Here is a 57,671-nt window from a genome sequence, read left to right on the forward strand (position 1 = left end):
TTTCTTCATCATTTTTAAAATGGCGGTGAAGATACTGATTGTTTTTGACGAGGGACTAAGTATAAAATTCAATGCCAAAAGGAATTCACACAGTCCACTCACGAGAACATAAAGAGTTAGCCCAATAGGTCTGGGGCATAATTTTTGGGCATGGATGTCTATTGATGTTTCTTATGTGAAAATATGCAGAGTGTTAACCGTATTGAATTTTGATTAATTCAATTTAAAAACATTTATTTGTCTTATTATAAATTTCATCTGGTATTCATAGTTAAATGTTTATATGAAAAAGAATAATTTAACCCTCTTTTTTTGTCTGTTGATGCTGGGATCAGTAGGGGCACAGAATATTTCGAATAGTTTTGAAATGCGCTATATCACTAAAGATACTGCGGCCAATGATGAGACGGATTTCAAAGGGACGAAAGAATGGATGAATACCGATGAAAGAATTAAAGCACTTCATGCCTATGCTGATTTCGCAAGTGATTATTTCGGTAATAGAGAATTGGATAAAAAAATTGTACTTCCTCATGAAGTAGATTCTCTAATTTCTAATTTTAAAAAACAACCCTTGCCTAAAGTAAGGCGGGAATATGTGCTAGATAAATGGAAATCTTATGGCTATCGAAAGGGTCAAGAGGAGGAAGAAGGACAGAACTTGGCGTCTTGGCAGAAAATCAAAGGTGTAACCGTCGAAGATGGCAAATTAATCCTCAATAATGCCAGTGTTGAACGATCATTAGAGGAATTGAATTGGCGATTTAAATTGGAAGGTCGATTTCTGATGGTAGATAAAGAATCCTTTACCTTATCTATGGGTAATGACTTGCAAAATTCAATAGAAATCCAGTTCACTAAAGACGAAATCCAAGTTGTATCCAATGGAGAAAACCTAACGGAAAAAGTGGAATTAGACGATTATGTTGATCTTACCTTGGAAGTGGATATGTCTGAAAAACGATTTAACGTATTGGTCAATGGTCATATGATCTGGAATTTCATTCCGATTTCTGATTTAAATACAAAGGTTTTGGATCGTATAAGATTGGAGTCTAATGGACTCCATAAAATAGATGAGTTAGCAGTGTTTAACTATATCCCCAATCCTGAAGATGAAAGAATGCCTTACCTCTTATCCATTGCCATGGATGAAGATTTTGAACAGAAAAAGAATGTAATGGGGTGGCAATCTGCTGAGTACGATGATAGCCATTGGCAGGAAGTTTCACTTCCTGCCGTTCACGGTGGTCTGAGAGAAGCTGGCGAAGATCTTTACCTGAGAAAAGTCCTTTCTTTAGATTCATTTGATCGAGCGATATTGGAAATCGCATCCCTGGATCCGGGAGGTGAAATTTGGATTAATGGCGAAATCGCTGCTGTAATTGATACCCGCCACCCGATTCGCAAAGATGTGAGTGGTTATTGTAAACCCAATACCGAGAATATCATAGCCATCCGAGTAAAACCTTATCGATCAAACCACCCAATGTTACACGCTCCGTCGGATCGAAATATCGGTTGGTTTTTGGATCAAACTAAATTAATTACTGGCAGTCAGTGTATGATCACAGATTTGGAAGTGCATACCACTGAGTTGGACGATGCCGCATTGCAATCGCATAAAGTGGGTATTCACTATCCTCAGGATCGATATTTTAAGGGAGAATTAGAGATTAATTATTACAATTGGCATCCAGAAGAGGGTGAAAAGATAGCCAGCATTTCCCGAGCTATTGAAGTGCGACCGCGTATAGATAATTATATTGAAGTTGAAATGTCCATTGAAAATCCCGAATTGTGGACAACAGAAAAACCGAATCTCTACAAGGTTGAAGCTATTTTGAAAAATGAAAATGGTGAAATAGTAGATGACAAAGTCATTACAACTGGTATTCGAACGGTAGACCAAGGCAATGGCTATTTATATGTTAATGGACAGCCGGAAATGCTTAATGGTGTGCAGATTATGGGTTTTAGAACCCCGGTTGAAAATTTAGCAAAATACAATCGCTGTCCTCCCTTGGACATTGTTGCCGAGGAAATGTTGATGACTAAAAAAATGGGAGCTAATTTGCTTCGCGTCCATGTGCATGCAGAACAAGATACGGTGGATGGAGTCAACGATCGTCGATATGCAGAGTTGGCCGATCAGATGGGAATTTATCTTATTTGGTCCACAGCTGGATTTATTCGAGAGGGGGAGGCTTGGAATGTTGATTTTGAGGGTTATCCAAAATATATGGCGGAGGTGTACAATCATCCGAGCATAGTTATGTGGGAAGCATCCAATCATCCCAATCGGTTTAAGGAACACGACGTGTCAGATAGCAGAGATTATATCGATAAGATTTATGAGGTAATATACCAAAAGGATGAGAGTCGCTTGATATCTCCGACTTCGTTTTGGCAACACAGTCACTTTGCCAATTACGATGGGACAAAGGATAAAGACGGCAATACTTTAGAGCCTCCTGTTTATATGATGGCAGATCGAATGACCAGAGGGAGTCAAGATGCCTATACCGGATATGGAGCCAGTTGGTCTGGGATTCGTAAGGCTCCCAATCCTTGGGCGGCCTCTTGTTTATCGGCCAATGATAAGGCCTATTTTAATTTTGAGCATGAAGAGTCTGCGGCGCAACCCAATTGGGATTTGTCCAAAGGAAAGCCGTGGTACAAGGTGCAATCCTATGAATGGGGTTATGAAAAGGGAAGTATTGGCCGAAAATTGGATCACAGTGAGTGGCGAGCAAGTCAGGCTTGGCAGGCTTTTTCGGCTTGGGAGTCGATGAAGAAACAAATGCTGTTGGGCTACGATGGTTTTTCATGGTGTTCGCTGCGAGGTGGTGCCAATATGGGAACTTATCAGAAGCCTTTAATCGACAATTTAGGTCATCCTAAATTGGCTTACTATGTCAATAAGATGGTTTTTCAGAGAACATGGGCTGGTAGCGACAATGTGGATGTAGTGTATGGACCCGATGATTTGATTACACCGGTCATTCATCATTTGGGGGAGTCCCAGAACGTGAATTTAACCATTCGTTTATTGGATGAATGGGGGGCTGAAAAAGATAGAAGCTTGTTTGAGAATATTATGTTGGAAGCGGGGCGATCGATTACCAAATTGGAATCTTTTGCCTTTCCTTTTAAAGGCGAAGGTTTGTATTTTATAGAATATCAAATCGAGGTAGAATAGTTGTTCTATCAAATGAATTCACTATTGACGGTTATTTATGAAGTATTCTGAGATAGTACCAAAATGCCTTAACATACTACTAGTTGACCACAGTACCGAGGTGACTGAACATAGTTGCCCTTTAGGGCAACCAAAGGTCGTAAATCGACCTTTGGTGAAGATGACCGAACAAAATGCGCAGCATCATTGATCCTAAATGGATCAATGGTGAGGGAACCGAAACCTCCGTGTTTCGGGTGGGTAGGCCATTGCGCCGAGGCGTGATTGGAACGTATATCGACAGCAAACAACATTTTTCTATCAAAATCAAAGATTGTTGTGAATTGAATGATACCATGTATGGAGATGGTCATGGATTTGTCAAACTTTTTGCCTAATTTATCCTATTATATCACTACAGGGAATGAAAAGATATGATCACTTCGTGTCAGAAAATTGACAATGCAAAAAGTCCGCCAAATGAATTTAAGGTCATATCCCATCCTTGGTATTCATAAAAATTCAAGACAATCATTATTGTGCTCCGACGTGATTGCCCTGTTAATCCAATGGTATATTCCTCAGTGCTCGGTATGATTGCAACATAATTCGATAGGTTTCAGGCCACTGGCTTTGGGCAAATCAATCTAATATAACAATCGAAAAGTCCTGAAAGCGGCGCACTGAGCTTGGTCGAAGTGGACGTAGTCTAATAGCATAGGGTGAAACCCTATGAAAAGGATGCCTTCCTAGTAAAAAGTCCTGAAGGGACGAAGGAATTCATTTCTATCGACAGCAAACATCAATTTTCTATCAAAATCAAAGATTGATGTGAATTGAATGATACCATGTATAGTGATGGTCATGGATTTGTCACACTTTTTGCCTAATTTATCCTATTATATCACTACAGGGAATGAAAAGATATGATCACTTCGTGTCAGAAAATTGACAATGCAAAAAGTCCGCCAAATGAATTTAAGGTCATATCCCATCCTTGGTATTCATAAAAATTCAAGACAATCATTATTGTGCTCCGACGTGATTGCCCTGTTAATCCAATGGTATATTCCTCAGTGCTCGGTATGATTGCAACATAATTCGATAGGTTTCAGGCCACTGGCTTTGGGCAAATCAATCTAATATAACAATCGAAAAGTCCTGAAAGCGGCGCACTGAGCTTGGTCGAAGTGGACGTAGTCTAATAGCATAGGGTGAAACCCTATGAAAAGGATGCCTTCCTAGAAAAAAGTCCTGAAGGGACGAAGGAATTCATTTCTATCGACAGCAAACATTTTTTTCTATTAAAATCAAAGTTTGATGTGAATTGAATGATACCATGAATGGTTATGCTCATGGATTTGTCACACTTTTTGCCGAAATAATCATATTATATCTAGTATCATTGAATTAAAACAATGATTATCTGTCCAAGAAAGCCTATAGAGCAAAAAGTCCGCCAAATCAACATTGTTTGATGCCAATACCGTGGGTTTCACCCACGGCTATTAGACTACGTCCTTTCAGGACTTATTTATAAAGATGTCTGGGTATGACTGAGTATTCTATGATAGAACCTAATTAATTAAGCTGTTCATTTTACAAAAGGTTCATCTCGATTGATTATTGCATAAAGACGTAGTTGCTTGGTCGCTTACGGAGCCACTGCGCTCCGGCGTGACTGCCCCATAAATCGTCAGGTTATCAGCCACTGTGCAGAGGATATTTAACCGGAGCCACTGGCTCCGGCTTGGTATTAATGAAAATTCAAGATATTCATTATTGTTCTATGGCGAGAATCCACCGTAAATCTACAGCAAATTTCATGGAATCTCGTCGCAGCGCAGTGGCTAATCTACCCGAGGTACAGTGACCTCGGCTCCCTCATCCAATCCATATTTAATGGATTGGGTACTTTGTACTATATTCGGTCGTTCTCGCCAGAGCCCGATTTACGGGCTTTCCCTGCCCACCCACGACACAGTGGTCATGGCTCCTTCAACAGTTGAACATTTAGTTCATCTGGTTGCTCTTTGAGCAACTTTATTCTGTCGTGCACTTTGCTCGCTCACCCACGGCTATTAGACTACGTCCTTTCAGGACTTATTTATAAAGATATCTGGGTATGACTGAGTATTCTATGATAGAACCTAATTAATTAAGCTGTTCATTTTACAAAAGGTTTATCTCGATTGATTACTGCATAAAGACGTAGTTTCTTGGTCGCTTACGGTATTTCACCTCCCTGTCATGACTGAGCTAATTAATTATAAACGTATTTGGTATTACTATTAATTATACGCATTGCGGTGTGTAGTACTTGTTTTATCGTTTGTAATATGCAATAATACTTGCCTTTGCCAATGTTTGATTCCAAAGATTAAATCCAACAATAGCTGGGTTAATATTTTCATCAAGACCTAATTTATCTGTTTTTAAAGCATACACAGTAATTATATATTGGTGAAATCCGTGTCCTTTAGGTGGACAAGGTCCTCCAAATCCCTTAATCCCATAATCTGTTAGGCTTTGAATGGCTCCTTTAGGGGCTAAGTTTAACTCAACATTTCCTGCATTAGTTACCAATTCATCGATGTTAGCAGGAATATCAAAAACTACCCAATGCCAAAACCCACTTCCAGTTGGCGCATCTGGGTCATACATTGTTATTGCAAAACTTTTTGTTCCTTGAGGTGGATTTTTCCATGAAAGTTGGGGCGATTTGTTATCTCCAGTACATCCAAATCCATTAAATTCCTGTGTTTTGGTTGTTTCCCCTCCCAAATCATTACTAGATAAGGTAAATGTTTTTTGACTGAAACACGCTGTTGTGAAAATCAATGACAGCAAAAAAATAAAATTTGTTTTTTTCATTTTATTATGTTTTAATATTTAATGCAAAATTAGATGCAAAATGAAAAAAAAGTCATGGGGATATGTTCAAAAAGTGTTGCTAGAAGCTCAATCTATTTGTTGCTGTTTTGGTGTTATATTGTATTTTGTTTTATATGCTTGAATAAAGCTCGATAAATTTTCGTAGCCTACCTCCAAATAGATTTCGGATGATTTTTTACGTTTTTGATTGAGTAAATAATGGGCGTATTCTAATCTTTTGTTTTGAAACCACTTAATAGGGGATTCAGAATAATGTTTTTCAAATTTTCTTTTAAATGTTGACACACTCATATTGCATAAAAAAGCTAATTCCTTTAATGTGAGTTTTTTCAATTGATTGCTTTCAATAGTTCTAGTAAAATTTTGAGTTAGATGGTCATTATTTGATGCTAAAAATTGTAAGATTTGTGTTCCGTGTAGCTCTATGAGATATAGCATTATCTCTTCAAATTTTACAGCAAGTAATTTTTTCTGTGCCTTTTTTGATAGTTTGGAAATATCTATTAAGCTAACAACAAATCGTTTAATAAATTTATCATACTCAAATGAATGAACCGATTTATATTCGTTGACTTCAGTGTTGTTGAGTTCAAATTTTTGAATGAATTTGGCTAGATCCTCGTCTGTGAAAAATAAAAGAATACTTCTGTAATTTTTAATTTCAGATAATTTTTCTGTCATCAAACAATGGCCGGATCTCATTATTAAGAACTTGCTATTGTCAATTGAAAGGTCTGAATTGTCAAAAATTACTTCTTTGCTTCCTTCAATCAAAAAACTAAATGTATTTTGATAGAGAATGATTTGTTGTCTGGACATCTCCTTTGAACTACAATAGTCATAAACTTGAATGGTTTTTGACTCTTCAATATAAAGTGATTCTGGTAGTTTAATAGTATCCATTCTAGTTCTCGGGGCTTCGTTAACTATTGTTCGTATTGTAAGATAGTTATATTAAATAAAAAACGGTTTGGCAGATAAGATCAGATTAATTACAAAATACAAATCACAAAAGGAATATACACAAATCACTCATGAGAAAATACAAAGTGAGGTATCTGGACTTTTAAAAGGGATTAGGTATTAATTCTTATGAAGATAGTCCTTAAGTTATGAAGAACCCGGTTTTAAATAATGGATGAATTGAGGATGAAAAGTGATTTAACCAAATGCTTTTAAGCTTAATTTCTAGCTATTAGAACAAAGCCACTGCTATTGATTGGTTGTGTTATCTTATTTTAAAATAATACCAATTTTGTAATAAAATAGAGGTCTATGGAGATTTTTCGTATTATTGAATTTCAATTGTATAAAAGTGTTGTAGAAATCTATTGTTTCGTTCGAGATTATGGCTAAAACCAAATGTATTTTAGATAAAATATAAAGACATTTTACAAATCAGTGGATTTCTGTGTAAAAGAATTTAAATGAGGGTATTGTATTTTAAGTTGAGGGAATTTTTCTTTCTAGGAGGTTTGTCTATGTTGATGATGGGCTGTGGTCTGCATCAGTCGATTACTGATAAAGATGACCATCGGAAGGCTATTTTTAGTTTTGTATTTGATGATTTAAATGCCACAGATACGACGGTGAAAAATATTTTTGACGAATACAATTTCAAACCTTCATTTGCCTTGGTCTCAAAAAAGCTAAATGCCGAGACCGCCAAGCTTTACAAATCCTATTACGAAGAAGGGATAAGCATTCTTTCCCATTCCATCACTCATCCCAAAATGAGAGATTCTACTCTAGATGTAGCGATGATAAATCGCGAATTTCAATATTCGAAAGAAACCATAGAAAAGTATGGAATCGAGGTGACAGGATTTGTAACTCCAAATTCCTATCTTCATCCCCAATATTTGAAATTGGCTGAGGAATACTACGAATACAGCTTTACAAATAACAACGATAATAAATTTGACAAATCTGTACCAAAGCATTCCCTCGCTAGATACGGCATTGAGGCAAATATCTCTTCTGTAGATCACAATATCGAAACCATTGTCAGTCGAATAGATTCTGCAATTGCGGAAAAGGAACTACTCGTTTTTTACGGGCATCAGATGCCTTCAACTTATAAAGATGATGAAGGTAATTCAAGAGTAAACACCGAGGATTTAAGGAATATTTTGGATTATTTAAAGGCTAAATCCGATAATAATGAATGTAAGGTCTTGAGTGCTGATGCCGCTGTGGCAGAATACTATAATTAGTGAGTAGGCCGTGAATATTGAGCCTTGAGGAAATCATTTATTCGTTCCGATTGGTAACACCTTTTATTCAATTACCTTTCAATGAAGGAATCGAGGCCGTTGCGACTCGACAAAATCCAACTTTTTAATTATACGCATTTGGTATAAAATGCATTTTGAGGGAGTTATAATGAGAATTTTATAAAAACCCCGAAATATATGCTTTTTGCACTGCGGAGTGACTGAATCTTCTAATTTAGCTTGAAATCGTGGTGGTTCGGCGAGTTTTCAATGATTATAGTCAGCCGTATATTACCGCAGTCCGGTGTGATAGAACCGTTAAACTTCAAATATTCGCACCATTATATCCATCATTATAAAATTGATATCGTATTATACCATATAAAATTGCATTTTTAGGTTTCAAAGAGCTGGAATAGGATGATTTATTTAGAAAATGTAATATTTGTTCAGCAATTGTAATTCGTATAAATATAAGATCCCATTGAAAAAGAGAAGTGAAGAAAAAGTCAATTTAAAATATGTTTACGGAATCGCTTTAATCGCTTCCGTTGGTGGTTTTTTATATGGATTCGATGTCGTTATAATCTCTGGAGCCATTTTGTTTATCGATACGGCATTTGAATTGACAACGACCATGAAGGGATTTGTGGTGAGCAGTGCCATATTGGGTGCGGTTTCGGGACCGATAATTGGACTTCGTTTTGCCGATAAATTGGGGCGACGAAAAACGATGATGTGGGCTGCGGTGTTGTTTATGTTCTCTGCGCTGGGCTCTGCTTTTGCCCTAGGGTTTTGGGATCTTTGCTTTTGGCGATTTTTGGGTGGGGTGGCCACTGGATTGGCCATGATGACTTCCCCTATTTATATCGCGGAATTAGCCCCTCATGAATATCGGGGTGCCTTGGTGAATATCAATCAATTGTCCAATGTAATCGGTATAAATATAGCCGTAATTGTCAGTTATGGTTTCTCTTTTGACGGAGACTGGCGTTGGATGTTTGGTGCAGAAGCCTTTCCTATTTTACTCCTCCTCATCGGTTTGTTTTTTATCCCAGAAAGTCCTCGATGGTTGGCTCTAAATGGCAAAGGTCAAGAAGCCTTGAAAGTCCTCACTTCTGTATTGGGTCCAGATCGAGCTGGTAATGAATACAAGGATATTATCGAAAGTAAAGATCAATATAACAGTACCTTTACAGAACTTTTTCAGGGAGGGACTAGAAGGATTTTGATTATCGCCATTATTCTGATGATTTTTTCTCAGATCAATGGAGTCAATATGATGTTGTTATATGCGCCGAGTATATTGTCAGATTTGGGCATAAGCATCGGTTCAGGCGCTATTTTGGGGTCTTTACCGATATATGTATTTATATTAATCTGTACCATTGTTGCCTTTCCTCTAATTCAAAAATACAATCGAAAGTCTTTAATTATGACTGCGACATCCTTTATGGCTCTAGGACATTTATTGATGTTTGGGGTCATTAATTCCGAGGTGGATCCATTGTATACATTAATCCCTATGTTGATCGGGACAGGAGCATTTACCTTGGGATTTGCTCCTCTGGGTTGGATTATTACATCGGAATTGTTTCACAACAAGGTGAGGGCAAAGGCCCTAGGTATTATTTGTGCCATTCTGTATTTGGCCTCCTTCTTAATTGCTCAATTTTTCCCAGCCATGAATGAATGGTTTGAATTGAGGTTTGGTTCAACGGCTGGATTGTATTTGGTTTTTATGACGGTATGTATTACATGTGCTTTGTTTACATGGAAATTTATTCCTGAGACCAAGCATTTACGACTGGAAGAAGTCGATCAAAGTTATTAATTAACTTAAACGGTCCGATTGGTATGGAGCATACGGGGCATTATGGTTATTTATTAACAGCTACCTTAGCTGTAAAATACCCCGATTTTTCTCTGATCAATCCACTGGAAATCAAACGATCTCAAGGTATTTCAAGAGGTAAATCTGATCCTATTGATGCTCGGTCATCCTGAAGGGATGATATCTCATAGCCGTGGGTGACCGAATGCAGCTCAAAGAGCCAAATGCCTACTAAAGGCATTTGATGAGGGAACCGAGGGATTATTCCCTCGGGTGGGTGAGGTGTATAAAGCATCAAACAATGTTGATTTGGCGGTCTTTTTGCACCAGTGACTTCCTTGAACAGATGATTCAAATGTTTTATTTCAACGAAATTATACGGTATGATTATTTTGGCAAAAAGTGTGACAAATCCATGATCAACGAAATGCTAATCTAAGTAAATATTTAATTAAGGTAAAAAGGTGTTGACCATTCGTTTATGTTCAATGAAAAGTCCTGAAAGCGGCGCACTGAGCTGAGTCGAAGTGGACGATATATGTCAAGGCGGGACGACATAATATTATTAAGAAAAAATCTGCCGATTTACGCTGTAATAAACCGAGATGAACCTTTTGTAAAATTAATGGCTTAATTGTTTGGTTTTATCTTAGAATACTCGGTTATCTCAAAATCTTAATCGACTATTAAACGCATTTGGTATTATATGTCGCCACTCTGTGGCTATTTTGATCGCAATGTTTATTGTAATGGATACATTGAGGTATATACCATTATTTAAGTACAAAGAAAAGCCCTGAAAGGGCGAAATATGTCAGGGCAGGACGAAGTCCTGTTTATGGAAATGTAATTTGTATTAAACAAGTCCTGAAAGGACGACATACTATGATAAGGCAAAAAGCTAACGATTACCTTGCCGTCACGCCTCACCGTAGAGACAAGACCGAGTAGTCAGATACACTACCAAATGCCCTTAATGGGAACGACCAAAATGCAAAGCATCGTAAATCGGTCATCTTGACTAATCTTAGCTGTGGTCAACTAATCTGTTGAGCGACTTTCAATACCTTATTAAGGTGGGATACGGACATAAAAAAAGGCGATCCAAATTGCTTTGAATCGCCATACTTTAAATATATTATTTCTAATTAATTTTTAAGTTCAAATTTCACTGGTAGGATAAATTGTACCCTTACTGGATTTCCTCGTTGTTGACCAGGTGTCCATTTCTGAGCTAAATTATCCATCATTTTTACTACTCTTACAGACTCATCTCCCAAACCTGCACCTGGATCTCTTATGATCTTAGGGTCGGTTATCGAGCCATCTTTCTCTACAACGAAACTTACAACAGCATTACCTTCGATACCATTTTCACGAGCTATGGCTGGGTATTTGATGTTTTCGTACAAGAATTCAAGCATTTTTTTGTCTGCACAAGCTTTTTTCTCTTGTTGACTACCAGAGACATTTTCACATCCTGGGAATCTTGGCATTTGTTCTACCACCTTAAAGATTTCCTCTTCTTTCGCAGCCGGTGGTGGTGGCGGCGGTGGTGGTGGTGGTGGTGGCGGCGCAACTACCTCTGGCGCTTCCACAATAGTTTCTTCTTCAACGGATTGATCTAAGAATTCAATTTCTTCTTCTTCTTCGATCAATTCTTCTGGTACCTCCTCAATTACAGGTGGTGGCGGTGGTGGTGGTGGCGGCGGCGGTTCGGCAGTACGAGGCGGTTCAATCTCGATGTCGTCAGGTATTTCCAAAGCATTGTCTGGAATATAGATGACAGCATCCTTTTCAGTGTAATTGAAACTTAACCAAGTGATTGCTAAGGCAACAGCGCCTCCAAGGAGAAACAATGGCATCCACATACTAAAGACGTCCACTTCCGGATATTTTGCACGGCCGGCTAGTGGGCTTTCCCAAGTATGATCCTGGTATTTTTCTGTAAGGTTAGATTGTGATCGCTTTTGCATCATAAACTTAAGTAAGTATATAACGGCAATTACGAGAAACAAAAAACCAAAAAGAGAAATAACCAATGTTTTTCCATCTACAGCAAAATCTTCAAACATGGTTTAAATTTTGAAATATTTAAAAAAAATTAGTCCTAATATACATCCGATAATATTAGCAATAATATCGGCAATATCAAAATCTCTATTTACAATTTTTGTTTTTTGTATCAATTCCATCATGATACCCCAAGACAAGCAAAATAAAAAACTATATCTAATTTGGTGTTTAATACGTCGATGTCTAAAGTATAAGGCTGAAATATTACTTAAAACAAAATACATTCCAAAATGGGCTATCTTATCCAAATTTGGAATAACCGATATGCTCTTTTGCATAGGGGTTTGAATGGGAGCTAATGAAAGTGCGCAAATGACAGTCAACATTAAGTAAAAACAAATGGCAACTTTCTTCGACCCCAAGGTTCATTATTTTATTAGATGAAGGTAAATTGTTTTTTGGTGCATCACTCAATAATATTATCCGATTAATTCACCATATGCTTCAGCATCCAGCAATTCATCCCACTGACTGGGATCAGATATTTTTATTTTAATGATCCATCCCTTTTCATAAGGGTCTTCATTGATGATGGCTGGATCATCTCCTTCTGATTCGTCCAATGTAGGATTGAATTCTATAACTTCTCCAGACATTGGCATAAATAGATCAGATGTAGTTTTTACAGCTTCTACCGCTCCAAATATCTCATCTTTTTCAATATGGTCTCCCACGGTTTCTACTTCGACATATACAATGTCTCCAAGTTCAGACTGGGCGAAATCCGAAATGCCGACACGTATTACATCATCGCTTTCTTTGATTACCCATTCGTGCTCTGCAGTATATTTGAGATTGCTAGGTATATTACTCATTTTTCGAATTTTATTCTTTAATGTGGTTTTTAATCCAATCCAAAGTGACAGATTTTGGTCTCTCCAATGGCAATCCCAATGCACGCGACCAGCACAAATTACTCAATACCCCCAATGCTCTGGATACTCCAAATAATACGGTGTAAAAAGTATATTCCGTGATTCCGTAATGAACCAATATAGCCCCTGAGTGCGCATCTACATTTGGCCATGGGTTCTTTACCTTACCCAATCCGTCTAATATTTCGGGTACTATGTCAAACAACTGCCAGATAACTTTGACTATTTTGTCATCGCTTAGGTGTTTTTCAGCGAAATGTTTTTGTGCAATAAATCGAGGATCTGGTTTTCTCAATACAGCGTGACCATATCCTGGAATCACTCTACCGCTGGCCAATGTTTTCTTGATATATTCTGCTATAGCTTCGTCAGAGGGTTCTTGAGTTCCTAATTCTTCAAGCATTTCAAAAACAAATTTGATCACTTCTTGATTGGCTAATCCATGTAGAGGGCCAGCCAGGGCATTCATCCCTCCAGCTAGTGAAAAGTAGGCATCACTTAAGGTAGATCCAACCAAATGCGTAGCGTGGGCAGATGCATTTCCTCCTTCGTGATCGGCGTGTATAGTCATATACAATCGCATTAAATCGTGGAATTCCGGATCGTCATTGCCCAACATATGAGCAAAATTGGCAGCCCAATCCAAACTCGTATCCGGCTCTATTTGATCGTTGTTGTGATATATTCTTCTATATATATAAGATGCTACCCGTGGCAAACGAGCTATTAAATTCATGACATCCTCAAACATGGGATCCCAATACGATTTTTTGTCTATACCTTCACTGTATTGTTGTGCAAATATACTTTCTGTTTGCATGGAAGTGATGGCTACACTAAACATGGCCATGGGATGAGCCGTTAAAGGCATAGCATCTATGGCATCGAAAGTGTGTTGAGGAACTTGTGCCCGACTTTCCCATTCATCTGCCAACTCCTTAACTTGTGCTTCATTGGGAAGTTCTCCAGTTAACATCAACCAAAATAAACCTTCAGGTAATGGTTCAGAGAAATTCAATTTTGGAAGTTTTTCTCTGAGTTCAGGGATACTAAATCCTCTAAATTTTATACCTTCTATAGGATCTAAATGCGATGTTTCACTAAACATACTTTTAATACCTCTCATTCCGCCGATCACCTGTTTCAGCACTACTTCATCGACCTTAACATCGCCTTTTTCCTTTAGCATTGATTTCAACTCGATGGCTACTTCTGATGATTTTTGTTGAAATAATGATTTGAGTTCCTTCATTAGGATAATATATTTTTGAATCTTTGATTAAATTATATAAAAAAGTGTGAGTCATCTGATTCACTGGGAGCGAATATACAATATAAATTATCTAATTACAATATAGCTAATGTATGTTTTTAATAAATGAAATTCTTGTGAGCGATGAAATATTGACCAAATCCTTTTGCTGTGATTTGGCCGCTTGCAAAGGAGCTTGCTGTGTAGAAGGTGACTTTGGTGCACCGTTAGAACCAAGCGAGAGAGTGAAGTTAAGAGAAGTTTTGGCCGACGTCCTTCCCGATCTGGATGAAGTGTCTCAAAGTGTAATTGCCGAAGAAGGAGTCGATCGATTTTTTGTGGGCATGAGTGATTTTGGAACCGTTTTAAGACCGGATGGAGCCTGTGCATTTGTCATTTTTGATGAAGATGGAAAAGCCCTTTGTGGAATAGAAAAACAATATAGAGCGGGAAAAATTGATTTTAAAAAACCACTGAGTTGCGAATTATATCCCATTCGTGTAACCAAAGATGAAGATATTAATTTTATGGCCCTTAATTATGACGATTGGAAAATTTGTCAGCCGGCTATTAAAAATGGTTCCGAATTAGGCCTGCCATTGGTGCATTTTTTAAAGGATGCATTGATTCGTGGCTATGGTCTTGAATTTTATGATGCCCTTGAGGCGGCTCGACTTTATCATAAAGATTCACCGGAATAACATTATTATATAATAAGTAGGTAGAAAATGCGGAAATTATTTACCTTTGCAAATCTTTTTAGTAAGCAAACAATCATTGAATTATGGCCTTAATAGGGACAATCAGAAAAAATAGTTGGTTATTATTTGTATCGATAGCCTTGGCATTGGGAGCATTCTTGATCATGGATATGGTCGGAAATAGCAGTCAATCTCAGATGGGTAATCTAACCATTGGTGAAGTTAATGGGGAAAAAGTAGATTATCGAAATTTTATGGCCCACGAAGAGGCCGTGTATTCAGGTGGAGGATCTGACGTGTATTCCAGACGTAACTATCTATGGAACTATTACTTAAACAAAACTCTTTTTGAAAACGAAGCTGAAGAAATGGGAGTTAGTGTTGGAAAAGAAGAATTGTTGGAACTACAATTTGGTAGTAACATCAGTCCGGTAATCCAACAGCGCTTCTCTAATCCAAATACAGGTGGAGTAGATTATCAGCAGTTAAATAGTTTGCGTCAGCAAATTCAATCCGGTACAATGCCAGAAGAAACTAAGCGTTTTTGGTCTTGGCAAGAAAAGGAGATTATGGCTGATCGGACTCAGAAAAAAATTGAGAATATCGTTGCCAAATCTTTTTACACTCCTTCTTGGATGGTAGAAGACATGGTCGATCAACAAAATAATAAAGTGGAATTTGCCTACGTAAAAATCCCCTTTGATCAGGCAAAAGATATGGATATTCAAGTAACCGATACAGATATCCAGGAATATTTAAAGAAAAATCAAAATCAATACCTTGTAAAGGAAGAACAGCGCAAGTTGGAATATATGACTCTGAGTGTAATGCCTACGAGTAGGGATAGTGCAGAGATCAGAAATCAAATTGTGAAATTGATGGATGAGTTTGCTAAAGTAGATAACGACACTACCTTCATTCAAAACAATGAAGGAATATTTACCTCAGCATATGAATTGAAAGAAGATGTGCCAGCGGTTATTGCTGATGCAGTATTTGAAGATGAGATCGGAAGTATCGTTGGTCCATACGAATTAGAAGGTTCTATTAGAGCAACGAAGATAGTCGATCGAAAAGTTATTCCAGATTCTGTACTTTCTAGACACATCTTGTTTACTGGACAGACCCAACAAGATTTAATTGCTGGATTCCAAAAAGCAGATAGTCTTAAAAATTTGATCGAAACAGGTGTCGCTAGCTTTGATTCTTTAGCGATCAAATTTAGTCAAGGTCCATCGGCACCCAACGGCGGTGACTTGGGCTATGCTGGTCAAGGACAGATGGTACAACAATTCAATGACTTAATCTTCTTTAATGCTGAAATAGGGGAGCTCAATACCGTAGTGACTCAATTTGGAGTGCACTTGGTTGAAGTCTTGGACAGAAAATATATCAATAAAAAACAAGGAGTACAATTGGCTACTGTTTATGAAAGTATAATTCCTAGTCAACAAACCCAAGATTCGCTATATGATGTAGCACAAGAATTTGTCTCTAGTAATCGAACCTTGACGGAATTGCGTCAATCTATTGCAGACAAACCTCAGTTTAGATTGCAAATTGCACCAGCGGTTAAGAAAAATGATTTTCTTTTCGGAACCTTTGGGGGTGGTAATGTAAGTAGAGATATCGTTCGATGGGCTTTTGAAAATTCTACTTCGGTAGATGAGGTTTCTTCCATAGTTTATATATATCAAAATCCGCAATTGTTCTACAATGACAGATATGTGATCGTAGGATTGGATGAAGTCATGGAGGCGGGATTGCCCAAGCCTGAAGATGTGAGAATGCAAGTAGAACAAATCATTTTGGATGAGAAAAAAGGACAGTCTATAGCAGCCAGTGTAGCTGGTACTAGCAATCTAGATGAATTGGCACAATCGTATAACTTAAGTGTAGATACGGCTAGAAATGCTAGTTTTTCTGCTGACTTTATCGATGGAATCGGTCAAGAACCAAAATTGGTTGCCATGGTCACCAACGGAGAAATTGATCAAATCAACAAGCCCGTAGTAGGAACAACTGGTGTATTTGTAACCAAAGTTTTGGGTAAAAGTCGAACCAACTTGGCGGATTATTCATCAGTGAGAGCAAATTCAGTATCGCAAATGGCACAGCAAGTTAGTGTGGCCTTACCAGGGGCATTAAAAGAAAAAGCTGAGATAAAAGATAATCGATCCGATTTTTATTAATTTAAAAATTGAAATACAAAAATTGTAAATTGGGCTGTTCTATTCATAGACAGCCCTTTTTATTTATGGTAGGAGATAATATATATATGTGTGTGAGAATTTTACTGACTGCGGTATCGGTACTGGCGATGTTTTGTTTAAAGGGACAGAACTTCGATGGGTATGTCAACCTTGGTAATCAGTATTCAGCAGCTCTTACCGCCTTAAGTGGAAGTAATGGTAGCCAATACGATAGCGATGCCAATGTATGGACCCTTAACCCCGCTTTATTGACTACGAAGCAAAACCCTACTTGGAATTTTAATTCTTTTTTTCATCCCGGAGAAATATCTGAGTTTTCTATCGGTTATTCGCGCGCACTCGATAGTGTTTGGCCGATCGCCTTCAATTTGCAGAGAACTTCTTTTGGTACATCATCTCGATATGATGCTGAAGGTCAATATATGGGGGAGTTTTCTGCAGCAGATCACCGGATTTCTGCAGCTACTTCGCGACAACTCTCAGATAAGATATACATTGGATTATTGATGAACTATACTTGGCGTAGAATCGATATCTACCATTCGCATGTCTTTATGTTGGGGATCGGAGGTCAATATTTAATCAACGATTACAATAGTATAGGACTTACTATACACCAATTGGGACTGGAATCCAAGCCTTATATATCTCAAAATAATGCTACTACCATCGACCTTTCATTGTACGGAAGTAGAAAATTGCAATACCTTCCTCTTCAAGTATTTTTAAAACTGCAAAAATTAAATCAATGGAATCAGTTGGATTATTCTAATCCATTTGTTGAAAATACTATTGAATTCACAGATCAAGAGGAAAAAATAGATTCTAGAATGACAGCATTTGTCAAGGAATTCTTTGCTCATGTAGTCATCGGTGGAGAATTTGCGTTTGGCCGAAATGATAATATATATTTGCGTTTTTCCTACGACCACTTGAGAAACAAACAATTGGGGATTGATAACATTAGATCTTTGGAAGGAATATCCCTAGGCTTTGGTTTGCAGTTGAAGAAGATTAAATTCGATTATGCATGGGAAAAAATATACTTCAATGCTGCCGCTCATCAAATATCTATTCAATTTTCTCCATTTAGCAATAATAATCAGACTTCTGCAGTACTGCCCAAGGGTTTTTAATACCTTTTTTCTTCAATACTATTCAATTTACAAGGGACTAATTTTTATTGGTCTTAAGACCAACTCTCGTATTATTAGTATTTATTCTTGATTTTAATAAATGCAATTGTATTATAATGTAAATATTTGGTTGTGTTTATTTTACACAGTGTTAAAGTTGTCTTAAAATTATATTTTAATGGTATATTTAGATTTTGAACCTAATAATACTGTTATGAAAAATCTATTGTTATTTGCCTTCCTTTTGATAAGTAGTGGAATCATGGGCCAAGGTCTAGTCCAAAAAGAGTCGGCTGCATTTATCAAATATACTTCTGATAAAATTATGCAATTGCTAGATGAAGTTTCCGATGATGAACTCGCCTGGAGGCCAGAAGAAGATGTTCGTTCCTTTGGAGAAGTTTTTGCTCATGTAATATCAGCCAATTACTTCTTTGCATCTAAATTGGGAGCTGAAATCCCAGAGTCGGTAGATATGAAATCTATAGAGATGGACTATGATACCAAGTCTGAGTTGAAAAAGGGGTTAGAAAGCTCTTATGCTTTAGTATTACATACTATAGGAGATATTTCAGATGATGGTCTTACTGAGATGGTAGAATTTCCAATGCCGGGTGATTATACCCAACTCTCTACCATACTTATCATAATGTCTCATTCCAATGAGCATCTCGGACAATTAATAGCTTATGCACGGATCAATGGTATAGTGCCACCTTGGAGTATGGAAGAATAGAGTGTGGATCTATGGTTAGCCCTCTTGACACAATTGTATATACATTTCGAATAAGTCAGTTCAATATTTCTTTAACGATATAAGTATAAAATAAAAGACCTCGGTAAGCTTAACTTATCGAGGTCTTTTTTTGTATCAATAAACTATTTTAGGTAGTTGTGGTGTTGTTATCGTCAACATCTTCGATCGATACGATTTGATCTGGAAGTTGTTTTTTTAATTTCTCCTCTTCTGGATAAGGGCGATTGCCAATAAGTAATTCCAAATCACTTTTAACAACAACTTCTTTTTCGAGTAGGGCATGAGCCAGAATTTCCAACTCATTTCTGTGTTTTGATAATAAATCTTTTGCTCTTTCAAATTGAATTTGAACCATTTTTCTGACTTCGGAATCTATAAGAGCTGAAGTCTCTTCACTGTATGGTTTACTGATTTGATCTTTTTGAAGTCCATAAAAAGACACATTACCTACATTTTCATTCATTCCGTAGACGGAAATCATACTATAAGCCATTTTGGTGATTTGATCCAAATCATTTTGAGCTCCTGTACTTACCTTGCCAAATACAATGGTTTCTGCTGCACGACCACCAAAGGTCATACACATTCTATCCAATAATTGTTCTGTACTGGTGATGTATTCTTCTTTAGGTAGATATTGGGCATATCCCAATGTACCAATTCCTCTGGGAACTATGGTTACTTTTACCAATGGTGAAGCGTGTTCCAAAAACCATCCACAAATGGCGTGGCCAGCTTCGTGATAGGCAATAACCTTTTTCTCTCCTGGAGAAATCAATTTGTTTTTCTTCTCCAATCCACCGATTACTTTATCCAAGGCATAATTGAAGTCATCCATGTCCACTTTCTTTTTGCCTCTCCTCGCTGCGATTAATGCAGATTCATTACATACGTTGGCAATCTCAGCACCAGCAAAACCCGGTGTCATTTCGGCAAGTACTTCGGCATTTACTGCAGAAGAAGCTTTAATGTGTTTTAGGTGAACTCTAAATATTTGTTCTCTACCATTGAGGTCTGGGCGATCAATACCTATTTGCCGATCAAATCTTCCTGGTCGCAACAATGCACTATCCAATACATCTGGGCGGTTAGTAGCAGCCATTAGGATAACTCCCTTCTCACTTGAGAAACCATCCATTTCCACCAACAACTGATTTAAGGTATTTTCTCTCTCGTCATTCCCTCCCTGGATGCTATTTCTTCCTCTGGCTCTACCGATGGCATCTATTTCGTCAATAAATATAATACAAGGAGCTTTCTCACGAGCCTGTCTAAACAAATCTCTTACTCTGGAAGCACCTACTCCCACAAACATTTCGACAAAGTCTGATCCACTAATGGTAAAGAATGGTACTTCAGCTTCACCGGCTACTGCTTTTGCCAATAGAGTCTTCCCTGTTCCTGGAGGGCCTACCAGCAATACTCCTTTGGGGATTTTACCCCCTAGTGCGGTATATTTTTTAGGATTCTTTAAAAAATCCACGACTTCTATTACTTCTTCTTTGGCTTCATCCAACCCAGCAACATCTTGGAAGGTAACATTGACCTTGGTATCCTTGTCAAATAAAGTAGCTTTTGATTTGCCAATATTAAATATTTGAGCTCCTGGTCCACCAGCTCCACCACTCATCCTACGCATGATAAATATCCAAATGGCTACAATAAGGATAATGGGTAAGATGTATGTCAATGCCGAAGTCCAACTGTATTCATTGCGATACAATGGGAATATTTGTTGGTCTGGCTGTAAGCTTTCGTTGATTTTTTCCAAACGAGTCTCCAAAGCATCAACCGTTCCAATGTTGAAGTTGAAGTGAGGTTGGTTGATATTGAATGCATCAGTGGATATATTCTTAAATTCCTCTGAGTCCAACCGGGATTTTTTAATGTATACTTTCGCCGTGGTTTTATTGACTACTTCCAATTTGTCAATTGCACCACTTTGTGCCAATTCATTAAATCTTTTATAACTTATTTCCTCGCTTGCTCCTACGCCTGCACTGTATACTTGAATAACAAGTAAGACCAATATTACGATGCCATAAATCCAATAGATATTGAATTTACTACCTTTTTTATTGGGTCCTTTATTGTTCTTTGTATTTCTAGTTTCATTCATATTTATTCATTTTCATATTCGGTGATTTGAGCATCTTCCCAAAGTGCCTCAAGATCATAAAATTTTCTCGTTTCTTGGTGAAACACATGCACGATCGTGGTAAAATAGTCCAAAGCAATCCATGTTGATAAAGACTTGCCATTGGTGTGAATGGGTAACCATCCTTGTTCTATTTTAATTTCCTTTTCGACCCGTTCCGCAATTGATCGTACATGATTGGCAGAATCGGCTTCACAGATGATAAAATAATCTGCCGGAGGAGTTTCCAAGGTTGTTAAGTCAAACTTTAAAATATTCTTACCTTTGCTATCCTGAATTTTTTGGATGATAAAGTCATTTAATAGTTCGCTTTCGAATTTTTGGTTTTCTTTTAACTTGGCTTGCAAATGATACACTATTTTATTTATAAAAAACAAATTTACTGATAACTTGGCTGATTTTGATCTTTTTAAACACTTTACTTCGATACAAAGTACCAATCAGTACTGTACCGAACTTATTGCAAAAAGTAATCCATTACCATTTACTGTCATTTCTACAGATTTTCAGTCCAATGGGGTCGGTCAAATTGGCAGTAAGTGGATCTCAAATATAGGAGAAAATGTTCTTATGTCTATCATCCTATATCCTGATTTTATAAACGCAAATGAATCCTTTAAGTTGCATTTTTTGACCTCTTTGTCATGTGTGGAGGTTTTGAGGCAGTATATTGACGATGATAGAATCCAAATAAAGTGGCCGAATGATATCTTGGTCGATCGCAAAAAGATCGTCGGAATGCTGATAAAAAACACATTTTCAGGACATAGTATTAAGAATGCCATTGTGGGAATAGGACTCAATGTCAATCAGACCGATTTTGATCAGTATCTCTTTTCTGCTACATCTATAGCCTCCATTATAGGTAGACCACTAGAAGTAGATACTATCAGATTGGAAATACTGGAAAATATTAAGAAATTTTTTGAACTATTAAAGTCCAATCACAGTTTGAAGGAATTGTATTTACATTCCCTTTATGGATACGATGAATTATTTAATTTTTTCGACCTCATTGATCAAACTTATAAAGTAGGCAAGATTACCGATGTGTTGAGAGATGGAAGGTTGATTGTCGATGTGGCAGGTAGTGAAGTAAAATATGAATTTAAGCAAATTAAATTTTTAATAAATGGCTGAGAATACAGTTTCAATAATTGCGATTGGTGATGAACTTTTATTGGGTCAAATCGTAGATACCAACTCTGCTTGGTTGGGACAAGAACTGGCCTTACACGGCTTTGAAGTTAATGCCAAATATACAGTTGCCGATGAAATAAATGATATTTGTGAAGCCCTAACTACCGCGGGGCGTCGCTCCAAATACGTAATTGTATCTGGTGGTCTTGGTCCGACCTCAGACGACATGACTATAGCAGCCGCTGAGCGGTTTTTTGAGGATACCTTGGTGGAACATGAGCCTACAAAGACAGCAATATCGAGTTATTTTGAAAGTAGGGGGCGCGTAATGTCATCACACCATGCTAAACAATTTTACTTGCCGAGTAATGCCACAGTATTTGCAAATGAAGTCGGTACAGCACCGGGCATAAAAATGTATCGCAATGGTACTTACTATTTTTTTGTGCCAGGAGTGCCCGTTGAGATGAAATATCTCTATGAAAAATACATTCTTCCTTCCCTCAACAACGGTGGAGTGGACAATATGATAAGATATCATTTGTTTACAGCCGGGATGGGAGAAACATCACTGGTAGAGTTGATTGCAGAGGATTTATCTCGTTTACCTCCGAATATCAAAATGGCTTACTTACCCTATCACGGAGGGGTGAGAATAAGGATAACAGGGCGGGATATGGATACCCCTGAGAAAAGAGATTATCTCAGCCGATTTAAATCGACAGTAATTGCAAAATTAGGTCTTCATTTTGTCGCTGAAAACCATAATAGTTGGTCGACTGCAATGGCAGCTATTTTGAAGGAAAGAGGTTTCAAATTGGCTACTGCCGAAAGTTGTACCGGTGGTTATATCGGTCATAAAATGACGAGTTTGTCCGGTTCCTCAGAATATTTTTTGGGAGGAATAATAGCTTATGACAATGAAGTCAAATCGGCATTGTTGAATGTAAAACAAGAAACTTTAGATACACACGGAGCTGTGAGTGAAAACTGTGCTCGTGAAATGTTAAAGGGATTGTGTAGTGCTATGCCCTGCGATGTAGGGGTAGTGACTACGGGGATCGCAGGTCCAACCGGAGGATCCAAAGACAAACCAGTAGGTACAATATTTATCGGTGTCGGTAATGAAAATCGACAAATAATAGAAAAATTTTCATTTAGAAGTAGCCGATTAGGGAATATCGAGTCTACTTATAGCATGGCCATGTATATGGTATATAAATTTTTATCTAATCAATAATTCCCTTACTTTTACATTTTAGAAAAAAGAAATACGGAAGATGGCTATATATGAACTTGTGATGCCCAAGATGGGAGAATCTATATTTGAAGCAACCATCCTCAATTGGTTGGTTGAAGAAGGTCAAGAAGTAGTACAAGATGATATAGTCTTGGAAGTGGCCACTGATAAAGTAGATTCAGAAATTCCTTCCCCTGTATCTGGGAGAGTGGTAGAACTGCGAGCAAATGTGGACGAAGTAATCAAGGTAGGAGAAATTATAGCCATTATTGAAGTGGAAAACAATTCAGGTGAAACCGTACACAAATTGTTTGATGAGGCTGAATCTGTTTCTCCTAAAGTAGAGGAAACGTCAATGGTAGAAAATGCGGTAATTCATCCGGTAAGCGATGAGGATCATTCTGCTACATTGGCTATAAAGGAGTCGGATAATCGATTTTATTCGCCATTGGTGAGGATGATTGCTGAAAAAGAAAATATATCAGCTGGAGAATTGGCAGGTATTCACGGAAGTGGGTTAGCTGGTCGAATCACCAAAGAAGATGTTATGACTTTCTTAGACCATAGAAAGGAAGGAAAGGATAGTAGCACCGAGTCGATCAGTGAGACGAGTAAAGATAGTCTGATTAATGGATTTAAGGAAAATGCAAGTAAAGTTTCCCACAACTCTGATTTAGAGGAAGTTATTGAAATGACTCGGGTAAGATCTGCTATTGCCGACCACATGATGCATTCCAAAGTAGTGGCTGCTCATGTGACCTCGGTTATTGAGACCGATATGACGAAGATCGTCAATTGGAGAAATCGAAATAAAGACAAATTCTTTAAGCAATTTGGAGTGAAATTGACCTTTACCCCGATTTTTGTGAAGATTATTGCGGAATTACTGCATGAGTTTCCCTATCTAAATGCCACTATTGATGGTAAGAAAGTAATCTTAAAGAAATATATCAATGTGGGTATAGCTACAGCCTTATCCGACAATACTTTAATAGTACCTGTAGTTAAGAATGCCGATCGCTATAATTTAGTGGGCTTGGCCGGTCAATGTAGTGATTTGGTCAACAGAGCACGTAAGAATAGTTTGAGTGCAGATGAAATAAGACAGGGAACATTTACCCTAAGCAATATAGGGACCTTTGGTAATCTTTTTGGCACACCACTGATCAATCAGCCCGAAGTGGCCATATTAGCTACCGGAGCCATTGTTAAAAAACCAGCCGTAATAGAAACAGAAGAAGGTGATTTTATAGGTATTAGACACAAGATGTTTATGTCATTGTCATTTGATCATCGACTCATTGATGGATATCTCGGAGGAAGCTTCTTGAAGGCTATCTCGGATAAGTTAGAAGACTTTGACGATGATGATTTTTAACTTGAAGAAAAAGATTGGCAATAGTACTTTCCTAATTCTTACGATTTTGGGCATTATGCTATTGACAGGATCTTCAGGTTATAGCCAGAGTAAAAAATCCTTAAAAAGAATGGCCACTCAAATGGAGGAATCCGGCCAAGGAGAAAAAGCCACCCTCTACTACGCAAAATTATTGGAGTCCCATCCAGGGCAAATTCAAGAACGATATCGCTATGCCAAGCTGTTGTTGGACTTGGATCGACCGAGTGAAGCATTGCAGGTACTGGAGTTTGTTCAGGCTACAGAAAAGAAATATGACCCTATATATTATTATTTATTGGGGCAGGCATATCAAGGTATGGGACTATTCTCTCAGGCCAGAATGTCATATAAATCATATTTGCAAAAAGAAAAGGACAAAAAAATTAACTCAGAGGTGTATCTGAAATTGAAGCAAACTTGGATAGGTGTCCAGAACAACCATGATCCCATAGATTTATATATAGAAAATCTAGGTGGGACAATTAATACTAAATCGAATGAAATAGGTCCCATTTATTCTCCTAATTTTAGCGATCGATTATACTTTTCGTCTAATGGTAGTAATATGGCAGCCATAAATCGACAAAGTATATATCAGATGTACGGTGTTGGAGTCCAAGTTGGAAAATATGATGACTTAAAAGTATTGGATGAGGACTTGGTCCAAAACCGCGATCAAATATTATATTCATTTAGTCAAAATGGAATGTCTGTTTATTATTCCGAATATGATGGTTCTTCAGACGATCATATGAAGGTGCATACGGTGACGGATGAGTCGGGAATCAATATCAATAATTCATTGGATCATCCTGTGTTTTCAACCGCAAAAGGTGATCGAGATCTATATTTTGTCAATGATTCTACAATATTGTTCTCCAGTAATTTAAGGGAAGGTTTGGGTGGTTATGACATCTATATCGCCTATTGGGTATTGGGCAAGTGGAAGGTGGAAAACCTTGGACCTGATATTAATTCTTCATTCGACGAAATAACTCCTTTTATTACTAAAGATGGTCGCAATATTTACTTTAGTGCGAATGGGGATCGAAGTATGGGAGATTATGATGTTCTGCAGTCAACCTATGACGATGATAGGGGAGAGTGGGGGGAAGTAATCAATCTCGGCAAGCCTATTAATTCGGGTAAGGATGACGTAGGATTCCGATGGTCGCCAGAAGGCAATAAAGCTATCCTTGCATCCAATCGCCCCAATGGTTATGGTCAATTTGACCTCTATGAAATATTTTTTGAAAACATACACTTGCCACAAATCCATAGAGCTACTCCACCTCTGTTTTATCAGGTTCCTGCCTATCATTCATTTAAGGAAGTCATACCTGTAGATAAATATGGTAATCCTTCGAAACTCGACATATCAGATCTCTACTATACCAATCAAGGCAATATTCTAAGTGCAGAAAATACCAAGATTCTGGATGAAGTGATTCGGTATCATCAATTTTATCCTCACCTCAATTTTGTAGTTAAAGTATATTCGTCCGCCAATCAATTGACCGGTTTTAGTTTGTATAATGGATATCTAAGAGGTCAAATGGTCTCTCAGTATTTAACGGATCACAATGTGAGTCCGAGTAAACTGAAGATATGGTCTTTCGCTGGTCAATATCAAGTTGCATCTACTTCCTCAATCAAAGTAGACAATGTGTATGCAAAAAACAATAGGATAGAAATTGAAATAGTCAATAACAATGCTCTGCCATTTAAAGGTGAAAATGAGGATACTAAATCGGCATGGGAAAAAATCAAAAATGGTGGGAATTCCGAGGAAATTCTACCAGGACTTTATTATAGAGTGAAATTGATGGATGAAAATCAAGTGTTGAAAGGTTCTTTGTTGGCTGATTTTCAAGATGTTGTGTTAGAAAGGAAACTTAATGACAATTTAATATCTTATTATAGTGGTATATATCCTACATTTGCACTTGCCAAAGAACAGATAATTAATATTAAAGAACAGGGGTTCAAACAGGCTGCCATAGTCGCTTTTGATCGATATTATGAAATATTGAGAAGTGATATCAATGTTTCGCTATTAGCAAAATATCCAGATTTAAAGAACTACCTTATAGACTTGAAATAATATGAATAGATTTAAATTCTTTAAAGAGGGAATTAGGAATATAAAAACCGTAGGTACAGTTACACGTAGTTCGAGGTACCTATGTGATAAAATGGTTAATCACAGTAAGATTCACAATGCTAAATGTATTGTTGAATTGGGAGCAGGAGATGGGGTTTTGACCAAACATATATTAGAAAGAATGCCGGATAACTGTCGGTTGTTATCTTTTGAGATCAATGAAAAATTCTTAGATACCCTGAACAAAATTAACGATGATCGATTGATCATTATCGCTGATTCAGCGGAGAAATTGGAAGATTATACGAGGCAGTTCAAGATGGAAGAAGTGGATATAGTATTTTCGGCATTGCCTTTTACCGTTATACCCAAACATATCGCTACTAATATTGTAAGGTTGGCTCAAAAGGTTTTAAGAGCAGATGGGGAATATTTGCAAATTCATTATTCCTTGGTCGCCAAGAAAATGTATAGCGACATTTTCGGTAATGTAAGTGTGTACTTTCAACCGATTAATATTCCACCAGCCTTTGTATTGAAGTCTTTAAAGATTTAACGATATATATATTTTAAAGTATTATGTGCGGTTATTCCAGTACCGCTCTTGCTTGGTAGTGGTAAAGGTATCGGGTTCAAAGAAGTAATCACTTTCTTCGTCTTCGTCCCATTCGTCGCTGTCCTCTTCTCGATTTTTAAACAAATAGGCCACTAATATTCCGACGATGCCACCGAGTAAATGGCTCTCCCAAGACACCCCTGGTTGGTTGGGAAGCACACCGTAAAACATACCACTGTAGAGAAATAATATAATCAGAGACAGGACTATTGATTTGCGATCTCTGTTAAAGATCCCTGCCCAAAAGATAAAGGAAACCATTCCGTATACCACTCCGCTGGCCCCAATATGAAATGCTGGTTTGCCAAATATCCATACCAATAAACCGGTCAAGGTCCAGATGATGGCTAGGGTGGGAAGGGCGATCTTTCTGTAAAAATAAAATATAATAAGTCCCGATACGAAAAAGGGAACACTGTTGTTGATCAAATGCCCCATAGATCCATGGATGAATGGAGAAGCCCAAATGCCCCAAAGTCCTTCAATATGACGAGGCCATACCCCCCAATTAGAAAAATGCAAGCCGCCAAAGATCTCAAGTAATTTGGATACCCACATAATGATGATCATGGATACTGGCCACTGGGCAGCATTTAATAGTTTTTGGGTTGAATTGGTTTCTTCCATTTATAAAAATATTTCATTGGATATCTCTAATACTTCTGGTAAGTATTCTAGTTTAAATTTATTAACTCCTTTGTCCTTGAAATAGTTTAATAAATGTTCGGTAGGCATATTGCCTATTAAATCATTTTGGGCCATAGGGCAGCCTCCATAGCCTTTGATCGCTCCGTCATATCGCAAACAGCCAAATGAGAATGCAGTATCTATTTTTTCTTTCCAATTATCTTGTAAGGTGTGTAAGTGTAAGCCAAATTCGATTTGATTGAAATCACCTTTCATGGTTTGCACGACTTGACCAATGAGGGATGGACTACCCATGCCAATGGTGTCTGATAGAGAGATGATCTTTACGCCAATTGCCTTGAATCGTTCAGCCCAATATACAATGATATCGGGATGCCATAAATCTCCATATGGATTGCCAAAACACATAGAAAAATAAACGACGAGGTCTTTGTTTTTGCGAAGACATAGGTCTTGAATTTCACGGATGCGTTCAAAGGCTTCTTCCCTGGTGGCATGGGTGTTTCGGAGTTGGAAAGTCTCAGATATGGAAAATGGAAAACCCAAATACCTTATTTGAGGGTATTCTACTGCTTCTTTGGCTCCTCGATAATTGGCAATAATGCACAGCAATTCTGTGGAAGTATTGCTCAAGTCCAATCCATTCAAAACCTCTCCAGTATCCCTCATTTGAGGAATGGCTTTGGGAGAAACAAAACTGCCACAATCCAGAGTGTCAAAACCTATTTTGAGTAAGGCATTGATATATCTTATTTTCAACTCCGTTGGGATAAAGGTTTTTATTCCCTGCATGGCATCCCTCGGGCAGTCGATGATCTTGAGGTCATCCAGTGAATTATGGTCTTTGTTCGTCATTACTTAGGTTTGTATTACACCGGTATTAAAGGGTTTGATAGCTGCGTTTTGCGCTACCTTTAAAGCCATTGAAATGTATTCTCTGGTTTGGTCTGGCCGTATAATTTCATCCACCCATAACCGAGCCGCTGCATAATAAGCCGAAGTTTCACGTTCGTATTTTTGTTTGATTTTTTCTAATCGTTCTGCGTGATCGTCTTCGTTGTATTGTTTTTTACTTTCTTCTATTTGCAATAATACCTTAGTGGCTTGACTTCCTCCCATGACGGCTATTTGGGCCGTAGGCCAAGCAAAAATAAATCGTGGGTCATAAGCTTTACCGCACATGGCATAATTGCCAGCTCCGTTTGAATTGCCCAAAATGATAGAGATTTTAGGGACGGTAGAATTGGCTACTGCATTGACCATTTTGGCACCATCTTTAATAATTCCACCGTGTTCGGATCTCGAACCGACCATAAATCCAGTTACATCGTGTAAAAAGACTAGGGGTATTTTTTTCTGATTGCAGTTTAGGATAAAACGAGTGGCCTTGTCCGCAGAATCTGAATAGATAACCCCTCCGATTTGAACTTCTCCTTTTTTGGTCTTTACTATGGCCCGATTGTTCATTACTATGCCTACATGCCATCCATCGACTTTGCCATAGCCACAGATAATGGTTTGGCCATAACCTGCCTTATATTCGGTAAAGGTATTGCGGTCAACAATACAGTCCAATATTTTATATGAATCGTAGGGAAGATTCCTCTGTTCGGGAAAATGTGATAAGATTTCTTGGACAGCTAGGCTAGGGGATTCAGCTTGACTTCTCGCCAAGTGAGACTGATGAACTATCCCCATATTGCCGACGATATCTTTGATTTTGTCTAAGCATTCTTCATCGGTTTCTACTGCGTAATCGGTCACTCCCGATATCTCAGAATGAGTACTGGCACCACCTAGGGTTTCCTGATCTACATTTTCTCCGATGGCGGCTTTTACCAGATAGGGACCAGCCAAGAAAATCGAGCCAGTGCCTTTGACAATGATGGATTCGTCCGACATGATGGGAAGATAAGCTCCTCCTGCAACACAACTTCCCATTATGGCCGAAATTTGCGGTACGCCCATACTGGACAATATGGCATTGTTTCTAAATACCCGACCGAAATGTTCTTTGTCTGGAAAAATTTCATCTTGCATGGGTAAAAATACTCCAGCACTGTCTACTAGGTATACTATAGGAAGCCGATTTTCAATGGCTATTTCTTGAGCTCTTAAATTCTTTTTACAGGTAATGGGAAACCAAGCTCCGGCTTTGACAGTGGCGTCATTGGCTACTACTATGACCTGTCGCTGATTTATATTGCCTATACCTACTATGACCCCTCCAGCTGGACATCCTCCTTCATTTTTGTACATTTCATACCCTGCGAATAAGCCCAATTCATAAAATTCACTATCTGCATCCATTAAATAGTCGATTCGCTCTCTGGCGGTAAGTTTTCCTTTGACATGCTGTTTTTCAATTTTAGCACTTCCTCCTCCTTGATATATGAGATGCTGTTTTTTCAACAAGTCATCTAAAATAATTTGATTCGATGTTGTATTTTTTGTTTTGTCGGTTTCGATCATGAATTAGCAGATTTATCGATATAAGTATAATTCTTCATCACCACGTCTTAACAGAGGTTGACTTCCAATGACAGAAGATGATAACATGAAGTAGAAAATAAACAATAATACTGTAAAAAAGATTGTCTATGTCAAGAAATTAAAAGAAAAATAAGAAGGAGTCTTTCCTAGGTAAATATATATAGAGAGAGCTATAAAAAATATATGCCGTTGTAAACCTGTAAAATGAATCTGTGAAACGGAGAATTGTTAGATGAATTTCTTTCGAAGGAGTTAACAAAAAGCGGTGAGGGCGGGATTCGAACCCGCGGTACCTTACAGTACGTCGGTTTAGCAAACCGGTGGTTTCAGCCACTCACCCACCTCACCTTTCTGTTATATATCGTTGAGATATTTTGAATCTATCTTCTTTCGGCTGGCAAATATAAAATATTTATTTAAAAACTCGCAAAAATTATTTTGAATGAAGGCTCATTGTGATTTTCTTTTCCAAATCATCCACAGTTTCCTTAAATATTTTATCTGTATCCATGAGATCTTTCACGGTTTTGCAGGAATAAATAACCGTACTATGATCTCGACCACCAAAGGTGTCCCCGATGGTTTTTAACGATTTGTTAGTATGTTTTTTTGCAAAATACATTGACAATTGTCGCGCTATTACAATATTTCTTTTTCTCGACTTACTTTGTAAATGATCGGCCTCAATTTTAAAATGACTAGCTACCAATTCCTGAATGCTCTGGATGGTGATTTCCTTGCTCACTTGTTCCACGAATTTTTGAACCACTTCTTTGGTGATTTCGAGGTCGATCTCTCTATTGTTGAGACTGGATTGTGCAATCAATGATACCAATACCCCTTCCAATTCTCTGATATTGTTCTTGACATTGTAACAGATAAATTCCAATACATTGTCCGGTAATTCCAAGCCTTCCGTCAACATTTTGTTGTCCAAAATGGCCATTCGAGTTTCATAGTCTGGAGATTGAAGGTCAGCGGTTAAACCCCATTTAAATCTAGAAATTAATCTTTCTTCCATTCCCTCCAAATCTTTTGGCGGACGATCAGATGTCAATACCAATTGTTTGCCGTCTTGGTGCAATTGATTGAAGATATGGAAGAAAATATCCATGGTCTTGGTCTTATTGGCAAAAAACTGAATGTCGTCTACGATAAGTATGTCCAATTGGTGATAAAAATTGAGCAAATCATCGATCTCCCCATTTTTGATGGCGTGAACAATCTGATTGGTGAATTTTTCTGAAGAAACATAGAGAATTTGTTTCTGGTCATTTTCTTTTAGCGCTTGGTTTCCTATAGCGTGAGCGAGGTGGGTTTTTCCCAAACCTACATCACCGTATATCACCAAGGGGTTGAAAGCGGTTCCACCTGGTTTTTTAGATATTGCCATCCCTGCATTTCGCGCCAATCGATTGCAATCGCCTTCCACGTAATTGTCGAAATGGTACTGTGCATTGAGATTGGGATCAATCTTCAATTTTTTAATACCTGGAAATACAAAAGGGTTTTTAATATTGGTTTTTTCAGTATCCAATTGCTGCTTATCTATTTTCACCGCATTGGAATCGTCTTGTTTTGTTTTTAAGATTCGATAATTGAGTCCAGCACTATTGCCTATTACTTCCAATAGGGCTTTCTTCATTAAATGAACGTAGTGTTCTTCTATCCACTCGTAGAAAAAATTATTGGGCACTTGTATGGTCAATATTTTTTTATCAAACCGCACAGGCTCTATTGGCTCAAACCACGTCTTATAGGCTTGAGGGTTAATCTCTGTTTTTATTATTTGTAGGCATTTATCCCAGATGTTTCTGCCATCATTTACCATGTACTATTAACTTTGTCGATTAATAAAATCCTAAATTTCCAGTGCGAGGAAACAAATTCAGTTTATTGGGCTACGAATTTTCAAAAAAAAAATTCGTAAATGGAATGATTTCGTACAAAAGATCAGAATATTTTCATATTAAATAAACATAGAATATGTTTTTAATGAAATAATATAACGACGATTTTTATAATGCCGTATGTTATTCTGTTTTCATATTTTCATTTATAAATATAATATTCCTCAAATGGATAATAAAACTTTCGTTAAAGAACTTTTAAATTTTTACAGTCGTAGCATTTTTTCGATTTGCTTTTCTCTAAAAATAAGTCAATTCTTCCCAGTAAAATACCGGCCCATCCCGCTTGATTGATAATGACATCTTCCTCCTTGCGATTTTTTACAAGAATGGGTTCCACCAGAAAGGTATGTGTATGTCCGCCTAAAATCAAGTCAATGTTTTCCGTATGTTCCGCTAGTTTTAAATCGTCAATTTTTGAATTATCATATTTAAATCCCAAATGGGATAAACAGATGACTACATCACAGTCTTCATCGTGTTTCAATCGCTTTGCAGTTTGATTGGCAACGGTGATAGGATCTGTATAAATAGTGTTTCCGTATAACTGTTGGGGCACTAATCCCTCCAGTTGTATCCCCAGTCCGAATATACCAATTTTTATGCCACCTTTTCGTTTTATAACATATGGTAAAATTTTATTATTTAACATAGTGTCGCTAAAGTCGTAATTGGACGAAACAAAATCGAAGTTGGCATGAGGCAATTGTTTGTCGAAGCCTTCCAAACCCAAATCGAAGTCGTGATTCCCTATTGTTGCCACGTCATATTCCATGGCCGACATTAATTTTATTTCCAATTCTCCTTTGAAAAGATTGAAGTAGGGGGTGCCCTGAAAAATATCTCCACTATCGAGTAATAAGACATTTTTTTCTTTAGATCTAATCTGTTGGATCAATGCTGCTCTCTTGGCTGCTCCTCCAGCATTGGCATTTCTACTGCCATCGTCGGGAAAGGGATCTATTCGAGAATGGACATCATTGGTGTGCAAGATGGTTAGTTTGATCCAATCTGTTTTTCTGGCCAATATATCGTGAGCAAAGGGGTTCATGGTCAGTGAAAGACTTGCCAAAGAGGACCATTTAATAAATTTTCTTCTCAGCATGATTATGGATTTACTTTTTTAATTCGTCCTTCTAATTCAGCACTTACAACGCCGTGTTTTTTGGCTATTTCAATAAACGCGTCTCTCAAATACACTCCGGTATTGTTATAGGGAAGGTCTTTGAGAAAGGAAAGATTACTCCCTCCATTGGCCAAATAATCGCTTAGACCTATGCGGTAATTACGCCCCTCATCTATGGCTTGCCCATTCAGTGTCGCAGATTGTATTTGTCCATCGGCAATGGTCATTGACAGTTGTTTGCTTACTGGCCATCCGTCATTGGAAGCGATGACTTCGAGTAATTGTAATAGGGTGGAGCCATCTATTTCCATGGTCACTAAATAATTGTCAAAGGGCATCAGCTCATAAATTTGACCGACCTTTAGATCTCCTGCGGCCAATCTTGTAATGCGAATACCGAAGTAATTGCAAATGGATAGATCCATGGTTTCTCCCGTATTGGTCTCGATATATTCATCCATGGCATCGGCCACCCAATTGCCTATGGTAGATTCTACATTTTGTCTGGTCATGATAGTCGGTACTGTGGCTATTACAGTATTCATCTCCCTCTCTTCCTCTATGCGGTAGGGTTCGATAATATCATTTATGGCCTTTACTTCATCGCCTTCTATTTCGGTTTCGGCAACATTGTATCTTTCAAAATGTGCTTGACTTAAATGTGCATAAGGCTTACATCCGCTGAGCAATAGCGCCAAACAGAAGATGGTAAAGGTGAAAAACTTAGAATACTTCATTGTTGCTAGTTATATCAAATGAGCTACTTCCGTCCGTATTGCAGCAGTCGCTGTATCGAGTGGATTAAATGTTCTTTGACCTAGTTTGTCCATTAATGCATGGATAAACACCTGCTCCGATTGATAAGTTTCCAAATCTTGGTTCAATTCATCCAATGTTTGAATGGCATCGTCCTTGGCAATGGAGATAATCTCCCATAATTTATTGGATACATACAACTGTTGGGTAATGTTGTGTTCGTATTCCAATTGAATATCCATTTTCATGTTTTGAATCAGGCTTGAAGTGTTGTTTGCATCGGGAAGACACCTTCTGATCACATTGGGGAACTGAATACGCTCAGTAAAAAGAGCCAATCTTTCATAAGCCTGAAGTTTTCGCTGTAACATGGTTTCCGACAGAGGATTGGTTTGATTGGTCAGGATCATTCGTTCAAAATGATCCATTTTCTGTTGAATAAATTTAAACAAAAACCATAAGGTGATTACGGTTACAAATAAACAGAGCGCAAAAAAGATATATGTAGGTATAAAATTATTCATAGCGAAAAATAAACTTTTCTTTTTTACTTTGTGTTAAATTAGGGAATATTATTTTAATCGCCAAGAATTGAAGAATGTCGTATGAAAGAAGTAAAAACTGCCAGTACTATTGAGCCAATAATTTTAACTGATGGAGCAGTAAAAGAATTAATAAAAATTAGGGAACAAGAATCTATTCCCAATGATTATGCTTTGCGTATTGGGGTGAAAGGTGGAGGTTGTTCTGGTTTTTCATATATTTTAGGATTTGATGAATTGAAAGAGAACGATAAAAAATATACCATCAATGGTCTTGAAGTAATTATAGATAAAGCCCATGCGATTTATCTGCTGGGTATTGAGATCGATTTTGAGAATGGTTTAAATAACAGAGGGTTTTCTTTCAACAACCCCAACGCATCGGATACTTGTGGTTGTGGAACCTCTTTCGCAACATAAATTATAGGAATTTTCAACTATTTTTCCGCGTTGTTATCAACAGAATATTTAGTAGTGAAATATTTGCTGAATTGAACTGTATTGTATTTTAATCAACGATAAATTCCCCCTCGTTCAATAAGTCTTATTGAATGAGGGGTCGGCTTGAAGGAATGAAATATTGCGGTTGAAGGATTTAAATTCAACCCTCATATTCTTATAGGCATATGGTGAAACTCGCACTATCCATATGTCCCATTATCGGGGGATTGAGTTTGTGAATTGTCAATTGAAGGGATTGAATAATAGGGAAGGATTTCAAGAGGGTTTGCCCTAAATCGTATCCCACGGTTTCAATCAGTTTCTTGGGTTTTGCCATTTCTTCTTTGCAAACAGCATATATGGCTTCGTAATCTACGGTATCCTCTAAAGCATCTTTTTCAATGGCAGATTGAATGTCGTATTCAAATTCGCAATCGATTTTGTATTCACCTCCTATTTTCTGTTCTTCTGCATAATATCCGTGAAATGCTTTAAAATGCATGCCCTTTAATGTAATTTTACTTCTCATAATAAGTCGGTAGTTGTATAAATTTTGGTATTATTGAAGAATAATACCATATGCATTTTTATGATGTCGGTTAATATTTTGAGTATATGAGAAGTTTGACGAGGCCACGACTGAATATAACTGAATGAAGTCACATAGGATGAGGGCACCAATGCCACCGCGTATGGGGTGGGAGAGGAAAGAGCCATTGACCTTAAATCGGTCAATGATATGACTGAATATAGTAGGAAGTACCAAAGGTCGTAAATCGACCTTTGATGAAGGAACCGGAGTCACTACGCTCCGGGTGGGTAGGTGTCCGAGTTTTGAGAGGGGTGGCAGCACAGCCTTAGCTGCGTCGTGAAAGAATATAGTTGCCTCTTGGCAACCCGAAAGACTTAATGTCTTTCGGATGAGTGAAGCCATGCACTCTGTGGCATGACGACGCATCATTATATTAGGTTGAATTATTGCTATCATAAACAAAATAATAAACTTCAAATAAATCGAAATATAACCGTCAATTATAAATTCATCTGGTATAAATTCTAAGTTTAGCGTGAAATTTTTCGCAAAGTAATGAGAAAAAATAGTAATCATAGGGATTATTTTGGACTAGAATCCAAATTATCTGACGCAGATCGAGAGATTCAGCAGTCGATTAGGCAATGGGTGGATCAGAGAATTTTACCTGAGATAGAAACTCATGCCCAAAACCACAGTATGGACATAAGATGGATGACAGAATTGGCAGAACTGGGCTGTTTTGGAGGTCAACTGTCCAAGGAGAAGTCTGGGCGTGACTGGTCATATCTCACATATGGATTGGCCATGCAAGAATTGGAAAGAGGGGATTCGGGATTAAGGACAATGGCGTCAGTTCAAGGTGGATTGGTCATGTATCCCATTGCCGAATTTGGAAGTGAAGAACAACAGCAAAAATATTTGTCTAAACTGGCTACTGGTCAATGTATAGGGTGTTTTGGGATGACAGAAAGTCGTCATGGCAGCAATCCCAAGGGTATGGAAACAAGACTTGTCGCGAAGGACGATTATTTTTTGTTGCGTGGAGACAAAGCATGGATTACCAATGCAAGCATTGCAGATATTGGAATCATATGGGCTAAGAATGAGGAGGATCATATTGTGGCCGTGTTGCTAGATATGAAAAAGAATGGGGTGTCGGTGAAGACCATCGACGATAAGTGGTCATTGAGGGCTTCCATTACCAGTCATATATTAATGGACGATGTGAGAATAGAAGCATCAGATATATTGCCTCATGCCCGCGGTTTGAGGTCGGCGTTGACCTGCCTTAATAAAGCCCGTTTTGGCATTGCCTGGGGAGCTGTAGGAGCGGCTTTGGCCTGTTGTGATACAGCGATGGACTACGCCTGTAATCGAGAGCAATTTGGAAAACCTTTGGCCCAATTTCAGATGGTTCAAAAAAAATTAGCTGAGACGGTTACGGCTATAGCTCAGGCTCAGTTAATGAATTATCGCCTCGCAGAGTTGGCCGACAATGGCCAGGTGACTGCCGGACAGATATCCATGGCCAAGAGGGCCAATGTCGAAATGGCCTTAAATACTGCGCGTACTTGTAGACAGATATTGGGAGCAGAGGGATTGAGGTCTTCTTATCCCATCATGAGACATTTAATGAATCTGGAAACATTAGTAACCTATGAGGGAAGTCACGATATTCATTTACTGATTACGGGGCAAGAAATCACGGGATACAACGCATTCACTTAATAAAGATCAAGCTATTATGGGAAACTTTAATGCCAGCCAACTAAAAAAAATGCAAGCTATTTTCGAAGAATTGTCCTATCAGGTAAGATATGGAAAAGGGCAATTCAAGGCGGGATATTGCATATTGAAAGATAAGAAGGTCATAGTGGTCAATAAATACTACGATATCGATGGGAAAATGGAGACTTTGTTAGAAATTATGGAAAATATTCCCGAACCTAAAGAAATATTGCTTTCTGACAAATCTATGCGCTATCTTCAAAAATTATATCATAAAATAACAGAAATAAAAGGTTGAAAGTTACAATACTAGGGAGTGGAACCTCTCAAGGAATACCAGTCATTGGGTGTGAATGCGCGGTTTGTAAGTCATCTGACCACCGCGACAAGCGATTGCGAACGAGTATATTGATTCAAGAAAATGGAGTAAATCTAGTGGTAGATATTGGCCCGGATTTTAGAACTCAGATGTTGGCAAGTTTTCCGGGAAAACTTCAAGGTATTTTGTTGACGCACGAACACAATGATCATACGGCGGGATTGGATGATGTAAGACCTTTTAATTTTTTGTTCCGAAAAGATGTGACATTATATGGAATGAATAGGGTTCTTAAGGATTTGAAACATCGGTTTGCCTATGTTTTTTCCCGTAATCAATACCCGGGAATTCCGCGATTGAAGTTGAGAAAAATTGAACCATGGGATGATTTTAAAATTAAGGGAGTTAAAATATTACCCCTACCTGTTCACCATGGAAATTTGGAGATTTTAGGTTTTAGAATCGATGATTTTTGCTATTTGACAGATGTGAAGACTATTGATGAATCCGTCATCCATGAATTAAGGGGAATAGAGGTTTTGGTATTAAGTGCTCTTCACCGTAAGCCCCATCATTCTCATTTAAATTTAAAGGAGGCTGTAGCATTAATTGAACAAATTCAACCTCGGAATGCCTATTTAACACATCTCAGTCATAATATGGGATTGCATCGTGAAGTAGAGTTTGAATTGCCTCAGAATGTTAAATTGGCATATGATGGTTTAATTCTAGAAATTTGAGTTTATTTTCTCATTTTTTTTCTGCATATTGTTAATGCGATGAGAAGACATATACTTAATTCCATATTATATATTTTTTTGATCCTGTATAGCAGTGCTATTTTGGGGCAGCAACTGCCTCAATTATCATCCGGTCATTGGGATAAATATGTCTATAATCCTGCCTATGCAGGAAGTACCGGAGTGACTCAGTTTTCAGGGCATTTTCGATCACAATGGCAAAGTATAGACGGACAACCTACCACTCAGGTATTGACTTTTAGCACTCCTGTTGATGTCATCAATAGTGGTGTAGGCTTGGTCATTTTGGGGGATCAAATAGGAAATGTAAAACGACAAAATATTTTATTGTCTTATAATTATATGTTGGATTTGCCCTTTGGTTTTTTGTCTATGGGCTTGTCTGCTGGCATGGATAGAACCTCTTTTTTAGGCAACGATTGGCGGGCTCCAGAAGGGGAGTACAACAATTTGGGAGGGAATCACAATGACCCCATCCTCAGTGAAGATCGCATTTCTGGTCTTGCCCCTCAAATTAACGGGGGATTGTTTTTTTCTAATGATTTTTTTGAAGTAGGAGTGAGTTTACAAAATATAAGTCCATTCGCCTATGGATTTGGGAATCAATTGGGAGATATTACTTACAAACAAGGACGTAGCTATATTTTTCAGGGCAGTTATTTCTACGAATACAATGATGAAATACTATTGGTTCCCTCGGTGTTGGTGAAAAAAAGTCCAAATTATTTACAAACTGAAATTGGGTTAGGAGGAGATTATCGCGGTATATTCAAAGGTGGTTTGTACTTGCGTGGATACAATAATATGTCTATTGATGCTGCTATCATTCAAATTGGGTATCAGTTTATTAAAAATACATACGTTTATTATTCCTTCGACCTCGGTTTGTCCAAACTGAGAACGGTACACGACAATTCTCATGAAATAAGCTTGCGTTACATCATTGATGAACCGTTGTTTAAAATTCAGCGAGAGAAGGTTATATACAATCCTAGATTTTTGGATTGATATATTTATAAAAATAATACTATACTGTTTGGTCTTTATCTAGATAGCGTTATATTTTTATTTTATCCTTCAAATACTGGTCTATTTTCAAGTTATATATTAATATTGTGAGGATTTTAATAATTTGATGGTTTTGGGTAAGCTGTTGTGTATCAAATTGAAAAATTAACATTTTGAGGTTTTTTGATTGAATGGAAAAAAAATAGTCTTCAATCAAAGAATGTGAAAAATAAAGAACAAAATAGCTGCGTTTAAAGTAAGTCAAAGTATAAACTGATAAAATGTTGTTATGATAATTCAGAACTGGAATTATATTTGCAACTGAAAGAAATAAATTAATTAGGAATGGTAATGCAATTCAGAGGTATAATTTTTATAGGGCTAGCAATAACACTGTTGACTTCCTGTGGTAGAAATAATAATACGGGAGATTTAGTAGGAGTAGAAGATAGACCTTCTTGGAAAAATGATATCAATCCATACGGAATGGTTAATATTCCATCTGGGACCTTTATGATGGGACCCAGTGATCAAGACATAAGCTTTAGTTATGTTCAACGACCTAAAGCCATATCCATTCAGGGTTTTTACATGGATGAGACTGAAATCTCTAATAACGAGTACCGTCAGTTTGTACATTGGGTTCGCGATAGTATTGCCCACCTTATAATGGGAGATGTATTTACCGACGATTATGGCAACGAGAAGATCGATTGGTCTTATGAGTTGGATTATCGAGACGAGACCTTAGATGAAATGTTTTATCAAGGCAATGACATGGTTGATGGTCGAAGAGAAATAGATGTTAGAAAATTGAATTTTCAATGGGAAAGATACAATCTAAGAGCAGCAGCTTTGGACAAAGGAAAATCACCTCGAAGTGATTTTGTCGAAAAATTTCAAATAAATGTCTATCCCGATACTTTAGCGTGGATTAGAGACTTTGCTTATTCATTCAATGAGCCAATGTCTAGAAATTATTTCTCTCATGCCGCCTATGACAATTATCCTGTAGTTGGTGTGAATTGGCACCAGGCCCAAGCTTTTTGCAATTGGAGAACTAAAATATGGAATGCTCAAAAAGAACAACAAATTGGCAACGACGGATTCAGATTGCCGACAGAAGCAGAGTGGGAATATGCCTCTAGAGGAGGTCATGAATTGGTACCATACCCGTGGGGTGCTTATAGTTTGAGAAATGCAAAAGGTTGTTTGTTGGCCAACTTTAAGCCGGGTAGAGGTAACTATCCAGAAGATGGTGGACAATGGACGGTAGCCGTCGACAAATACGATCCCAATGACTTCGGTCTGTACAATATGGCAGGAAATGTTTCAGAATGGACAAGTTCTGCTTACCACGAAAACAGTTATGCCTTTTTACACGATTTAAATCCTGATTTCAAATACGATGCTACAGATGAAGATCCCGATGCCTTCAAAAGAAAGGTGATCAGAGGTGGATCTTGGAAGGATGTAGGTTACTTTTTGAGAACAGGTGTTAGAGACTGGCAATACCAAGATACGGCAACTTCGTATCTAGGATTTAGATGTGCCCTTACTTTTCAAGGTCGTTCGATCAACGATCGATATTAATCTACTCACTACCTACAGATGACATTAATATTTGTCCCGAAGAAATCTTTTTCGCTGATCTATACAAGAATCAGTCTATAAATTGCGTTCAGAATTTTAGTTACATATAAATCAAATATTTTAACAATGAATTTTTACAAAAAGACCTGGTTTAAATATCTCAAAAATTTTATTATTGGATTTGGTGCAGCATTGGTAATGATGGGTGCATTGGGTAAGATTAACTCTTATTCTTGGGGTGGTCCTGCGATTACCATTGGATTGGTAACAGAGGCTATTTTGTTTTTGATGTTGGGTATTTTACCTCCAGAAAAAAGTTATTATTGGGAAAATCTATATCCGGGTTTGGATAAAGCCAATGCCAATATAGAACCATTGACCAACGGAGTAGTGTCCAACGGAAATCAAGGAAAATCATTGGATAGTACTTTTGTTGAAAATCATTTAGACGGAATGTTGAATGAATTGAGAACCATGTCCAAAAGCATGAGTTCATTGAAAGCATTGCAAGAAGTTGATTTCTCTCAGACAGGAGACCAGCTTAAGACAATGAATAGTTTTTATGGCAAGTTGAATACGGCCATGAAACAATTGGAAGGAAGTGTGGAAGACGCCAAACAATACAAAGAAAATATGGCTGTCTTGAATCAAAAATTGAATTCACTGAATACCGTATATGGCAATATGTTGAATGCCATGAATGTTAAGTAGTAACTAATTGATTAATAAATAAGAAGATAAATTTAGCGTATGTCAATACCTAAGGAACCGCGGCAGCTGATGATCAATATCATGTATTTGGTATTGACGGCAATGCTCGCGTTGAACGTATCTGCAGAGATTTTTAATGCCTTTAAAGTGGTGGATAAAGGTTTGAAAAAATCCAATGATATCTTGGATGTAAATAATTCTCACCTTCCTCCGGAAATTGCAAAATTAGCTCGTAAAAAAGATGAATTGGCAGTTTACGCTGAAAGAACCAAACCAGTTCAAGAAATATCTAAGGAGTTTTCTACTTATGTCGATGAAATCGTCGATCATATGATAGAAGAGACTGGAGGATATTTGGAAGATGGTAGTCTAAAGGGATATAAAAACAAAGATATTACCACTAGATTTCTTGTCAACGAAGGCAAAGGAGATGAGTTGGAGCAAAAAATAGCAGGATTAGAAGAGCAATTTTTGCAATTTATCGATCCGGAAGACAGGGAAAGATTAGCCGGTGAGATCAACTTGGAAATCGATGAGAGTTGGAAGGAAACAGAAAAAATGAGTTGGGCTGATTTCAACTTTAGACAAATGCCTTTATTGGCTACTTTGCCCATCTTTTCTAAGATAAAAAATGATGTTAAGAGTGCAGAAGCTACTGTTCTCAATTACCTAATGAATAAGGTAGGGGGAGAAGATATCGTCTTTGATAAGTTCCAAGTTGTCATGCAGGCCAAGAAAGGCTACGTGATCAAAGGAGAACCTTTTGAAGCCGACTTCTTTTTGAGTTCTTCAGCATCTGCAAACACCAATACCAAAATTGATGTTGCTGTTAATGGGCAAAATTTGCCGGTAAATGATGGTGTAGCTACTTTCAGATCCAATACTTCAAGTACTGGTGTGAAGGATATCAACGCCAGCATTACAGTGACCAACCCCATTACTGGTGAAAAAACTACCTATAGTAATTCGTTTACTTATGAAGTGGGCGAAAGATCTGCTAGTGTATCGGCTGATAAGATGAACGTACTTTATGTTGGAGTGGACAATCCTTTGTCTATTACTGCATCAGGTATATCTTCCAACGATCTTAAGGTTGCTGGATCTGGTTCGGGCATCAAACTGGCTAAAACAGCTGTAGGTAAATACAATGCTACTGTTTCGGCTCAAGGCGGTGCTAAGATTGTGTTGAGCGGAGGTGGATTGGCACCGACAACTTATGAATTTAGAACAAAACTTATACCTGATCCAATCGCTACATTATCTGGTGTACCAGGGGGTAAGATGGGTAATGGTACCTTTAAAGTGCAACGGGGTTTGATCCCGGAATTGAAGAACTTTGATTTCGATGCTCGTTGCAATGTATTGTCGTTTTCTCTTTTGAGATCACCTAGACCAGGAACAGGTGATGCTGCTATCGTCAACAATAACGGTAGTGCATACGAGAGTGGTACGAGTAGCTTGGTATCAAAAGCTTCTCCTGGTGATATTTACTTGTATGAAAATATTCGGGTAAAATGTCCGGGTTGGCCTGCTGGTAAAGTCATTGGAGATGTTATCTTTAAGATTCAATAATAACTTATATTGAAGTATATGAAATATTTAATATTTTTTCTAGCCATTTGTTTTCATCTACCTGTCTATGGACAGATAGCTGAAGAGATCATTACTGAATCGACCATCACCGGTGCCGAGCCACAAGGCAGTCTATCTAATAGTGGTTCTTTTATTACTCCAGTAAACGGAGTAACCGATGGTGATTTGATGAAGGAGAGAATGGTATTAGACTATGTGCCGATCCAAGAAAGAGATGTGTTTTGGTCCAAATTCATATGGGGAGTTATTGATGTACGTGAAAAAATTAATCAGCCTTTTGTATCGCCTTCAGCACCATTCTTTGGATTGTTAGTGGAAGGTATTCAAAGTGGAGAAATCGTTGCCTACATGGGGGATTCTGATGATTTTTCTAGTCCTATTGCCGTAGAAGATGTCAATAAATTGTTGTATAAAATTGACACCGCTTTTGTAACCAATCCAGCAACCTTGGAATTGGAAGCGGTAATTACCAAAAACGATACCGACTACGGAACTATCCGAAAGTTTAGAACTAAGGAGATATGGTATTTCGATAAACTTCATTCTAGAATGAGAGTTCGAATATTGGGTATTTCTCCGATTCAAGATAAAGTAGACGAAAACGGTGCTTACAATTTTGAATTACCGATGTTCTGGATTTATTGGCCACAAGCTCGTCAGTTTTTTGCCAGTAAGAAAGTGTATTTACCGGGTAATGATGCGACTATTCTTTCTTGGGATGATTATATGGAAATGAGATACTTTAATTATTATATTATTAAAGAATCCAATGTAAGAGATTATAGATTGTCTGATTTTCCATCTATGACCGGTGATGATAGAGAAGCTAAGATTAAGCGCTTGATGCAGTCTAAGAAGATAAAAGAAGATATATTCAATTATGAAAACGATATGTGGTCTTACTAATTAGTTTAATCACATTTTGAGATAAGATATTCAAAGCATCCAAGATAAGTTCTTGGATGCTTTTTTTTGTATCCTAAGTCTTCAATAAAAGTCTGAGGACTATGACCGATAACATAATAAAGTTGATGGTACATTATTCATTCATATTACAGACATTTGAATTCTTGATAACAAATAAAAAAGCCCTGTAAGGGCGAAATATGCCAGGGCAGGATGAAGTCCTGTCGTAATTTTGGTGCATTCACGGCTCGGCAGAGTGGCAAGCCCACCCGAAACACGGAGGTTTCGGTTCCTTCAATACAATTATATTATTGATGTAAAATGTTATATAAGACATAGCATTTTAAATACTGTGTCGTCACAGCGCAGTGGCTGGCTACCCACGACTCGGAGGTCCACCCACCCGAAACACGGTGGTTTCGGTTCCTTCATCCGATGGATATTTAATCCATCGGGTTGTCCAACAGGACAACTTCATTCAGTCATCATCATCCAATCCACATTAAGTGAATTGTGGGTACTTCGTACTGCATTTGGTCTTTCTCGCCAGAGACCGATTAACGGTCTACGATGCTTTGCATTTTGGTCGTTCACTCCACGATACAGTGGTCCACCCACCCGAGGTGCAGTGGCCTACCCACCCACGACACGGTGGTCTCGGTTCTTTCATCCTGGCATACCCATCCGGAGCACAGTGGCTCCGGTTCCCTCTCCGTAGGTCGATTTACGACCTTCGGTGCTTCGCACTTCGCTCGGTCATATTTAGGACATCGGGTTGCCCTTTGGGCAACTACATTCAGTCATCCTAGACAATTCCCCTCCTTTGGAGGGGTGTCAGTTTACTGACGGGGTGGTATGGAAATTCAGTAATAAATATTAAAATTTATTTTATTTCAATCGAACCACCCCGTCTGACGAGTCAGACAACCCTCCAACGGAGGGGAATTTCTCTGTCGAATTTTATGCAGTGTCGTCGCACCACAGTGGCTGGCCACCCATCCGAGGTACAGAGACCTCGGTTCCTTCACCCAATCGACATTTAGTCGATTGAATACTATCTTATCAAAGCTCACATAGTTTGTGAATATTAATTGGTACTAGGCACTAACAATTTATATGTTTTCCCCGAAGGTACCGACAGTCTTGAAGACAGTAACCATGGATTAAAGACTTTAAGGTTGCGATAAGTCATTCCGTGCTCATGGGCAAAATCGGCCAAGTTAGAAATGGATTTATCGACTTCAACTACTTTCATATTGTCTATAGGAGCATATCTTTCTTCTTCAGGGATATCAAAACCAAACCTTTCTGGGGTTTTAAGTATTTCCTTGAGTGCCAATACTCGAAATACATAGCGATTGGTTTCTGACCCAAAATTCATGTTGTAATAGTCGGTTTCTTTTTGAGCGATGGTTTCTTTTTTGAAATTGCCTTCTCCGATGTTGTATGCTCCAGCTGCATTGGTCCAAGTCTTAAATTTTCTTTTATAGTCTAGAATCAATTTACAAGCTGCCTCTGTGGCTTTTTCTACATTGTATCTTTCATCGATTTCTGCATTGATGGTTAGACCGAAAGATCGTGCAACACTGGGCATGATTTGCCAGAAACCACGTGCTCCCGCCGGGGATCTCACATTGTCTAAGCTTGATTCAGCTACTGCTACATATAAAAAGTCATGGGGTACTTCGTATTCAGTAAGTATTTTTTTCATCATCGGGAAGTATCGTGAACTTCTTTTTATGTTGAGGATGGTACTACTGTGATAGTATGAGTTGACCGTCAATTCTCGTTCTAGTCTTTCTCTAACGTCTTCGATTTCGACAGGTACCTTTTCACCGGCGAAATCAAATTCATCGTTGATGGATATCGTTTTGATATGTTGTGGCAGTGCGTCTTCATGGAGTTTTACGGTGACACTTGAATCTGCATTTGAAGTAATAGGCTGTGTATTTTCCTCGGTTGCAGTAGTTGGAATTACTAATTTTAAAAGGATAGCAATGGCAAAAACCATAGTGCCGTAGAATAATATTGGCTTATTGGAATTCATAATATTTATGTGTTTATTTGGGTCCGTAAAACAAATTTATAACGCAGGGATATATAATACAAAAATAATTCCAATTATCAAGATCATCTGGGTTTTTTATAAATAGGTACGGTAGAGCAGGGCTCTCCAAAAAGTATAGATTTGGCGACAGGTCTCAATTTGACTGTCATAGCCATATATGCGGAGGCGGGAACGGGATATTTGCTACAGCCCTTAATGACTACAGGTAAGTCTTGATAGGGACTGACATCAAATTCTTCTATTCTCTGGGCGTATATTTGGGTCAGTGCAGAGGTTACATCTCCGTAATATATCTGGTTAGTGAATGGTTGGAGATAGCTTCCGATTAACATATAGGCCCACAGGGGGATAATGGCATCGGAGGAACAATAAATAGTTACCATTTTATCTTCATAGATCGACCAGTCTGTATCTTTGAGTTGATCTCTAAAATCTTGTTCTTTTAAGATGATTTCTTTAAACAGATAGGGTTTAATATCCAATTCTATAAGTTGATCAACCGGATATAACTTTTCTAGATTAATTGTTTTTAGAGAACTATTAGCAACTCGATTGATTAATTTTTTTTCCATTTCTATTAGGTCATTAGTTTTTACTTATATTTTTAACGGCTTCTGTGGCTATCTCGTCATTTTCACCGATACTCTGTCGATCTTTGTTTTCAAAATCTTTTAATTTTGGAAGGTCGTCCATAGATTTCAATCCAAAATAGTCCATAAACTTGTCACTGGTACCATAGAGAAGGGCTTTTCCTATTTTTTCGCTTCTACCAGTTATGGTGATGAGTTCTTTTTCGAGTAGTTTCTGTACAGTATAATCACAATTGACACCTCTAATTTGTTCAATTTCTGATTTGGCTATCGGTTGTTTATAGGCGATAATAGAAAGAGTCTCCAAAGCTGAATTCGACAATTTTTTAGAATTTACTTGCTTAATATAAGAAGCAATGGTAGGCTGATATTGGCCTTTTGTCATAAAGCGAAATCCGTCATTCATTTCCACTATTTCAAAACTGTATTGTCCTTGAGCATATTTGGCGATTAAAATATCTAGGATGTTACTTATATCGGCATCATTGGGCCTTTGGCCTTCTAATTTTTCTAAACAATCACCTATTTCATCTAGGGAAATAGCTGGATTCGCAATAAATATTAAGGATTCTACTTGAAGGGTTAGATTTTTCATAAACCGCTATCTTTATTAGATTCGTACAAAGATAAGCTATCTATTTCAGTAAAAATAATACCGTGATTTAAATTAAGTAGGAGGGAGGATGGCACTGGAATTAAATAAAAAAAGGGTACTGAAAAAATCAGTACCCAGATTAACCCCAAAAAAACTTAATGAAAACAATTCACAAAATATTAAAATAAGAGGCATATTTTGTGGTTGATTTCCGTTGAAATCTACACATTAGACGTTCATTCTATAGAAAGTCACATTTTTATTTAAAAAATTTTACCTTCGAAGAATGTATCCTCTGCATATGCAATAAATATACGTAATATCGAGAATATGTCCAAAGAAAAACTTGTTTTTTTATGTACTAACTGTGGTTTTGATTCCCCAAAATGGGAAGGGAAATGTCCTTCATGTAAAGAATGGAATACAATGAAGGAATATAAGGTGCCCAAAGGAAAGGAGAAACAAAAAGATTCTATCCTATACGGCAATGTCAACCAACCTATTCAATTGGAATCCGTAAGTATTGAAAACAGGAAGAGAATCGTCGTTCAAGACAGCGAACTCAATCGTTGCTTAGGAGGGGGAATGGTCGAAGGGGGAATAATTCTTTTGGCTGGAGAACCCGGAATTGGTAAATCGACGCTATTACTCCAAACCGCGGCCAATATTCCCGGCAAAGTATTGTATATATCGGGGGAAGAAAGCGCTGAGCAAATTAAGATGAGGGCGATTAGGATGAAGGCCAGCAAACAAGATCTATGGTTGTTAAGTGAGGTAGAGCTGTCTAAGATCAAACAACAGATTACATCGGTGGAACCCAAGGTGGTGATTCTCGATTCTATTCAAACCACCTTTAATCCTCATTTAGATGGTGAGCCAGGTAATATTTCCCAATTGAGAAACTGTACCATGGAGTTGCAGCGCATGGCCAAGGAATTTCATTTTACCCTATTCATCATTGGTCATGTTACCAAGGAAGGTAGCATAGCCGGTCCCAAAATCTTGGAACATATAGTAGATACTGTACTTTATTTTGAAGGCGATAAGCAGTACAATTATAGATTGCTTAGGGTAAACAAGAATCGATTCGGAAGTACGGATGAAATAGGCATCTATCAAATGGATGGAAAGGGGTTACAAGTGGTCGAAGATCCTTCTAAGTTATTTATGTCGCAGTCCAATGCCGATCTAAGTGGATGTAGTACGGCCATTACTATAGAAGGCGGTAGGCCGATTATGGTAGAAGTCCAAGCATTGGTTACTCCCACGGTATATGCTGCTCCTCAGCGTTCGGCTACTGGTTTTGATTTGAGGAGACTATCGATGCTCATTGCCGTTTTGGAAAAACGATGTGGATTTCCATTGGGCAAATGTGATGTTTTTGTCAATATCGCCGGGGGAATAAAGGTCAACGATCCAGGAATCGATGTGGCTGTAATTATCGCATTGATGAGTTCGTTTAGGGATTATTCTGTCAGCAAGAAAATTTGTTTTGCGGCTGAAATAGGGCTGACTGGCGAGCTGCGATCTATTCATCGATTTGAACAAAGGGTGAAAGAAGCGGATAGACTCCAATTCGAACAGATTATATGTTCCGACAACAACGGCAATATAGCTGATAATGGATCCGGAATAGTCATTACACCGGTGGCTACAGTTCAAGAATTATTGGAATATCTGTTTCAATAAAATAAAATAGACCAAAAAACTGTTGCATACTTTGATGTTAGATAATTATTTCAGTGGAATTTCACTGACATATAACGTATAATTTTATATCTTCGGATGTGCACAAAATTTTAAAGTTTTATTTATATGCCTAAAACAAATAGGTCGAAAAAGGAAATAATATTTGAAAAAGAATTATTGCCCAATGTCGACTCCTTACATACTTTCGCCTATCATTTGGCATTTAATGAAGACGATGCCAAAGATTTGGTTCAAGAAACCTTTATGAAAGCCTTTAAGGCTTTAGATTCCTACGAACCCGGAACTAATGCTAAAGCATGGTTGTTTAAAATCTTGAAAAACGCTTACATCAATCAGTATCGTAAGAAGATAAGACGACCGATAACAGTCGATTATGAAGATTACCTAGGATATCAAGAATTAGAGGAACAGGGCAACGTTGATTTTTTTGATTTGCGCGTTGAAATTTTTGACAATTTAATGGGAGATGAAGTGACTTTTGCTGTAAATTCGCTCCCTGTTGATTTTCGTGCCGTTATTTTATTGTGTGATATCGAGAATTTCACCTATGAAGAAATATCTAAGATCATTGATGTACCCATAGGTACAGTCAGATCTAGATTGCATCGGGCGAGGAATATGTTAAAAGAAAAATTAGCCAATTACGCTCGAGATATGGGCTATCAAGATAAGCGATCAAATACCTCAAAGGAAGAAGAATAATCTTGTAGAAATAAATGAAATGTTATGAAGAAGAAATTTTACAATAGCGATATTCAGGAGCAAATTTCACTATTTCTGGATAATGCACTAGAGCCTGATCAAAAGATTGAATTTATCAATACAATGGAATCTGATCCTATCGTATCTCAGGCTGTAGAAAAGGAAAAAACATTTCGCAAACTGATTAAGTCCAAATTTTCTGCACCCAAGTTGGGGCCAGATTTTGTGCAAGGTATTAAAAACAAATTGCCAGAATAATCAACATTTGCCCTTTGCAGACCCTTATGAACTTTGTGTTTTGAACAACTCTTAAAATCAATTTGATAGAAAATTATACAATATTCATTCTATATTGAAGGTATGAAATTGCTATAATACAATCAATGTCCCTATCGGGCATCTTAGGCCTAGCATTGAGGAAGGGCGAAGTAAAAAAAGTCACGACACAGAGGCCGTGACTAAATTATCATAACATCGTCAGCAATACGAAATACATTTCGTATTAATTATTCTGCAGAATGAACATCAGCAGTAATGACTTCATTGCGAATAGCTTTTGCTCGATCTGATATTTTTCCAGAATTTTCCAATCTCAATACTCCTCTTGGGCATACTGCAGAACAAACCCCACAACCCACACATGAAGCTCTTACTATGTCTTGCCCGCGCTGAGCATACCATCTTACATCAATTCCCATTTCGCAATAAGTAGAACAATTTCCGCATGATATACATTGGCCTCCATTGGTAGTAATTCTAAATCGAGAGAAGAATTTTTGTTGCAATCCGAGTATAGCGGCCATAGGACATCCGAATCTACACCAAACTCTACTTCCCATAAGGGGGTAAAATCCCACTCCGACGACACCGCTAAATGCAGCTCCGATTAAAAAACCGTACCATTCTCGAACTTGAAAGGTGTTGATAAATAAAAATTGTCCACTACCGGTGAAAAAAGAATACAAGACAAGGGCCGTCATAACTACGGCAAAAACCAATACTGAATATATCAAATACCGTTCAATTTTCCATGCTTTTAATGATTTGTCAGATAGATGTCTGAAGGGATCTCCAGCAGTTTCCGCTAATCCTCCACATCCACATACCCATGAGCAATACCATCTTTTACCATAAAAATAGGTGAGGATGGGCGTGACGACAAAGGTGAGTAAAATGCCCCAAACAAGGGCAAACATACCCAATTTGCCACCATCTAACATTCCATTCAAATGCCAATCATGATAAAAATAGTAATTCAATGGCCAGATGTTTTTAAAATCTTTTCCAAAATATGCTTTGTCTGAATTTAGCCCCTCTAATATTTCGGGCAGCAAAAAGGCAAAGGCCAATTGAAAAAACATTACGCTGATGGTTCTTATAATTTGGTATCTATTGTGTCGATATTTAATGATATACTTAATGCCGAAAAAGAATATAGCGAAAGTATATAAGGTGCCATATACAAACCATTGGGAGGCAGGCTGACCTTTGAGCAACATACTCAGGGGGTCAAAAAAGTGGACCAACCCTGTATTGCTGCCTTCGGCATTGTAGCCCATGAGATGTGGGTTCCAATACAGTACGACATAAAATCCAGTGACAAAAACACCCAGAACCCATGCCCATAGTCCCTTGTTGGTTAAACTATCAAACCACACTCCGTTGTTTTTGATTCCAGCAGGGGTGTTTTTATACATATCGATACTGTACCAGACAACACCGATAGCTAAAAGCAAGATAGAAGACCAAAAATATATTGAGTTGAAAATAGGGCCAATATTTAGCCATGCCAATAATAGTAATAACAATCCTATGCTACCTATGGCAGTAGCCCATTTTTGTCCAGGGGATGTAAATGGTGGCTTTGGATTGGCTAGTGATAAACTTGTGGTATCCATGTTAATTTCTTTTAATTATTTAATTATGAGCCAAGTGAGTTTCAATTTCTTTATAGTATTTTTTATAGAATTCTGGATCAAAATGAGCTCTATCTAGGTCTTTGACCACTTCTTCTAAAGTGAAATGGTTGTCAAACCATTCTTCACATATTTCTTGTCTAAATCTCAAGCCCATTAAGTTGACGCCAACTACGTGATTTGTAGCTATTTCATAGACCAGTCGCAGCGATTTTAGTCCGTCCTCACTCTTCCAAAAATAAGAACTTAACGGAGAAACTATATTGGCTGGTACATTTCCATAGACTTGATATTCCAAATCCAAGAACTTTGCGGAATTAAACCAATGTCCGGGATTGTATTTGATCGGGGATCGAGCGATGGTGTGGGCTAAGGTTTCACCCATGATTCTGCCTACATACCAGATCGGTTCGATCGCTCTTCGACCCTTGGGAGGATTTTGTAATTCCACACAATCACCTATCGCATATACATCTGGTTTATTGGTGCGCAAGTATTCATCTACTAAGATTCCTCTATTGATGGCCAATTCGCTGTCCTTTAACCATTTTACATTGGGATGTACCCCAGCGGTCAGTCCTACAAATTGACAGGATATTTCCTCGCCATCACCTGTGACAACGGCTCTCGCATTGTTGTTGTCGTCACTTAATATTTCCTTAAGCTCCGTACCCAATCTCAAATCTATATGATTCATTATTATTTGTTGATTGACCATTTCGGATTCTTCTGGAGGTAAAACATTGTTCCAGTAACTCGGTTCCCTGACCAACATAGTTACCTCTTTATGTCTAGAGTGCATCATTTCTGCCAATTCTATGCCGATAAGTCCACCGCCAACAATGACTCCGCGTTTGAGAAATGGTGATGCTTTTTCCAGTTGTTCAAGATCTTGGAAGGAATACATTCCGTGAACTTGATTGAGGTCTTGCCCCGGCCAACCAAATTTGTTGCTCGCAGAACCGGTGGCTAGAATTAGGATGTCGTATGACAGTTCGGTTAAGTTGGTCTTAAAGGCGCTATCTTTAAATTTTTTACCGTTTAATTTCACCCTTTTTAGATCGAAATCAATATCGGAAACCTCGGCACGCATTAATGAAATGTTATTTTTTTTCCAAAACCAATCTTCATAGGGTTTGGTATGTTCGTATTTCATGTGGCCCATGTATATGTACATTAATGCTGTTCTAGAGAAAAAATGATCGGTCTCCTTTGAGATCACTGTGATCTTGTCATCCCCCAGTTTTCGAAGGTGGCGAGCAGCGGTAATCCCGCTTACCCCATTGCCAATGATTAAAATATTTTTCATAAGTGAGTTATGTTTAAATATTATAAAAAAAATTAATATATTTGGAGTATATAAGCAAAGTAACTATTTATCGGCAAATACGTTCTAAATTATTTAGTTAAATTTGATTATTATATCTAATTTAAATGATTATTTTTTTACTTTTAGGCAAAGTGGACACATGAAGAAAACTATACTTATAACATATTTTAGCTTTATTATTTCCATCTTATATTCACAAAGTGTATTTAGTATTTACCCTTCAGATGTTGTTATAACAATAGATGATTTTAGTGAATATGAGGTGATTGGCCATGCCAAGGTGATCAATACTTCAGATGAAGCCATTCGATTTATGTGGAAGAAAGTCGTAAAAAAATCACCAGAACAATGGGATTTTGCGATCTGTGATATATATCAATGTTGGACTCCAACTATTGATTCTTCAGAAGTAGTCCTTGAGCCGGGAGATACCTCCAATCTTGACCTACATGTTTATCCCAACAATAGTCCAGGTAAAGCCGATGTCTCAGTTTTGATTTCCGATGTCAATAACCCGAGTGATTCATATGAATTGGGTATTACTGTCAACGATGCCGTTTCTCCAATAAGTTATTTTGATCCGGGAAATATTAGAATATATCCCAATCCCACTACGGAATATTTTTCTGTGGATGGAATTGATGATTTACGTCAAGTGGTTGTGGTAAATTTAGTGGGGCAAATCGTTAAGAAGTTTTCTGCTTCTGTAAATTCAAGATATAAGGTATCTGATTTGGAGACGGGCTTGTACTTAATTCGATTGATCAATAAAGAAGATAAAATCGTAAAAACCATTCGTTTGAGTAAGCGATAATTGGCTGCTTAATATTGATTATCACTTTTGCCTTCTTTCTTTTCTCAATGCTTCAACTTGATCCCAAATAGTAGATTCGGTATGTTCTACTAAAGTCTTGCTGTCTTTAGCCACAATGGGTTCTCCTATTTTTATACTGATATAGCGATTTTCTCTAGATGTATGAAGCAATAGCGCTGTCATGTGTTGCCACATGGTCTGCTCACCCCAATACAGACTGTTGTCATAATATTCTACCGCTATGGGCACTATAGTGGCGTTGGCTTTAATGGCTGCTTCAAAGGCTCCTTTTTTAAAAGGAAGTAATCCTGATTGAGCACTGGTCGTTCCTTCGGGAAAAAGTAAAATGTTAATGCCTTGAGATAGATTTTCTTGAATTGATTTTTTGACCAGGCCGCGTTCCTTTCTATTGTGACGATTGAGTAAGATAATTCCGGTTAATTCAGCTCCCCAACCTAGGAGGGGATATTTTCTGACTTCTGCTTTGGATACCGGATGGGCCGACACTATGGACAACAGGGCGATTGGGTCGTAAAAGGATCGGTGATTACTGACAAATAGGAGGGAGGAAGACGTAGGGATTTCGCCCGATTGTCTAACTTCTAATCCAAAAATGCGATTGGCAAATTGGCAGAATTTTTTTCTTTGATTGCTGCGTATCTTTTCTTGATTATCTTTACTGGTGATTAGGATGAGGCATAATAAATGAAGGATATAGCAGAATAATCCAATCAATAGTATGCATATTTTTAGAATAAATAGGCCGTTTTTTATCATTGCTATCTCTTAGATTAGGTGTTTTGCGAAAGTAAAATAAAATCTTGTATTGAAGGCGATAGAGGTAGAATTTGGTATTACTTAGGTCATTCACTGTGGTTTGACATGTTTTATATAAAATTTCCTGTCGATGTAGTCAGACCTATGGCTAGGGGTGTTTTCTATTCATTTGTGGGGCAATCATGCGGAACCGCAGTGTAATCGATGACAATATATAGTGCAGCCACGCCGATTATTTCCTATCCATTTGCAATGCTGTCACACCTCGACATGGTAGCTTCGGTTCCTTCACCAGATGGCCAATCCATATTTTATGGATTGACTTCTTCGTACTTCATTACGTCATGTATTTACCTCGTTCTACCAGTCGACTGAATCACGGCATACGATGCCTTGCATTGCGATCAGGCATGATTTAAGACATCGGGTAGCACAATTCCAACATCCATCCTTTATCACTGTTTCCATACGATGCTGATAAATTATATCTGAGATTTATACCCTTGATTAATTCTGTCTTTTATCTCAACAATAGGATCCTAATCTATACCAAAATGGTGTAAACGATAAAACTAGAGAAATAAGCCAATAGGGTTAAATACACAAACTGAATTATAGGCCATTTCCATGTTCTGGTTTCCTTGCGGACTATGGCCAAGGTACTCATACATTGCATGGCAAAAGCATAGAAAACCAATAACGACCATACCGTTGCTTTGGTATAGACTTTCTTCCCGGTGTCTAAGAAAGTTTCTTTTTGCATTTTTTCTTGAATGCTTGCCGTATGATCTTCTGAACCTACACTGTATATGGTAGCCATGGTACCCACAAAAACTTCTCGAGCAGCAAATGAAGTAATCAGTGAAATACCGATTTTCCAGTCAAATCCTATCGGACGAATAATGGGTTCTATGGCTTTTCCCATTATACCAGCATAAGAGTGTTCCAGTTTTAAGGTAGCCAAGGTTTGGGCTTCTTCTTCTGGACTCAGTTCTTGCTCAGTACTTATCTGCTCAGTAAGTGTATCGGCAGCTTGCATCGAGTCTTTGGGCCCATAAGAAGCCAAAAACCAAAGAACAATACTGATGATAAGGATGATTTTTCCCGCTTCAAATACAAAAGACTTCACTTTGTTATAAGTGGCTATGCCGACGTTCTTCCAATTGGGGAACCTATATTCTGGCATTTCTAGCATCAAGAAACTACGTGAATCTCCCTTCATAATTTTTTTCATGAAAAATGCTACAATCAAGGCCATAATCGCTCCCAAAAAGTACAATAATCCAAAGGCTAAACCCTGTTGGTTAAAGACACCGCCTACTCTGCGATATGGAACTACCATAGCTATAAGAAGCGCATAAACGGGGATTCGTGCCGAACAACTGATGAGGGGAGTGACCATAATAGTGATCAAACGCTCTCTCCAATTGGAAATAGTTCGTGTACTCATAATCGCGGGAATGGCACAGGCTCCTCCAGATACCAAGGCTACCACACTTCGACCATTCATCCCTAATTTTTGCATGGTATTGTCCAGTAGAAAAACTACTCTGGCCATGTAGCCAGTTTCTTCCAATATGCCGATCAACAGAAATAAAATAGCTATCTGTGGAATAAAGATTACTATTCCTCCAATACCAGCTACTATTCCATTGACCAATAAATCGGTAAACCACCCTTGGGGCAGGGAAGTAGCCATCCATTCGGTAATGAAACCAAATAAACCGTCTATCCAATCCATGGGTATTTGTGCCCAAGCAAAAATAGCTTGAAAAATCAGCAGCATTAGAATGAGAAAGATTACTGGTCCGGCGATGCGGTGAGTAACCAATCGATCCAATTTTTCTGAAATCGAGGGGTGATTGTTAATATGTGATTTAGCTTGTAGTAAAATCGGTTCAAGAATAGAATAACGGTGAAGGGTATCTTGAATTTGGGATTGAGTGGGTTTGAAATCCGATTGCTCTATCCCATTTATTCTATCGCGGATAGCTGGGCTAATTTCATGAAGCCAATCCAGGTGATTGGTCAATATAAAGTTGAGATATTCACGACCTGTGAGCAGTGTTTTTTCTCCTACGGCATTGACGGTTTCTTGACGCTCTTCATCCCAATGGTTGAGGTCGAAAAAAATATCCTTTGACTCACGATCCGTAGGTAGATTGAAATCTTGTATGACTTTTTTTAGTTTTTCAATACCGAAGCCGGTTTTGGCACTAATTGCAACGGTAGGTACGGAAAACGTCTTTGCAAAATATTCTTCGACTTTGTCAATATTGGTATTGGCTCGATCCAACATGTTGAGA

The 57,671-nt window shown here is 37.8% G+C and carries 50 protein-coding genes and 1 tRNA gene (1 of these 51 cut by a window edge); 27 read left to right on the plus strand and 24 right to left on the minus strand.

The window, feature by feature from the left end:
* The first annotated feature begins 283 nt into the window (after positions 1 to 283).
* Both LVD51_RS03120 and LVD51_RS03125 read left to right on the plus strand, forming a co-directional pair.
* On the plus strand, positions 284 to 3,202 hold the full coding sequence (locus tag LVD51_RS03120; protein ID WP_236969729.1) for a glycoside hydrolase family 2 protein: 2,919 nt from the start codon (positions 284 to 286) through the stop codon (positions 3,200 to 3,202).
* A 173-nt stretch (positions 3,203 to 3,375) separates the two neighbouring features.
* Positions 3,376 to 3,579, plus strand: coding sequence for a hypothetical protein (locus LVD51_RS03125; protein WP_236969730.1), 204 nt, complete (start codon positions 3,376 to 3,378; stop codon positions 3,577 to 3,579).
* 1,927 nt (positions 3,580 to 5,506) lie between these two features.
* Here the strand turns inward: LVD51_RS03125 and LVD51_RS03130 are convergent.
* A complete protein-coding gene (locus LVD51_RS03130) occupies positions 5,507 to 6,055 on the minus strand; it encodes a YbhB/YbcL family Raf kinase inhibitor-like protein (RefSeq protein ID WP_236969731.1) in 549 nt (182 codons plus the stop codon).
* Positions 6,056 to 6,142: 87 nt separating this feature from the next.
* Positions 6,143 to 6,979, minus strand: coding sequence for a helix-turn-helix domain-containing protein (locus tag LVD51_RS03135; protein WP_236969732.1), 837 nt, complete (start codon positions 6,977 to 6,979; stop codon positions 6,143 to 6,145).
* Positions 6,980 to 7,503: 524 nt separating this feature from the next.
* Between LVD51_RS03135 and LVD51_RS03140 the strand changes: the two genes are divergently transcribed.
* The 3 genes from LVD51_RS03140 to LVD51_RS03150 all read left to right on the plus strand — a co-directional run bounded on the left by LVD51_RS03140 (position 7,504) and on the right by LVD51_RS03150 (position 10,299).
* The gene (locus LVD51_RS03140) at positions 7,504 to 8,292 is read left to right on the plus strand and encodes a polysaccharide deacetylase family protein (protein WP_236969733.1); all 789 of its coding nucleotides are present in this window, start codon (positions 7,504 to 7,506) and stop codon (positions 8,290 to 8,292) included.
* Between the two features lie 484 nt (positions 8,293 to 8,776).
* On the plus strand, positions 8,777 to 10,126 hold the full coding sequence (locus LVD51_RS03145) for a sugar porter family MFS transporter (protein WP_236969734.1): 1,350 nt from the start codon (positions 8,777 to 8,779) through the stop codon (positions 10,124 to 10,126).
* A gap of 23 nt (positions 10,127 to 10,149) precedes the next feature.
* The gene (locus LVD51_RS03150) at positions 10,150 to 10,299 is read left to right on the plus strand and encodes a hypothetical protein (RefSeq protein ID WP_236969735.1); all 150 of its coding nucleotides are present in this window, start codon (positions 10,150 to 10,152) and stop codon (positions 10,297 to 10,299) included.
* A 975-nt stretch (positions 10,300 to 11,274) separates the two neighbouring features.
* On the opposite strand, the gene LVD51_RS03155 is transcribed toward LVD51_RS03150, so the two are convergent.
* The 4 genes from LVD51_RS03155 to LVD51_RS03165 form a co-directional block, all read right to left on the minus strand.
* Positions 11,275 to 12,201, minus strand: coding sequence for an energy transducer TonB (locus LVD51_RS03155; protein ID WP_236969736.1), 927 nt, complete (start codon positions 12,199 to 12,201; stop codon positions 11,275 to 11,277).
* 3 nt (positions 12,202 to 12,204) lie between these two features.
* A complete protein-coding gene (locus tag LVD51_RS20180) occupies positions 12,205 to 12,528 on the minus strand; it encodes a VanZ family protein (protein ID WP_394803142.1) in 324 nt (107 codons plus the stop codon).
* Positions 12,529 to 12,621: 93 nt separating this feature from the next.
* Positions 12,622 to 13,017: a glycine cleavage system protein GcvH gene (gene gcvH, locus LVD51_RS03160; RefSeq protein WP_236969737.1), complete on the minus strand. Its 396-nt coding sequence runs from the start codon at positions 13,015 to 13,017 to the stop codon at positions 12,622 to 12,624.
* A gap of 10 nt (positions 13,018 to 13,027) precedes the next feature.
* Positions 13,028 to 14,329 carry a citrate (Si)-synthase gene (locus tag LVD51_RS03165; RefSeq protein ID WP_236969738.1) on the minus strand — a complete coding sequence of 434 codons (1,302 nt, stop codon included), beginning with the start codon at positions 14,327 to 14,329 and terminating at the stop codon, positions 13,028 to 13,030.
* A gap of 113 nt (positions 14,330 to 14,442) precedes the next feature.
* Here LVD51_RS03165 and LVD51_RS03170 point away from each other — a divergent pair, with 113 nt between their 5' ends.
* The 4 genes from LVD51_RS03170 (at position 14,443) to LVD51_RS03185 (ending at position 19,115) form a co-directional block, all read left to right on the plus strand.
* A complete protein-coding gene (locus tag LVD51_RS03170) occupies positions 14,443 to 15,030 on the plus strand; it encodes a DUF3109 family protein (RefSeq protein WP_236969739.1) in 588 nt (195 codons plus the stop codon).
* An 83-nt stretch (positions 15,031 to 15,113) separates the two neighbouring features.
* Positions 15,114 to 17,222 carry a peptidylprolyl isomerase gene (locus LVD51_RS03175; RefSeq protein WP_236969740.1) on the plus strand — a complete coding sequence of 703 codons (2,109 nt, stop codon included), beginning with the start codon at positions 15,114 to 15,116 and terminating at the stop codon, positions 17,220 to 17,222.
* A gap of 92 nt (positions 17,223 to 17,314) precedes the next feature.
* Positions 17,315 to 18,379, plus strand: coding sequence for a PorV/PorQ family protein (locus LVD51_RS03180; protein ID WP_236969741.1), 1,065 nt, complete (start codon positions 17,315 to 17,317; stop codon positions 18,377 to 18,379).
* 178 nt (positions 18,380 to 18,557) lie between these two features.
* Positions 18,558 to 19,115 carry a DinB family protein gene (locus tag LVD51_RS03185; protein WP_236969742.1) on the plus strand — a complete coding sequence of 186 codons (558 nt, stop codon included), beginning with the start codon at positions 18,558 to 18,560 and terminating at the stop codon, positions 19,113 to 19,115.
* Positions 19,116 to 19,263: 148 nt separating this feature from the next.
* Here the strand turns inward: LVD51_RS03185 and ftsH are convergent, their stop codons facing one another.
* Together ftsH and rsfS are read right to left on the minus strand one after the other, a co-directional pair.
* Entirely contained in the window at positions 19,264 to 21,255 is a 1,992-nt protein-coding gene (gene ftsH, locus LVD51_RS03190) for an ATP-dependent zinc metalloprotease FtsH (RefSeq protein ID WP_236969743.1), read from the minus strand.
* A gap of 2 nt (positions 21,256 to 21,257) precedes the next feature.
* Positions 21,258 to 21,641: a ribosome silencing factor gene (gene rsfS, locus LVD51_RS03195; RefSeq protein ID WP_236969744.1), complete on the minus strand. Its 384-nt coding sequence runs from the start codon at positions 21,639 to 21,641 to the stop codon at positions 21,258 to 21,260.
* A gap of 43 nt (positions 21,642 to 21,684) precedes the next feature.
* Here rsfS and LVD51_RS03200 point away from each other — a divergent pair, with 43 nt between their 5' ends.
* From LVD51_RS03200 to LVD51_RS03220, 5 genes are read left to right on the plus strand one after another with little or no spacing between them, the layout of a single operon-like run.
* On the plus strand, positions 21,685 to 22,434 hold the full coding sequence (locus tag LVD51_RS03200; RefSeq protein ID WP_236969745.1) for a biotin--[acetyl-CoA-carboxylase] ligase: 750 nt from the start codon (positions 21,685 to 21,687) through the stop codon (positions 22,432 to 22,434).
* Positions 22,427 to 23,674, plus strand: a complete 1,248-nt coding sequence (locus tag LVD51_RS03205) for a CinA family nicotinamide mononucleotide deamidase-related protein (protein WP_236969746.1) — start codon at positions 22,427 to 22,429, stop codon at positions 23,672 to 23,674. Before LVD51_RS03200 ends, LVD51_RS03205 begins: the two co-directional genes overlap by 8 nt.
* Positions 23,675 to 23,714: 40 nt before the next feature.
* The gene (locus LVD51_RS03210; RefSeq protein ID WP_236969747.1) at positions 23,715 to 25,052 is read left to right on the plus strand and encodes a dihydrolipoamide acetyltransferase family protein; all 1,338 of its coding nucleotides are present in this window, start codon (positions 23,715 to 23,717) and stop codon (positions 25,050 to 25,052) included.
* Positions 25,039 to 27,177, plus strand: coding sequence for a hypothetical protein (locus LVD51_RS03215; protein WP_236969748.1), 2,139 nt, complete (start codon positions 25,039 to 25,041; stop codon positions 27,175 to 27,177). Before LVD51_RS03210 ends, LVD51_RS03215 begins: the two co-directional genes overlap by 14 nt.
* Before the next feature lies 1 nt (position 27,178).
* Positions 27,179 to 27,733, plus strand: coding sequence for a class I SAM-dependent methyltransferase (locus LVD51_RS03220; protein ID WP_236969749.1), 555 nt, complete (start codon positions 27,179 to 27,181; stop codon positions 27,731 to 27,733).
* 21 nt (positions 27,734 to 27,754) lie between these two features.
* On the opposite strand, the gene LVD51_RS03225 is transcribed toward LVD51_RS03220, so the two are convergent.
* The 8 genes from LVD51_RS03225 to LVD51_RS03260 all read right to left on the minus strand — a co-directional run bounded on the left by LVD51_RS03225 (position 27,755) and on the right by LVD51_RS03260 (position 35,250).
* Positions 27,755 to 28,420, minus strand: a complete 666-nt coding sequence (locus LVD51_RS03225) for a rhomboid family intramembrane serine protease (RefSeq protein WP_236969750.1) — start codon at positions 28,418 to 28,420, stop codon at positions 27,755 to 27,757.
* A complete protein-coding gene (locus tag LVD51_RS03230; RefSeq protein ID WP_236969751.1) occupies positions 28,421 to 29,296 on the minus strand; it encodes a beta/alpha barrel domain-containing protein in 876 nt (291 codons plus the stop codon).
* Positions 29,297 to 29,299: 3 nt separating this feature from the next.
* Positions 29,300 to 30,913, minus strand: a complete 1,614-nt coding sequence (locus LVD51_RS03235) for an acyl-CoA carboxylase subunit beta (protein ID WP_236969752.1) — start codon at positions 30,911 to 30,913, stop codon at positions 29,300 to 29,302.
* A gap of 284 nt (positions 30,914 to 31,197) precedes the next feature.
* A tRNA-Ser gene (locus LVD51_RS03240) sits at positions 31,198 to 31,282 on the minus strand.
* Positions 31,283 to 31,367: 85 nt separating this feature from the next.
* Complete coding sequence (gene dnaA / locus LVD51_RS03245; protein ID WP_236969753.1) at positions 31,368 to 32,765, minus strand: chromosomal replication initiator protein DnaA; 1,398 nt, start codon at positions 32,763 to 32,765, stop codon at positions 31,368 to 31,370.
* A gap of 266 nt (positions 32,766 to 33,031) precedes the next feature.
* A complete protein-coding gene (locus LVD51_RS03250) occupies positions 33,032 to 33,949 on the minus strand; it encodes a bifunctional metallophosphatase/5'-nucleotidase (protein ID WP_236969754.1) in 918 nt (305 codons plus the stop codon).
* A 2-nt stretch (positions 33,950 to 33,951) separates the two neighbouring features.
* Entirely contained in the window at positions 33,952 to 34,707 is a 756-nt protein-coding gene (locus LVD51_RS03255; RefSeq protein WP_236969755.1) for a 5'-nucleotidase C-terminal domain-containing protein, read from the minus strand.
* Positions 34,708 to 34,716: 9 nt separating this feature from the next.
* Positions 34,717 to 35,250, minus strand: coding sequence for a DUF7935 family protein (locus tag LVD51_RS03260; RefSeq protein ID WP_236969756.1), 534 nt, complete (start codon positions 35,248 to 35,250; stop codon positions 34,717 to 34,719).
* An 81-nt stretch (positions 35,251 to 35,331) separates the two neighbouring features.
* Between LVD51_RS03260 and LVD51_RS03265 the strand changes: the two genes are divergently transcribed.
* Complete coding sequence (locus tag LVD51_RS03265; RefSeq protein ID WP_236969757.1) at positions 35,332 to 35,688, plus strand: HesB/IscA family protein; 357 nt, start codon at positions 35,332 to 35,334, stop codon at positions 35,686 to 35,688.
* A gap of 196 nt (positions 35,689 to 35,884) precedes the next feature.
* Here the strand turns inward: LVD51_RS03265 and folB are convergent, their stop codons facing one another.
* The gene (gene folB / locus LVD51_RS03270) at positions 35,885 to 36,238 is read right to left on the minus strand and encodes a dihydroneopterin aldolase (RefSeq protein WP_236969758.1); all 354 of its coding nucleotides are present in this window, start codon (positions 36,236 to 36,238) and stop codon (positions 35,885 to 35,887) included.
* 558 nt (positions 36,239 to 36,796) lie between these two features.
* Between folB and LVD51_RS03275 the strand changes: the two genes are divergently transcribed.
* The 8 genes from LVD51_RS03275 to porN all read left to right on the plus strand — a co-directional run bounded on the left by LVD51_RS03275 (position 36,797) and on the right by porN (position 44,863).
* On the plus strand, positions 36,797 to 37,972 hold the full coding sequence (locus tag LVD51_RS03275; RefSeq protein WP_236969759.1) for an acyl-CoA dehydrogenase family protein: 1,176 nt from the start codon (positions 36,797 to 36,799) through the stop codon (positions 37,970 to 37,972).
* Positions 37,973 to 37,988: 16 nt separating this feature from the next.
* Positions 37,989 to 38,270, plus strand: a complete 282-nt coding sequence (locus LVD51_RS03280; protein WP_236969760.1) for a hypothetical protein — start codon at positions 37,989 to 37,991, stop codon at positions 38,268 to 38,270.
* A complete protein-coding gene (locus LVD51_RS03285; protein ID WP_236969761.1) occupies positions 38,267 to 39,031 on the plus strand; it encodes an MBL fold metallo-hydrolase in 765 nt (254 codons plus the stop codon). Before LVD51_RS03280 ends, LVD51_RS03285 begins: the two co-directional genes overlap by 4 nt.
* A gap of 39 nt (positions 39,032 to 39,070) precedes the next feature.
* Positions 39,071 to 40,060, plus strand: a complete 990-nt coding sequence (locus LVD51_RS03290; protein WP_236969762.1) for a PorP/SprF family type IX secretion system membrane protein — start codon at positions 39,071 to 39,073, stop codon at positions 40,058 to 40,060.
* Positions 40,061 to 40,411: 351 nt separating this feature from the next.
* Positions 40,412 to 41,653: a T9SS ring complex lipoprotein PorK/GldK gene (porK, locus tag LVD51_RS03295; protein ID WP_394803145.1), complete on the plus strand. Its 1,242-nt coding sequence runs from the start codon at positions 40,412 to 40,414 to the stop codon at positions 41,651 to 41,653.
* Between the two features lie 126 nt (positions 41,654 to 41,779).
* Positions 41,780 to 42,364: a GldL-related protein gene (locus LVD51_RS03300; protein WP_236969764.1), complete on the plus strand. Its 585-nt coding sequence runs from the start codon at positions 41,780 to 41,782 to the stop codon at positions 42,362 to 42,364.
* 39 nt (positions 42,365 to 42,403) lie between these two features.
* Positions 42,404 to 43,936, plus strand: a complete 1,533-nt coding sequence (gene porM, locus LVD51_RS03305; protein ID WP_236969765.1) for a type IX secretion system motor protein PorM/GldM — start codon at positions 42,404 to 42,406, stop codon at positions 43,934 to 43,936.
* Between the two features lie 18 nt (positions 43,937 to 43,954).
* On the plus strand, positions 43,955 to 44,863 hold the full coding sequence (porN, locus tag LVD51_RS03310) for a type IX secretion system ring subunit PorN/GldN (RefSeq protein WP_236969766.1): 909 nt from the start codon (positions 43,955 to 43,957) through the stop codon (positions 44,861 to 44,863).
* Positions 44,864 to 45,950: 1,087 nt separating this feature from the next.
* On the opposite strand, the gene LVD51_RS03315 is transcribed toward porN, so the two are convergent.
* The 3 genes from LVD51_RS03315 to scpB all read right to left on the minus strand — a co-directional run bounded on the left by LVD51_RS03315 (position 45,951) and on the right by scpB (position 48,116).
* A complete protein-coding gene (locus LVD51_RS03315) occupies positions 45,951 to 46,910 on the minus strand; it encodes a lytic transglycosylase domain-containing protein (protein ID WP_236969767.1) in 960 nt (319 codons plus the stop codon).
* A gap of 83 nt (positions 46,911 to 46,993) precedes the next feature.
* The gene (locus tag LVD51_RS03320) at positions 46,994 to 47,503 is read right to left on the minus strand and encodes a DUF2480 family protein (protein WP_236969768.1); all 510 of its coding nucleotides are present in this window, start codon (positions 47,501 to 47,503) and stop codon (positions 46,994 to 46,996) included.
* A gap of 13 nt (positions 47,504 to 47,516) precedes the next feature.
* Entirely contained in the window at positions 47,517 to 48,116 is a 600-nt protein-coding gene (gene scpB, locus LVD51_RS03325; RefSeq protein WP_236969769.1) for an SMC-Scp complex subunit ScpB, read from the minus strand.
* A gap of 330 nt (positions 48,117 to 48,446) precedes the next feature.
* Here scpB and radA point away from each other — a divergent pair, with 330 nt between their 5' ends.
* The 3 genes from radA (at position 48,447) to LVD51_RS03340 (ending at position 50,786) form a co-directional block, all read left to right on the plus strand.
* The gene (gene radA / locus LVD51_RS03330) at positions 48,447 to 49,805 is read left to right on the plus strand and encodes a DNA repair protein RadA (RefSeq protein ID WP_236969770.1); all 1,359 of its coding nucleotides are present in this window, start codon (positions 48,447 to 48,449) and stop codon (positions 49,803 to 49,805) included.
* A 126-nt stretch (positions 49,806 to 49,931) separates the two neighbouring features.
* Entirely contained in the window at positions 49,932 to 50,528 is a 597-nt protein-coding gene (locus tag LVD51_RS03335) for a sigma-70 family RNA polymerase sigma factor (RefSeq protein WP_236969771.1), read from the plus strand.
* Positions 50,529 to 50,552: 24 nt separating this feature from the next.
* Entirely contained in the window at positions 50,553 to 50,786 is a 234-nt protein-coding gene (locus LVD51_RS03340; protein WP_236969772.1) for an anti-sigma factor, read from the plus strand.
* Between the two features lie 248 nt (positions 50,787 to 51,034).
* On the opposite strand, the gene LVD51_RS03345 is transcribed toward LVD51_RS03340, so the two are convergent.
* Together LVD51_RS03345 and LVD51_RS03350 are read right to left on the minus strand one after the other, a co-directional pair.
* A complete protein-coding gene (locus tag LVD51_RS03345) occupies positions 51,035 to 52,426 on the minus strand; it encodes a 4Fe-4S binding protein (protein ID WP_236969773.1) in 1,392 nt (463 codons plus the stop codon).
* Between the two features lie 19 nt (positions 52,427 to 52,445).
* Positions 52,446 to 53,753: an NAD(P)/FAD-dependent oxidoreductase gene (locus LVD51_RS03350; protein ID WP_236969774.1), complete on the minus strand. Its 1,308-nt coding sequence runs from the start codon at positions 53,751 to 53,753 to the stop codon at positions 52,446 to 52,448.
* Positions 53,754 to 53,913: 160 nt separating this feature from the next.
* Here LVD51_RS03350 and LVD51_RS03355 point away from each other — a divergent pair, with 160 nt between their 5' ends.
* Positions 53,914 to 54,588 carry a T9SS type A sorting domain-containing protein gene (locus tag LVD51_RS03355; protein WP_236969775.1) on the plus strand — a complete coding sequence of 225 codons (675 nt, stop codon included), beginning with the start codon at positions 53,914 to 53,916 and terminating at the stop codon, positions 54,586 to 54,588.
* A 21-nt stretch (positions 54,589 to 54,609) separates the two neighbouring features.
* Here the strand turns inward: LVD51_RS03355 and LVD51_RS03360 are convergent, their stop codons facing one another.
* Positions 54,610 to 55,323, minus strand: a complete 714-nt coding sequence (locus tag LVD51_RS03360) for a lysophospholipid acyltransferase family protein (protein ID WP_236969776.1) — start codon at positions 55,321 to 55,323, stop codon at positions 54,610 to 54,612.
* Between the two features lie 586 nt (positions 55,324 to 55,909).
* Positions 55,910 to 57,671, minus strand: the 3' portion of a protein-coding gene (feoB, locus tag LVD51_RS03365; RefSeq protein WP_236969777.1) for a ferrous iron transport protein B. Its footprint extends 353 nt past the window's final position; the window shows 1,762 of its 2,115 coding nt (coding positions 354-2,115); its start codon lies off the right edge, out of view; the stop codon is at positions 55,910 to 55,912.

The organism is Membranihabitans marinus, assembly GCF_021729155.1.
Taxonomy (GTDB): Bacteria; Bacteroidota; Bacteroidia; order Chitinophagales; family Saprospiraceae; genus Membranihabitans; species Membranihabitans marinus.

Coding starts and splice junctions, on each gene's coding strand:
- gcvH (WP_236969737.1), bottom strand. CDS start 13,017: ATGAGTAATATACCTAGCAATCTCAAATATACTGCAGAGCACGAATGG.
- LVD51_RS03130 (WP_236969731.1), bottom strand. CDS start 6,055: ATGAAAAAAACAAATTTTATTTTTTTGCTGTCATTGATTTTCACAACA.
- LVD51_RS03140 (WP_236969733.1), top strand. CDS start 7,504: ATGAGGGTATTGTATTTTAAGTTGAGGGAATTTTTCTTTCTAGGAGGT.
- LVD51_RS03345 (WP_236969773.1), bottom strand. CDS start 52,426: ATGGATACCACAAGTTTATCACTAGCCAATCCAAAGCCACCATTTACA.
- LVD51_RS03335 (WP_236969771.1), top strand. CDS start 49,932: ATGCCTAAAACAAATAGGTCGAAAAAGGAAATAATATTTGAAAAAGAA.
- LVD51_RS03215 (WP_236969748.1), top strand. CDS start 25,039: ATGATGATTTTTAACTTGAAGAAAAAGATTGGCAATAGTACTTTCCTA.
- LVD51_RS03300 (WP_236969764.1), top strand. CDS start 41,780: ATGAATTTTTACAAAAAGACCTGGTTTAAATATCTCAAAAATTTTATT.
- LVD51_RS03255 (WP_236969755.1), bottom strand. CDS start 34,707: ATGAAGTATTCTAAGTTTTTCACCTTTACCATCTTCTGTTTGGCGCTA.
- LVD51_RS03355 (WP_236969775.1), top strand. CDS start 53,914: ATGAAGAAAACTATACTTATAACATATTTTAGCTTTATTATTTCCATC.
- dnaA (WP_236969753.1), bottom strand. CDS start 32,765: ATGGTAAATGATGGCAGAAACATCTGGGATAAATGCCTACAAATAATA.
- LVD51_RS03220 (WP_236969749.1), top strand. CDS start 27,179: ATGAATAGATTTAAATTCTTTAAAGAGGGAATTAGGAATATAAAAACC.
- LVD51_RS03265 (WP_236969757.1), top strand. CDS start 35,332: ATGAAAGAAGTAAAAACTGCCAGTACTATTGAGCCAATAATTTTAACT.
- ftsH (WP_236969743.1), bottom strand. CDS start 21,255: ATGAATGAAACTAGAAATACAAAGAACAATAAAGGACCCAATAAAAAA.
- porK (WP_394803145.1), top strand. CDS start 40,412: ATGCAATTCAGAGGTATAATTTTTATAGGGCTAGCAATAACACTGTTG.
- LVD51_RS03225 (WP_236969750.1), bottom strand. CDS start 28,420: ATGGAAGAAACCAATTCAACCCAAAAACTATTAAATGCTGCCCAGTGG.
- LVD51_RS03290 (WP_236969762.1), top strand. CDS start 39,071: ATGAGAAGACATATACTTAATTCCATATTATATATTTTTTTGATCCTG.
- LVD51_RS03175 (WP_236969740.1), top strand. CDS start 15,114: ATGGCCTTAATAGGGACAATCAGAAAAAATAGTTGGTTATTATTTGTA.
- LVD51_RS03340 (WP_236969772.1), top strand. CDS start 50,553: ATGAAGAAGAAATTTTACAATAGCGATATTCAGGAGCAAATTTCACTA.
- LVD51_RS03320 (WP_236969768.1), bottom strand. CDS start 47,503: ATGGAAAAAAAATTAATCAATCGAGTTGCTAATAGTTCTCTAAAAACA.
- LVD51_RS03165 (WP_236969738.1), bottom strand. CDS start 14,329: ATGAAGGAACTCAAATCATTATTTCAACAAAAATCATCAGAAGTAGCC.
- LVD51_RS03250 (WP_236969754.1), bottom strand. CDS start 33,949: ATGCTGAGAAGAAAATTTATTAAATGGTCCTCTTTGGCAAGTCTTTCA.
- LVD51_RS03125 (WP_236969730.1), top strand. CDS start 3,376: ATGCGCAGCATCATTGATCCTAAATGGATCAATGGTGAGGGAACCGAA.
- LVD51_RS03205 (WP_236969746.1), top strand. CDS start 22,427: ATGGCTGAGAATACAGTTTCAATAATTGCGATTGGTGATGAACTTTTA.
- LVD51_RS03260 (WP_236969756.1), bottom strand. CDS start 35,250: ATGAATAATTTTATACCTACATATATCTTTTTTGCGCTCTGTTTATTT.
- scpB (WP_236969769.1), bottom strand. CDS start 48,116: ATGAAAAATCTAACCCTTCAAGTAGAATCCTTAATATTTATTGCGAAT.
- porM (WP_236969765.1), top strand. CDS start 42,404: ATGTCAATACCTAAGGAACCGCGGCAGCTGATGATCAATATCATGTAT.
- LVD51_RS03135 (WP_236969732.1), bottom strand. CDS start 6,979: ATGGATACTATTAAACTACCAGAATCACTTTATATTGAAGAGTCAAAA.
- LVD51_RS03210 (WP_236969747.1), top strand. CDS start 23,715: ATGGCTATATATGAACTTGTGATGCCCAAGATGGGAGAATCTATATTT.
- LVD51_RS03155 (WP_236969736.1), bottom strand. CDS start 12,201: ATGTTTGAAGATTTTGCTGTAGATGGAAAAACATTGGTTATTTCTCTT.
- LVD51_RS20180 (WP_394803142.1), bottom strand. CDS start 12,528: ATGTTGACTGTCATTTGCGCACTTTCATTAGCTCCCATTCAAACCCCT.
- LVD51_RS03235 (WP_236969752.1), bottom strand. CDS start 30,913: ATGATCGAAACCGACAAAACAAAAAATACAACATCGAATCAAATTATT.
- folB (WP_236969758.1), bottom strand. CDS start 36,238: ATGAGAAGTAAAATTACATTAAAGGGCATGCATTTTAAAGCATTTCAC.
- LVD51_RS03350 (WP_236969774.1), bottom strand. CDS start 53,753: ATGAAAAATATTTTAATCATTGGCAATGGGGTAAGCGGGATTACCGCT.
- LVD51_RS03275 (WP_236969759.1), top strand. CDS start 36,797: ATGAGAAAAAATAGTAATCATAGGGATTATTTTGGACTAGAATCCAAA.
- LVD51_RS03120 (WP_236969729.1), top strand. CDS start 284: ATGAAAAAGAATAATTTAACCCTCTTTTTTTGTCTGTTGATGCTGGGA.
- LVD51_RS03185 (WP_236969742.1), top strand. CDS start 18,558: ATGGTATATTTAGATTTTGAACCTAATAATACTGTTATGAAAAATCTA.
- LVD51_RS03170 (WP_236969739.1), top strand. CDS start 14,443: ATGTTTTTAATAAATGAAATTCTTGTGAGCGATGAAATATTGACCAAA.
- LVD51_RS03230 (WP_236969751.1), bottom strand. CDS start 29,296: ATGACGAACAAAGACCATAATTCACTGGATGACCTCAAGATCATCGAC.
- LVD51_RS03150 (WP_236969735.1), top strand. CDS start 10,150: ATGGAGCATACGGGGCATTATGGTTATTTATTAACAGCTACCTTAGCT.
- LVD51_RS03280 (WP_236969760.1), top strand. CDS start 37,989: ATGGGAAACTTTAATGCCAGCCAACTAAAAAAAATGCAAGCTATTTTC.
- porN (WP_236969766.1), top strand. CDS start 43,955: ATGAAATATTTAATATTTTTTCTAGCCATTTGTTTTCATCTACCTGTC.
- LVD51_RS03315 (WP_236969767.1), bottom strand. CDS start 46,910: ATGAATTCCAATAAGCCAATATTATTCTACGGCACTATGGTTTTTGCC.
- radA (WP_236969770.1), top strand. CDS start 48,447: ATGTCCAAAGAAAAACTTGTTTTTTTATGTACTAACTGTGGTTTTGAT.